Annotated in this window: 49 protein-coding genes and 1 riboswitch (1 of these 50 only partly in view); of the genes, 33 read left to right on the top strand and 16 right to left on the bottom strand. The window is 51.5% G+C overall.

The annotated features are described in order from the left end of the window. The coding region (locus FH755_RS09580) for an IS3 family transposase (RefSeq protein WP_292440889.1) at positions 1 to 242 on the top strand (242 nt) is incomplete at its 5' end. Between the two features lie 91 nt (positions 243 to 333). Here the strand turns inward: FH755_RS09580 and FH755_RS09575 are convergent. Further along, a complete protein-coding gene (locus FH755_RS09575) occupies positions 334 to 1197 on the bottom strand; it encodes an NAD(P)-dependent oxidoreductase (protein WP_292440888.1) in 864 nt (287 codons plus the stop codon). Between the two features lie 109 nt (positions 1198 to 1306). Here FH755_RS09575 and glyA point away from each other — a divergent pair, with 109 nt between their 5' ends. The 16 genes from glyA (at position 1307) to FH755_RS09495 (ending at position 14601) form a co-directional block, all read left to right on the top strand. Continuing rightward, positions 1307 to 2560: a serine hydroxymethyltransferase gene (glyA, locus tag FH755_RS09570; protein WP_292440887.1), complete on the top strand. Its 1254-nt coding sequence runs from the start codon at positions 1307 to 1309 to the stop codon at positions 2558 to 2560. 12 nt (positions 2561 to 2572) lie between these two features. After that, the gene (gene nrdR, locus FH755_RS09565; RefSeq protein WP_292440886.1) at positions 2573 to 3049 is read left to right on the top strand and encodes a transcriptional regulator NrdR; all 477 of its coding nucleotides are present in this window, start codon (positions 2573 to 2575) and stop codon (positions 3047 to 3049) included. Positions 3050 to 3133: 84 nt separating this feature from the next. Then, positions 3134 to 4240 carry a bifunctional diaminohydroxyphosphoribosylaminopyrimidine deaminase/5-amino-6-(5-phosphoribosylamino)uracil reductase RibD gene (gene ribD, locus FH755_RS09560; protein ID WP_292440885.1) on the top strand — a complete coding sequence of 369 codons (1107 nt, stop codon included), beginning with the start codon at positions 3134 to 3136 and terminating at the stop codon, positions 4238 to 4240. A gap of 14 nt (positions 4241 to 4254) precedes the next feature. Then, a complete protein-coding gene (locus FH755_RS09555) occupies positions 4255 to 4896 on the top strand; it encodes a riboflavin synthase (protein WP_292440884.1) in 642 nt (213 codons plus the stop codon). Continuing rightward, positions 4896 to 6014, top strand: coding sequence for a bifunctional 3,4-dihydroxy-2-butanone-4-phosphate synthase/GTP cyclohydrolase II (gene ribBA / locus FH755_RS09550; protein WP_292440883.1), 1119 nt, complete (start codon positions 4896 to 4898; stop codon positions 6012 to 6014). Before FH755_RS09555 ends, ribBA begins: the two co-directional genes overlap by 1 nt. Continuing rightward, entirely contained in the window at positions 6011 to 7162 is a 1152-nt protein-coding gene (gene lpxB / locus FH755_RS09545) for a lipid-A-disaccharide synthase (RefSeq protein ID WP_292440882.1), read from the top strand. Before ribBA ends, lpxB begins: the two co-directional genes overlap by 4 nt. Beyond that, positions 7155 to 7727: a ribonuclease HII gene (gene rnhB, locus FH755_RS09540; RefSeq protein WP_292440881.1), complete on the top strand. Its 573-nt coding sequence runs from the start codon at positions 7155 to 7157 to the stop codon at positions 7725 to 7727. The genes lpxB and rnhB overlap by 8 nt, the downstream gene beginning before the upstream one ends. 51 nt (positions 7728 to 7778) lie before the next feature. Next, complete coding sequence (gene pcnB, locus FH755_RS09535; RefSeq protein WP_292440880.1) at positions 7779 to 9149, top strand: polynucleotide adenylyltransferase PcnB; 1371 nt, start codon at positions 7779 to 7781, stop codon at positions 9147 to 9149. After that, entirely contained in the window at positions 9149 to 9637 is a 489-nt protein-coding gene (folK, locus tag FH755_RS09530) for a 2-amino-4-hydroxy-6-hydroxymethyldihydropteridine diphosphokinase (protein WP_292440879.1), read from the top strand. The genes pcnB and folK overlap by 1 nt, the downstream gene beginning before the upstream one ends. Beyond that, the gene (locus FH755_RS09525; RefSeq protein ID WP_292440878.1) at positions 9634 to 10293 is read left to right on the top strand and encodes a deoxynucleoside kinase; all 660 of its coding nucleotides are present in this window, start codon (positions 9634 to 9636) and stop codon (positions 10291 to 10293) included. Before folK ends, FH755_RS09525 begins: the two co-directional genes overlap by 4 nt. A 2-nt stretch (positions 10294 to 10295) precedes the next feature. Beyond that, positions 10296 to 11090, top strand: a complete 795-nt coding sequence (gene panB / locus FH755_RS09520) for a 3-methyl-2-oxobutanoate hydroxymethyltransferase (RefSeq protein WP_292440877.1) — start codon at positions 10296 to 10298, stop codon at positions 11088 to 11090. Further along, entirely contained in the window at positions 11090 to 11944 is an 855-nt protein-coding gene (panC, locus tag FH755_RS09515; RefSeq protein ID WP_292440876.1) for a pantoate--beta-alanine ligase, read from the top strand. Before panB ends, panC begins: the two co-directional genes overlap by 1 nt. Positions 11945 to 11994: 50 nt before the next feature. After that, positions 11995 to 12375, top strand: coding sequence for an aspartate 1-decarboxylase (gene panD, locus FH755_RS09510; RefSeq protein WP_292440875.1), 381 nt, complete (start codon positions 11995 to 11997; stop codon positions 12373 to 12375). A gap of 128 nt (positions 12376 to 12503) precedes the next feature. Next, positions 12504 to 12605, top strand: coding sequence for a YqhA family protein (locus tag FH755_RS09505; RefSeq protein ID WP_292440874.1), 102 nt, complete (start codon positions 12504 to 12506; stop codon positions 12603 to 12605). A 25-nt stretch (positions 12606 to 12630) separates the two neighbouring features. Further along, positions 12631 to 12831, top strand: a complete 201-nt coding sequence (locus FH755_RS09500) for a hypothetical protein (RefSeq protein ID WP_292440873.1) — start codon at positions 12631 to 12633, stop codon at positions 12829 to 12831. Positions 12832 to 12879: 48 nt separating this feature from the next. Next, entirely contained in the window at positions 12880 to 14601 is a 1722-nt protein-coding gene (locus FH755_RS09495; protein ID WP_292440872.1) for a lysophospholipid acyltransferase family protein, read from the top strand. Here FH755_RS09495 and FH755_RS09490 read toward each other — a convergent pair whose 3' ends face one another. Beyond that, positions 14602 to 15066: a YchJ family protein gene (locus tag FH755_RS09490; protein WP_292440871.1), complete on the bottom strand. Its 465-nt coding sequence runs from the start codon at positions 15064 to 15066 to the stop codon at positions 14602 to 14604. It lies immediately after the preceding gene. Beyond that, the gene (locus FH755_RS09485) at positions 15059 to 15814 is read right to left on the bottom strand and encodes an NAD(P)H-binding protein (RefSeq protein WP_292440895.1); all 756 of its coding nucleotides are present in this window, start codon (positions 15812 to 15814) and stop codon (positions 15059 to 15061) included. The genes FH755_RS09490 and FH755_RS09485 overlap by 8 nt, the downstream gene beginning before the upstream one ends. Before the next feature lie 216 nt (positions 15815 to 16030). On the opposite strand from FH755_RS09485, the gene FH755_RS09480 reads away from it, so the two are divergent. Beyond that, positions 16031 to 16486: a retropepsin-like aspartic protease gene (locus tag FH755_RS09480; protein ID WP_292440870.1), complete on the top strand. Its 456-nt coding sequence runs from the start codon at positions 16031 to 16033 to the stop codon at positions 16484 to 16486. On the opposite strand, the gene FH755_RS09475 is transcribed toward FH755_RS09480, so the two are convergent. The 7 genes from FH755_RS09475 to FH755_RS09445 form a co-directional block, all read right to left on the bottom strand. Continuing rightward, positions 16478 to 16756, bottom strand: a complete 279-nt coding sequence (locus tag FH755_RS09475) for a hypothetical protein (RefSeq protein ID WP_292440869.1) — start codon at positions 16754 to 16756, stop codon at positions 16478 to 16480. The two genes, FH755_RS09480 and FH755_RS09475, sit on opposite strands and share 9 nt — an antisense overlap. After that, a complete protein-coding gene (locus FH755_RS09470) occupies positions 16746 to 17417 on the bottom strand; it encodes a lytic transglycosylase domain-containing protein (protein WP_292440868.1) in 672 nt (223 codons plus the stop codon). Before FH755_RS09470 ends, FH755_RS09475 begins: the two co-directional genes overlap by 11 nt. Next, on the bottom strand, positions 17414 to 17884 hold the full coding sequence (locus FH755_RS09465; protein ID WP_292440867.1) for a CopD family protein: 471 nt from the start codon (positions 17882 to 17884) through the stop codon (positions 17414 to 17416). The genes FH755_RS09470 and FH755_RS09465 overlap by 4 nt, the downstream gene beginning before the upstream one ends. 21 nt (positions 17885 to 17905) lie before the next feature. Next, the gene (locus FH755_RS09460) at positions 17906 to 19426 is read right to left on the bottom strand and encodes a fumarate hydratase (RefSeq protein ID WP_292440866.1); all 1521 of its coding nucleotides are present in this window, start codon (positions 19424 to 19426) and stop codon (positions 17906 to 17908) included. A gap of 8 nt (positions 19427 to 19434) precedes the next feature. Further along, a complete protein-coding gene (locus tag FH755_RS09455; protein WP_292440865.1) occupies positions 19435 to 21144 on the bottom strand; it encodes a proline--tRNA ligase in 1710 nt (569 codons plus the stop codon). 82 nt (positions 21145 to 21226) lie between these two features. Continuing rightward, entirely contained in the window at positions 21227 to 21562 is a 336-nt protein-coding gene (locus tag FH755_RS09450) for a phenylpyruvate tautomerase MIF-related protein (protein WP_292440864.1), read from the bottom strand. A gap of 11 nt (positions 21563 to 21573) precedes the next feature. Further along, positions 21574 to 22029, bottom strand: a complete 456-nt coding sequence (locus FH755_RS09445; RefSeq protein WP_292440863.1) for a DUF4124 domain-containing protein — start codon at positions 22027 to 22029, stop codon at positions 21574 to 21576. 185 nt (positions 22030 to 22214) lie between these two features. On the opposite strand from FH755_RS09445, the gene FH755_RS09440 reads away from it, so the two are divergent. Beyond that, a complete protein-coding gene (locus FH755_RS09440) occupies positions 22215 to 22415 on the top strand; it encodes a hypothetical protein (RefSeq protein WP_292440862.1) in 201 nt (66 codons plus the stop codon). A 10-nt stretch (positions 22416 to 22425) separates the two neighbouring features. On the opposite strand, the gene FH755_RS09435 is transcribed toward FH755_RS09440, so the two are convergent. Together FH755_RS09435 and FH755_RS09430 are read right to left on the bottom strand one after the other, a co-directional pair. Further along, complete coding sequence (locus tag FH755_RS09435; protein WP_292440861.1) at positions 22426 to 23745, bottom strand: MATE family efflux transporter; 1320 nt, start codon at positions 23743 to 23745, stop codon at positions 22426 to 22428. 61 nt (positions 23746 to 23806) lie between these two features. Continuing rightward, the gene (locus tag FH755_RS09430; protein ID WP_292440860.1) at positions 23807 to 25819 is read right to left on the bottom strand and encodes a sodium-translocating pyrophosphatase; all 2013 of its coding nucleotides are present in this window, start codon (positions 25817 to 25819) and stop codon (positions 23807 to 23809) included. Positions 25820 to 25959: 140 nt separating this feature from the next. On the opposite strand from FH755_RS09430, the gene FH755_RS09425 reads away from it, so the two are divergent. From FH755_RS09425 to clpA, 7 genes are all read left to right on the top strand, one after another. Further along, a complete protein-coding gene (locus FH755_RS09425) occupies positions 25960 to 26754 on the top strand; it encodes a sulfite exporter TauE/SafE family protein (RefSeq protein WP_292440859.1) in 795 nt (264 codons plus the stop codon). 20 nt (positions 26755 to 26774) lie between these two features. Beyond that, positions 26775 to 26945 carry a rubredoxin gene (gene rd / locus FH755_RS09420; RefSeq protein ID WP_292440858.1) on the top strand — a complete coding sequence of 57 codons (171 nt, stop codon included), beginning with the start codon at positions 26775 to 26777 and terminating at the stop codon, positions 26943 to 26945. Between the two features lie 93 nt (positions 26946 to 27038). Then, positions 27039 to 27578 (top strand): inorganic diphosphatase, encoded by a 540-nt coding sequence (gene ppa / locus FH755_RS09415; protein WP_292440857.1) that lies wholly within the window; start codon positions 27039 to 27041, stop codon positions 27576 to 27578. Between the two features lie 74 nt (positions 27579 to 27652). Next, positions 27653 to 28495 (top strand): phosphoserine phosphatase SerB, encoded by an 843-nt coding sequence (gene serB, locus FH755_RS09410; protein WP_292440856.1) that lies wholly within the window; start codon positions 27653 to 27655, stop codon positions 28493 to 28495. A gap of 69 nt (positions 28496 to 28564) precedes the next feature. After that, on the top strand, positions 28565 to 28882 hold the full coding sequence (grxD, locus tag FH755_RS09405) for a Grx4 family monothiol glutaredoxin (RefSeq protein ID WP_292440855.1): 318 nt from the start codon (positions 28565 to 28567) through the stop codon (positions 28880 to 28882). 8 nt (positions 28883 to 28890) lie between these two features. Continuing rightward, positions 28891 to 29217 carry an ATP-dependent Clp protease adapter ClpS gene (clpS, locus tag FH755_RS09400; protein ID WP_292440854.1) on the top strand — a complete coding sequence of 109 codons (327 nt, stop codon included), beginning with the start codon at positions 28891 to 28893 and terminating at the stop codon, positions 29215 to 29217. Positions 29218 to 29288: 71 nt separating this feature from the next. Beyond that, positions 29289 to 31550, top strand: a complete 2262-nt coding sequence (clpA, locus tag FH755_RS09395; RefSeq protein WP_292440853.1) for an ATP-dependent Clp protease ATP-binding subunit ClpA — start codon at positions 29289 to 29291, stop codon at positions 31548 to 31550. A gap of 361 nt (positions 31551 to 31911) precedes the next feature. On the opposite strand, the gene cobO is transcribed toward clpA, so the two are convergent. Beyond that, positions 31912 to 32520: a cob(I)yrinic acid a,c-diamide adenosyltransferase gene (gene cobO / locus FH755_RS09390; RefSeq protein WP_292440852.1), complete on the bottom strand. Its 609-nt coding sequence runs from the start codon at positions 32518 to 32520 to the stop codon at positions 31912 to 31914. A 56-nt stretch (positions 32521 to 32576) separates the two neighbouring features. Continuing rightward, complete coding sequence (locus FH755_RS09385; RefSeq protein WP_292440851.1) at positions 32577 to 34409, bottom strand: TonB-dependent receptor; 1833 nt, start codon at positions 34407 to 34409, stop codon at positions 32577 to 32579. Positions 34410 to 34537: 128 nt separating this feature from the next. Continuing rightward, positions 34538 to 34735: riboswitch (cobalamin riboswitch) on the bottom strand. Between the two features lie 109 nt (positions 34736 to 34844). Here FH755_RS09385 and FH755_RS09380 point away from each other — a divergent pair. The 6 genes from FH755_RS09380 (at position 34845) to greB (ending at position 44549) form a co-directional block, all read left to right on the top strand. Then, complete coding sequence (locus tag FH755_RS09380) at positions 34845 to 36032, top strand: O-succinylhomoserine sulfhydrylase (RefSeq protein WP_292440850.1); 1188 nt, start codon at positions 34845 to 34847, stop codon at positions 36030 to 36032. Positions 36033 to 36141: 109 nt separating this feature from the next. After that, positions 36142 to 37953, top strand: coding sequence for a vWA domain-containing protein (locus FH755_RS09375; RefSeq protein WP_292440849.1), 1812 nt, complete (start codon positions 36142 to 36144; stop codon positions 37951 to 37953). After that, a complete protein-coding gene (locus FH755_RS09370) occupies positions 37953 to 41684 on the top strand; it encodes a hypothetical protein (protein WP_292440848.1) in 3732 nt (1243 codons plus the stop codon). The genes FH755_RS09375 and FH755_RS09370 overlap by 1 nt, the downstream gene beginning before the upstream one ends. An 80-nt stretch (positions 41685 to 41764) precedes the next feature. Then, positions 41765 to 43096, top strand: coding sequence for an FAD-dependent oxidoreductase (locus FH755_RS09365; protein ID WP_292440847.1), 1332 nt, complete (start codon positions 41765 to 41767; stop codon positions 43094 to 43096). Between the two features lie 77 nt (positions 43097 to 43173). Continuing rightward, positions 43174 to 44040, top strand: a complete 867-nt coding sequence (locus tag FH755_RS09360) for a chemotaxis protein CheW (protein WP_292440846.1) — start codon at positions 43174 to 43176, stop codon at positions 44038 to 44040. A gap of 35 nt (positions 44041 to 44075) precedes the next feature. Beyond that, positions 44076 to 44549 (top strand): transcription elongation factor GreB, encoded by a 474-nt coding sequence (gene greB, locus FH755_RS09355; protein WP_292440845.1) that lies wholly within the window; start codon positions 44076 to 44078, stop codon positions 44547 to 44549. 33 nt (positions 44550 to 44582) lie between these two features. Here the strand turns inward: greB and FH755_RS09350 are convergent, their stop codons facing one another. Then, complete coding sequence (locus FH755_RS09350; RefSeq protein ID WP_292440844.1) at positions 44583 to 45011, bottom strand: DUF3617 family protein; 429 nt, start codon at positions 45009 to 45011, stop codon at positions 44583 to 44585. Between the two features lie 219 nt (positions 45012 to 45230). Between FH755_RS09350 and FH755_RS09345 the strand changes: the two genes are divergently transcribed. Beyond that, the gene (locus FH755_RS09345; protein ID WP_292440843.1) at positions 45231 to 45812 is read left to right on the top strand and encodes an NnrU family protein; all 582 of its coding nucleotides are present in this window, start codon (positions 45231 to 45233) and stop codon (positions 45810 to 45812) included. Here the strand turns inward: FH755_RS09345 and FH755_RS09340 are convergent. Then, a protein-coding gene (locus tag FH755_RS09340; RefSeq protein ID WP_292440842.1) for a PQQ-dependent sugar dehydrogenase crosses the window boundary here: on the bottom strand, positions 45799 to 46857 show its 3' portion. Its footprint extends 57 nt past the window's final position; the window shows 1059 of its 1116 coding nt (coding positions 58–1116); its start codon lies off the right edge, out of view — the gene reads right to left on this strand; its stop codon occupies positions 45799 to 45801. The genes FH755_RS09345 and FH755_RS09340 overlap by 14 nt on opposite strands.

Below are 46857 nucleotides of genomic sequence, written 5' to 3'. Positions count from 1 at the left end.
GAGAAAAGTGCTTGCCTCAGAGCATGTCAAGAAAGGGGAACTGCTTAGATAACGCGGTTGCTGAAAACTTCTTCGGGATATTAAAAACAGAAATGTATCATAACGAAGTCTTTCGAAACGCCGATGAACTCATTGAAAGCATCAAAGAGTACATCAATTACTACAACAACAAACGGATTAAGCTCAAACTAAAAGGCCTGAGTCCGATTCAATATCGAAAACAGGCCTTGGTTGTCGATTAAAAATGAGTCCAACTTTATGGGGTCACTTCAAAAAGAGGGCTTTTTTATGTCTGCACGCTCAATACTGATAGCAGCTTAATCGCTGCCTGCTCTATTTGTGTCTGGGTGACACGGCAGCCATTAGCGCTGAGTAGTCTGTGTTATCAAGCCCCATTTCCAGTGTTTTCTGTAATAAAATTTCGATACCCTGTAGTGCGCTGGTATCCAGCCCCAGCTCTTCAGCGACCGAGAGAAACAACCGGGTGTCCTTGGCCAGATGTTTGGTAGGGAAGTTGGGATTATCAAAATCCCGTTCCAGCATGCGGCTGAGTTTCTTATCAAAAGTCGGTGCATAGAGTGCACTGTCGCGGACAATCTTCATAAACTGCTCGGTTTCGATACCCTCTTTTTCTACCAGGGCCAGGCTCAGGGCAAAACTTGCGGTCAGTCCGGCAATTAACTGGTTCATGGCCAGTTTCACAGTCGCGCCCTGGCCGACACTGCCGATATGCTGCGGATGCTTGCCAATGAGTTCCAGCAGGGGCAGCGCAGTTTGGAAGTCTTTGTCACTGCCGCCGGCCATCAGGATCAGTTTGCCGCTTCTCGCTTCAGGCAGGCTGCCGAGTACCGGACATTCCAGGTAGCGACCTTTCTGAGTACTAATCTGTTCAGCAAAGTGCCTGGATTCTTCCGGTGCAATGGTACCCATCTGAATGATTAGCGTGTCCCTGAATGCGGTTGCATCGATCGAGTCCAGTACCATCTGAATTGCTTCTGCATCACTCAGAAATAACAGGCAGATATCACACTGTTCAACAACCTCTTGTGCGCTGCTCGCCACTTCGGCACCGCGTTCCTGTAATTCTTCACTCTTTTCCGGGCTGCGGTTATACACCATTAATGGCTGATTCTCAGCCAGCAAATGTGTTGCCAGCGCTTGTCCCATCAGGCCTGTACCGATTAATCCGATTTTCATAATCTGCTAGCAAATCCCCGTTCGAATAAAACTGTCACTATGCCATAGATGATGGCTGCTTTGTGAGATAGAATAAGGTCCCATTTTATATCAGACACAGGGGATTACGGTGTACAAGAAAAACATGAGCATCGCTGGTTTTGACGATGAAGTGTTCAACGCGATTGCAGCCGAAGACAAGCGTCAGGAAGATCATATCGAACTGATCGCTTCCGAAAACTACACCAGCCCGCGTGTAATGGAAGCGCAGGGCTCGTCTTTGACTAATAAGTACGCAGAAGGCTATCCCGGCAAGCGTTATTACGGCGGCTGTGAACATGTTGACACCGTTGAAGATATTGCCATTGCCCGTGCCAAGGAACTGTTCGGCGCCGATTATGCCAACGTGCAGCCCCATTCCGGCTCTCAGGCTAACGCCGCGGTTTACCTTGCTCTGCTGCAACCGGGGGACACGATTCTGGGTATGAGCCTGGCCCATGGTGGTCACCTGACTCACGGTGCCAAGGTCAGTGCTTCCGGTAAAATCTATAACTCCGTGTCCTATGGCATTAACACTGAAACTGGTGAAATTGATTATGACGAAGTGGCCGGCCTGGCTAAAGAACATCAGCCTAAGCTGATCGTCGCCGGTTTCTCTGCTTATTCGCGCGTGATTGACTGGCAGAAATTCCGTGACATCGCTGATTCAGTCGGTGCCTACCTGCTGGTTGATATGGCGCATATTGCCGGTCTGGTTGCTGCAGGTCTGTATCCGAATCCAGTTCAGATTGCTGACGTTACTACCACGACCACGCACAAAACACTGCGCGGTCCACGAGGCGGTCTGATCTTAGCTAAAGCCAACCCGGAAATCGAGAAAAAGCTGAACTCAGCCGTATTCCCGGGTTTCCAGGGCGGTCCCCTGATGCATGTGATCGCGGCGAAAGCGGTCGCCTTCAAAGAAGCGATGCTGCCGGAATTCAAAACCTATCAGGAGCAGGTCATCAAAAACGCCCGCGTGATGGCGGATGTCTTTATGAGCCGCGGTTACGATGTCGTATCTGACGGCACCGATGATCACCTTTTCCTGGTCAGCTTTATCGAAGCCGGTCTGACCGGTAAAGAAGTCGATGCCTGGCTGGGTAATGCCCATATCACCGTTAATAAAAATGCAGTGCCTAACGATCCGCAGTCACCCTTTGTGACTTCCGGTATCCGTGTCGGTACGCCAGCTGTGACCACGCGCGGCTTCAAGGAAGCAGAGTGTCGTGATCTGGCGAACTGGATGTGTGATGTGATTGAGGCCAAAGGCAGCGATGACGTCATTAATGAGGTTAAGGCCAAGGTTGTCGCAGTCTGCGACCGCCTGCCGGTTTACGCGTAAGACGGGATATTCATGCGCTGTCCATTTTGTGGTGCCGATGATTCCAAAGTCGTTGACTCACGGCTGTCGGCGGAGGGCGATGCCATCCGCCGGCGGCGTATGTGTGTCGAATGCAATGAACGTTTCACCACTTATGAAACCGCAGAACTCAGCCTGCCCAGGCTGATTAAACGTGATCGCTCGCGTGAGTTGTTTGATGAAAACAAGCTGCGGGCAGGCATTATGCGGGCACTGGAAAAACGGCCAGTCAGTATCGATGATGTTGATACCGCCGTGAAGGGCATTACCCGCCGATTGTGGGCGACCGGTGAACGTGAAGTGGATAGCCGTCTGGTCGGTGACTGGGTGATGGATGCGCTGCGTGAACTTGATGAAGTGGCCTATGTCCGCTTCGCTTCGGTCTATCGCAGTTTCCAGGATGTAAATGCTTTCCGTGAAGAGATTGAACGGATGGAAAGCCAGACCGAACCGGATTCAGACCAAAACTAAAGAACTCAGCCTGATAGCGATATGGGCGTGATTATCAGGCATAATAAAATTTCGCCGAGGCAACCGGTTCAGCAAGAGATTGTCATGTCGACACCTGAACACTACATGGCGAGAGCCATCCAACTGGCCGAGCGCGGCCTCTATACTACTGACCCCAATCCCCGGGTCGGCTGTGTGCTGGTTAAAAACGGCCGGATCATTGCCGAGGGCTGGCATATGCGGGCTGGCGAAGGCCATGCTGAAGTCAATGCACTATACCAGGCCGGCAGTGAGGCGGGTGGGGCTGACTGTTATGTCACGCTTGAACCCTGCAGTCATTTCGGCCGTACTCCGCCCTGTGTTGATGCCTTGATCAAGGCTAATGTCAAACGCGTCTTTATCGCCATGACAGACCCCAATCCGATCGTCTCGGGGGCGGGTATCCGTCGACTGGAAGAAGCCGGTATTGAAGTTCATGCCGGCATTCTGGCTTCTCAATCTGAAAAACTGAACCCGGGCTTTTGCCAGCGTATGCGAATTGGCCGACCTTTCATTCGCAGCAAACTGGCAATGAGTCTGGATGGCCGTACCGCAATGGCCTCCGGAGAAAGTAAGTGGATTACTGGTCCGCAGGCAAGAAATGATGTGCAGAAACTCCGTGCCCGCAGCAGCGGCATCCTGACCGGCATCGGCACCATTCTGACTGATGACCCCTTACTCAACGTGCGTCCGCAACAGGGCGATGTTGAGTGGTACCCCGAGGGTCAGAAAGTCAGGCAACCACTACGTATCGTCGTTGACGGCCAGATGCGTATACCGGCCGATGCCCGTCTTTTGAGTCAGGAAAAGGTGCTCCTGGCGACCGCGGTAGATAAACCGTCACCCAAAAACACCGATACGGTGCTGCTGCCGGGAGATGGCGATATTATTGATTTGAATGCCCTGATGGCCGTGCTGGCCCAGCGTGAAATCAATGAATTGATGGTGGAAGCGGGTGCCGTGCTTAACGGGGCTTTATTGAAGGCCGGACTCATCGATGAACTGGTGATTTATATGGCACCTAAAATCATGGGTGATATGGCGCGTGGCGTATTTCATCTGCCCGGCATGGAAACCATGGCCCAGAATATCTCCCTGCATATCACCGATATGCGGGCCATCGGGCAGGACTGGCGTATTACCGCCACACCCCAATATAACGAAAAGTTTTAATTAAGGAAGCGAGCATGTTTACCGGAATTATTGCAGCCCTGGGTAAAGTGGAATCAGTCCAGCCCAGCGGTGGTGATCTCAGGCTGAAAATTGATGCCGACAAGCTGGATTTGAATGATGTCAAGCTGGGCGATAGTATCGCAGTCAACGGTGTTTGCCTGACCGTCGTTGATATCCAGGGCGCTCAGCTCAGCTTTGATGTCTCTCGTGAAAGTCTGGATCGCACCAGTCTGGGACAGGCGAAACCGGGTTCCAGTGTCAACCTTGAGAAAGCTATGGCGGTGGGGGATCGACTCGGTGGTCATATCGTCAGCGGTCATGTTGACGGGTTAGGCAAAGTCGCTGTGATGGAAGCTTCAGCCCGTTCGGTCAAGTTCCGTTTTGAAGTCCCGGCCAATCTGGAGCGCTACATTGCTGAAAAGGGCTCAATCTGCATTGATGGCACCAGCCTTACTGTGAACCAGGTCGGGCCGGGCTGGTTTGAAGTCAATATCATTCCGCATACAATGCAGGAGACCATTATCAGTGATTATAAAACCGGTACCGTAGTGAATCTGGAAGTGGATTTGATTGCCCGCTACCTGGAGCGCCTGTTGCTCGGAAATAAACAGGAAGGTATCAGCCGTGACACTCTGCAAAAACATGGATTTATCTGATGGAGTTGAACTCGACTGCTGAGATTATCGAAGAGCTGAAACAGGGCAAAATGGTCATCATCATGGATGATGAAGATCGTGAAAATGAAGGTGACCTGATCATGGCCGCGGAAAAGGTCACGCCCGAGGCCATCAATTTTATGGCCCGTTTCGGCCGTGGACTTATCTGTCTAACCCTGACAGAGGATCGCTGCCGCGAATTACGCTTGCCGCTGATGGTGTCCGATAACCAGACACCCTATTCAACCAACTTTACTGTCTCGATTGAGGCAGCCAGGGGCGTGACCACCGGTATTTCTGCTGCTGACCGCGCACTGACCGTTCAGGTGGCTGTTAACCCGGCATCCAAACCGGATGATTTAGTTCAACCGGGTCATATCTTCCCATTGAAAGCACAACCCGGTGGCGTGTTGACCCGCGCCGGTCATACTGAGGCCGGCTGTGATCTGGCGCAACTGGCGGGCTGTTCCCCGGCGGCTGTCATCGTCGAAATTCTCAATGATGACGGCAGTATGGCGCGCAGACCGGATCTGGAAAAATTTGCCCAGACCCATAACCTCAAAATCGGGACTATTGCCGATCTCATCAGTTACCGGCTGGAAAATGAAATGACAGTGAAGCAATTGTCACACTGTGATTTTCCCACCGACTATGGCAACTTTAGATTGCACAGCTATCAGGATTCGGTGAATGGGCAGGTGCACCTGGCGCTGGTGTACGGAGATATTGAAGCCGATCAGGAAACACTGGTGCGGGTGCATATGGCCGATCCGCTCGGCGATTTACTGGGTTCCGTACGCGACCCCAGTCACTGGCCTATTCCGGCGGTGATGCAGAAAATCCAACAGGCTGGTAAAGGGGTGCTAGTGGTCTTGCGGCAGCCGGAACAGAACAAACAGCTTGCTGCCAAGATCTTACGCTACCAGCAGGAAGATGAGGCCGAAACGCCGCCTCCGGCTGCCGGTGGCTGGGACTTGCGTACCTTTGGTGTTGGTGCCCAGATCCTGGCGGATCTGGGCGTCAGGAAAATGCGTGTAATTGGTACCCCGACCAAACTTACCGGGGTGTCCGGTTTTGGCCTGGAACTGACCGGTTATCTTGAGGCTGACGAGTTTTGACCAAACCCAAGCGCATAGTCATTGTGGCTGGTGAAGCCTCAGGCGATGCCCATGCCGGCCGGATGATTGCTGCCCTTAAAGCCAGGCGTCCCGATATTACGGTTTCCGGGATTGGAGGCGATGCGCTACGCCAGGCTGGTGCCGCAATATTCACCGATTTCAGGGAACTGGCGGTGATGGGGCTGGTGGAAGTCCTTAAGCGATATCGTGAGATTAAAGCCGTATTTAATGAATTGGTCGAACGGCTGCAAAAAGAGAAACCGGATTTACTGATTCTGGTCGATTACCCGGGCTTCAATCTGAAACTGGCTAAAAAGGCACACAAGCTGGGCATTCCGGTGTTGTATTACATCAGCCCCAAGGTCTGGGCCTGGCGGCCAGGGCGGATAAAGACAATACGGCGCTATGTCGACCATATGGCCGTGTTGTTTCCCTTTGAGGAAACACTGTATCAGGATGCCGGTATAGCGGTCACCTGTGTCGGCCACCCATTGGTCGACGCTGTTCATTCAGATTTAACTGTCTCTCAGGCTAAACAACATTTTGAGCTGGATCCTGAACATCGCGTGCTTGGCCTGTTTCCCGGAAGCCGTCGCAGTGAAGTTGAAGCTTTACTGCCAATCATGTTGCAAACTGCTGAGAAAATTAAACAGCGGCATTTTGATCTGGAAGTACTGCTGCCTCTGGCACCGGGTCTCGATATGGACTTTCTGCAACCGATGCTCAGGCGATCGGATCTGGATATTAAGGTCGTTTCCGGTGACTTCTATGATGTGATTCGCAGCTGCGATGCGATTGTTGCAGCATCCGGTACAGTGACACTGGAAATAGCCCTGATGGGCGTGCCTCATCTCATCGTCTACCGTGTGGCTCCGATGAGCTACCGAATTCTGAAGCACCTGGTCAAAATTCCCTACGTCGGGCTGTGCAACATTGTCACGAACGACAATATTGTCACCGAACTGCTGCAGGATGAAGTGACAGTCGAGAATCTGGATCATCATCTGACACCGTTACTGACTGATCCGCAGGCGAAGCAACGCGCCGAATATATTCGGCAGCAGGTACTGACTGCACTGGGGCCGGCAGGCGGAGCGGATAATGCCGCACAGCTCATTCTGGATAGGCTGGATGCAGCGCATGACTGAGATTCTGCTGGTAGCCGGGGTGGATGAAGTTGGCAGGGGACCTCTGGCCGGCCCCGTGGTGACCGCTGCCGTGATTCTGGATCCTGACAATCCGATTGAAGGTCTGGCTGACTCCAAGAAACTGACAGAGAAGCGTCGTGAACTGCTTGAACCTTTAATTAAAGAAAAAGCATTGGCCTGGGCACTGGGCCGGGCCGAACCCGCCGAAATTGATGAACTCAATATTCTGCAGGCCTCATTATTGGCGATGAAACGCGCTGTTGAGAGCTTGAAGATAACACCGGGACACGTACTGGTGGATGGGATTCACGCGCCCAGTCTCAACTGTCCGGTTACGACGATCATCAAGGGCGATCAATCTGAGCAGGCCATTGCTGCCGCTTCCATTCTGGCCAAAGTCGCACGCGACAGGGAGATGGTTGCACTGGAGGCGATCTACCCGGGCTATGGCTTTGCCAAACACAAAGGTTATCCGACTAAACAACACCAGCAGGCGCTGATTGAATTGGGCGCGAGCGACATTCATCGTCGCTCGTTCAGCCCGGTACAGATGAGCCTGTTGTGAACAACGATTAAAGACGAGTGATGTTAATTCCCGTGGTATTATTCTCGGCTTATGCTGTCTATCAATAAACTGATTAATAAACTGGTTAAGGGCAAAAACGGTGATAATGATCGTCGTGGTCATGAACCTGTGATCGTGCCGCGCAGCGAGCACTCTATCTCGCGCAAGCAAATCAGCCAGAACGCGCTGAATGTGCTTTATACCCTCAAGGATGCCGGCTATGAGGCTTACCTTGTTGGTGGCTGTGTGCGTGACTTGCTGTTGGGGCATGAACCCAAGGACTTTGATGTCGCCACTAATGCCTTACCGGAACAGGTCCACAGTCTGTTCCGACGAAGCCGGCTGATTGGCCGCCGCTTCAAACTGGTACATGTGCGCTTTGGCCGTGATGTGATCGAGGTTGCCACCTTCCGCGCGCCGCCTGAGACCAGCAGCCATGTGGATGAACAGGGCCGCATCATGCAGGACAACGTCTACGGCACACTGGAGCAGGATGCCTGGCGACGCGATTTCACCATCAATGCGCTTTACTACAATATCCGCGATTTCTCGATAGTTGATTACACCGGCGGGATTGAAGATCTCAATGCCGGGCTGATCAGACTTATCGATAATGTAGAAACCCGTTTCCGGGAAGATCCGGTCAGAATGCTGCGTGCATTGCGCTTCGTCGGCAAGCTGGGCTTGAAACTGGACAAGGAAACCGAAGCCGGTATCTTCAAATGGGCTGGCCTGCTCAGCGATATTCCGCCTGCCCGGTTGTTTGACGAAACGCTCAAGCTTTATCTCACCGGTAATGCTGCGGTGACCCATGAACTGTTGTGTCACTATGGCCTGTTTGATGAAATGTATCCGCAAACGGCGAAACTGCTGCATGAAGAAAAGGACGGTTACCCACGAACGCTGCTGATGAAAGCGCTGGAAAATACCGATCGCCGTATTGATGACGACAGACCCGTAACGCCGGCATTTCTGTTTGCCGCATTGTTGTGGGAGCCGGCCAGGCAGCGGGCTCAGCTGTTGATGGAGCATGGTATGCCGGAAATTCCGGCCATGCAGCGGGCCTCATCCGAAGTCATCACCGATCAGGTGCAGCGAGTCGCAGTACCTAAGCGCTTCAGCATGGTGACGCGGGATATCTGGAATATGCAGCCCAGACTGATGAAGCGACAGGGCAAACGGGCTTTCAGATCTTTATTGCACCCGAAATTCCGTGCTGCCTATGATTTTCTGGCATTGAGAAACGAAGCGGGTGAGCCGCTTGAGGACATTGTTGACTGGTGGACACGCTTTCAGGAAGTCTCAGCCAATGAACAGGAAAGCATGGTGGCAGGCCTGTCCGGGGGGGACAAAGCGGCTAAACCACGCCGTCGCCGGCGTCGCAGAAAGCCGGCCGCCAATAAAGCGCCAAAGGATGATTAATGCTGGCTTATATCGGACTCGGCAGTAACCTGGAACAGCCACAGCAGCAGGTGCGTACCGCGATCGAAGACATCCGTGCTGTCACAAAAACCACCCTGGTGGCCCAGTCCTCACTCTACCGCAGCCCGCCGATGGGGCCACAGGATCAACCCGACTACATCAATGCAGTTGTTGGTGTAGAGACCGATTTGACGCCACATGAGTTGCTGGATGCCCTGCAGCAGATCGAGCAAAAACATGGCCGAATCCGTAAGCGTCACTGGGGTGAGCGCACATTGGATCTCGACATCCTGCTCTATGCTGATAAAGTCATTGAAGATGAACGACTCACCGTGCCGCATCCCGGCATTGCCGAGCGTGCTTTTGTGGTTTATCCACTGGCAGAAATTGCGCCGGATTTGCAGATTCCCGGACTCGATAGTCTGGCCGCTATCAAGGCACATTGTCCGCCGGAGGGATTAGTGCCGTTGGAAAATAATCAGTCATGAATCAGTCTTTGCCTCATCACTATATTGTTGTCGAAGGCCCTATCGGCGTCGGCAAAACCCATCTGGTCAAGCGCCTGGCCGATAGCTTCGGTGCTACCACCCTGATGGAACAACCGGAACAGAATCCTTTTCTGGAAAAGTTTTATGTGTACCCCAAGCAATCTGCGCTGCCTACCCAGCTGAGCTTTCTGATGCAACGGGTCAAGCTCAGCAAAACACTGAACCAGGATGATCTTTTTAATGATCTGCATATTGCTGATTTCATGGTGGAAAAGGACAAGCTGTTTGCCCAGATTTCCCTGGATGATGATGAGCTGGCGCTCTACCATATGGTGTATGACAACCTGACTTTGCATCACCGCACACCGGACCTGGTTATCTATCTGCAGGCTTCACTGCCGGTACTGAAATCACGCATTGCGCAGCGTGGCATCAGCTATGAGCAGCATATCGAAGAGGGCTACCTGAAACGTTTGGCCGATACGTATGCCGACTTTTTCCACTACTACGATGCCTCGCCCCTGTTGATCGTCAATGCCGAGCAGATTGATCTGGTGAACAGCGAACAGGATTATCAGCAGTTACTGGAACAGATTTGCACTATTCAGAGCGGCCGCCACTATTACAATCCGCTCCCGATTAAAGAGAAGAAATAATCATGAGTCGTTTGAGCCTGACTGCGTTACGCAAAATGAAAGCGGCACAGGAAAAAATCGCGGTACTGACAGCTTATGATGCCAGCTTCAGCCACGCGCTGGAGGAAGCCGGCGTTGAGGTGATTCTGGTCGGCGACTCGCTGGGCATGGTGATTCAGGGCCAGGAGAGTACGCTGCCGGTGACCGTTGATAACATGATTTATCACACCGCCAATGTCGCCCGTGGCAGTGACAAAGCGTTTATCGTCGCTGATTTGCCGTTTATGAGCTATGCCAATGCCGATCAGGCGATTGCTAATGCAGCGAGACTGATGGCAGAGGGCGGGGCACAGATGGTCAAGCTCGAAGGCGGTGCGATTATCGCCGACACTATCGCCCAGCTTACGGCGCGGGGGATTCCGGTCTGCGCCCATCTGGGCTTATTACCGCAGTCGGTCCACCGACTGGGCGGGTATCTCGTTCAGGGACGCGAAAAAGAAGCAGCCGATGAATTGCTTGCTGATGCCCTGAAACTGGAACAGGCCGGTGCCGATATGCTGGTACTGGAATGTGTACCGGCCACACTGGCGGCCAGAGTCACTGCAGCGCTGACGATCCCTGTTATCGGTATTGGTGCCGGTAAAGACTGCGATGGACAGGTACTGGTGCTATACGACATGTTGGGGCTGACGCCCGGCAGACGGCCCCGCTTCAGTCATGATTTTCTGGCTGACACCGGTTCGATTCAGGCCGCGATCAGTAAATACGTGCAGCAAGTTAAAAGCGGCGAGTTCCCGACTTCGGAGCAGCAATTCTGATGCAGGTGGTGGATAACACAGTTGCACTGCGTACCCGTATCAAAACCTGGCGAGCGAATAATGAGTTAATTGCCTTTGTCCCTACCATGGGTAATCTGCATGAGGGGCATCTATCGCTGGTGCAGAAAGCAAAAGCGCTGGCCGATCGCATTGTGGTCAGCATCTATGTCAACCCGCTGCAGTTCAATGATAAAAATGACCTGGAAAAATACCCGCGTACGCTGACAGAAGATATTAATCTGCTCAGTGAACAGGAATGCGATCTGGTGTTTACGCCCGATGACAGCGTGGTATATCCACAGGGCATGAGCGAGCAGACCAGCGTACATGTGCCCGGTATGGATGACAAACTCTGTGGTTTGGGTCGGCCCGGCCATTTTGATGGCGTCGCCACGGTAGTTACCAAGTTATTCAATATGGTGCAGGCCGATATTGCCGTTTTCGGTGAAAAGGATTATCAGCAACTGCTGTTAATTAAAAAGCTGGTTGCCGATCTGAATATCCCGATCGATGTTGTTGGCGCGCCCACACGGCGTGAAGACAGTGGCCTTGCCATGAGTTCACGAAATAATCTGCTTAGCGATACACAGCGCTTGACGGCGCCATTGCTGTATCAGCAGTTGATGACCATTCGCACGGCACTGGAAAACGGTGAAACCGATCTTGACGCATTGACGCAGGCTGCTCAGACTCAACTCAGAGAGTCTGGTTTTGAACCGGAATATCTTGATATCCGCCGTGCCGATGATCTGCGGCCGGCGCAACCCGGTGACAGGACAGCACTGCGTATTCTGGTCGCTGCCAGACTCGGCTCAGTCAGGTTGATAGATAATATTCTGTGTGACCTTGCCTGAGTTTCTCTAACAAGCGATAATATTGGGCTAACCCACAAGATTTGTCCGCTATGCAACTGACACTCTTAAAAGCCAAACTGCACCGTGCGTGCGTGACCCATTCCGAACTGGAATATGAGGGGTCATGTGCAATCGATGGCCAATTTCTGGAAGCCGCCGGTATTCGCGAATACGAGCAAATCCAGATCTATAACGTCGCCAATGGTGAGCGTTTTACTACCTATGCCATCCGCGCTGAAGACGGTTCCAAGATCATTTCCGTTAATGGTGCGGCGGCGCATAAAGCCTCGCCGGGTGATCGCATCATCATCTGTGCCTATGTCAGCATGGACGAAAAAGAAGCTGAGCAACATAAGCCAACCCTGGTTTATCTCGACGAGAACAACGATATCACGCACATGCGCCATTCCATTCCGGTGCAAGCGGCTTAATAGATTTAAACCGGAGCCCGGTGGAAAATGGTTTGAAAAAGCGCTGTGGAACAGCCGCTTTATAGTGCTGACTGCGGTCATTGCCAGCATGCTGACTGCACTGGCCATGTTTTATATGGCTTCGGGCGATGTCTATTTTCTCACTGGGTTTATATGAACTCTTTATCAGCAAGATAGACGAGGCGGAGTCCAGCGATCATTCCAAGGTGCTGGCGATCAGCAGATCTTGATTATCTCAAAGCCCGCCTGGGTCGTATGGTGTTGATTATCCTCATCGTCAACTTCTTTGAACATGCGATCAGTATGGATTTCCATGGTCCGATCGACCTGCTGGCTGGCCGGGGTCTCGGTATTATTGCACTGGCGCTATACTTCACCCATTCCGACGCATCATTGATGCGGGCCCGCTGTGCCGGGCTGTCATCTAAGCGTCATCAAACTGCCATCAAGTGGTAACAGCATCGCTTTAAGCTTGCCTTCGATAGACAGGCACAGAGATCAACGATGCTCAATATTGAACAGGCAGTTCAACAGAAATTCCCCCGGTTTCAACACACCAGTCCCTGGATAAAAAAGCCGACACTGGGCTTTTTACGCAAAATTACCCACGAACATGAAGTCAATCGCTTCCTGGAACTGCACCAGGATCTGCGGGGCTTCGATTTTATCGATCAGGTGCTGGACTATTTTAATTTCAGCTACAGTATCAGCCATCGTGACCGCATTAATATACCCGCGACAGGTCGTGTAGTTATCGTCGCCAATCATCCGCTGGGCGCTCTGGATGGTCTTTCTCTGCTCAAACTGGTGGGTGAGGTCAGACGCGATGTCAAAATCGTTGCTAACGATATGCTGATGAATTTTGCTGCCCTGGAGTCCCTGTTCCTGCCAGTGGATAACCTCTCCAAATCGACCCGAAAAAGTAGTGTGGCGCGTATCGTTGAGAGTCTTAATAACGATGAAGCGGTGATTGTGTTTCCGGCTGGAGAAGTCTCCAGAATCCGCCCCAGCGGCGTCCGCGACGGCAAGTGGAACAGCGGTTTCCTGAACTTTGCCAAGAAAACCAATGCGCCGATCCTACCGATATTTATCGGTGCCCGTAACTCCTCGTTGTTTTACAGCGCCTCCATGGTCTATAAACCCCTGTCTGGCATGATGCTGGCCCATGAGATGTTCAATAAAAACTCCAAGAACATCACCATGCGGGTCGGTGAAACCATTCCCTATCTGCAAATTGAACAACTGCCTCTGGTCAAAGCGGAAAAAGCCAAACTACTGCGTCGCCATCTTTACCGTTTGGCCAAAGGCAAAAAACCGCTGTTCAAGACCGAACAGACCATTGCGCACCCGATAGAAAGACGCTTTATCAAGCGTGAGTTGCAGAATGCGGAACTGCTGGGCGAGACCGCCGATAACAAAAAAATCTACCTGTTTGATTACCGGCCGGACTCGGCAGTGATGCATGAAATTGGCCGCTTACGTGAACTGACCTTCCGCCAGGTCGGCGAAGGGACCGGTAAACGTCGGGATCTGGATCGCTATGATCGGGATTATCGCCATCTTATTCTATGGGATGAGCAGGAACTAGAAATTGCCGGTGCCTATCGGCTGGGAGAGGTCAAACGCATTCAGTCACAGGATAAAAGTCGTGGCATATACAGTGAGGAGCTGTTTGCCTATGACAGTGAGAAAATGCAGCCGTTTTTCGAACAGGGCATCGAACTGGGCCGTAGTTTTGTCAGCCCGAAATACTGGGGCCGCAGAAGCCTGGATTATCTCTGGTATGGAATCGGCGCCTACTTGCAGCGTTACCCGGAGATTCGTTATTTATTTGGTCCGGTCAGTCTCAGCAACAGTTACCCTGAATTCGCTAAAGCGCTGATTGTCAGCTATTACCGGCTTTATTTTGCTGATACTGACAAACTGGCCAATGCCCGCGTGCCCTACAGTGTTGATGGTGAACTGAAACAACAGGTCTGGCAGACATTGACCGGCGAGGATGCCGACGAGGATTTCGTTGCTTTACGAGAACAGCTGGCACATATGAATGTCACCGTGCCCACCCTTTACAAGCAGTATGCTGATGTCTGTGAGCAGGGCGGGGTACGTTTTATCGATTTCAATATTGATGCTGACTTCGGCCACTGTATTGACGGTCTGGTGATGGTCGACCTGCAACAGTTAAAAGCCAGCAAGCGTAAACGCTATCTGGGAGCCGCCGCCTGATCAGCTGCCGTGGCACTGCTTGAATTTTTTACCACTCCCACAGAAGCACACTTCATTTCTGCCCAGTTTCAGTGGCGGCAGGAATAAGCCGTCATGATAAAACCAGCGGCCGGCTTCACGGGTAAAGCGGGAACGCTCACGGAGTTGACCGAGAGGGTCATCATCATAGAAAGCGACAAATTCAACTTCGGCCAGATTGTTGGCCTCTTTGTGATCGATGATTTTCAGACCCAGCCATTCAGTCTGAGAAATACTCTTCTGTAAGGCTTCGCGCTCACCCGGATGGCGCTTCGACGGATGGAGGGTTTCCAGCAGGTAGTCAACCAGGCCCAGTTGAAATGCACTGTAGCGTGAGCGCATCAGTTTTTCGGCGTCTTCTGCTACCCGTGTGTGCTGGTGCAGCGGCTGGCAGCACTCTTTGTACAATAATCCACTGTTGCATGGACAAAGCGATGAATCACTCATAATGCTCCTGATTCAGTTGCATCAAGTCCCGATGTTGAAGTTGATACCGTAATCGTTGTTTTATTTTCTGATTGGAAACAATCTTAAATTTTAGTGTGTCATCCTCAGCAAAATCTGCCAATGGAACACCAGCCAGCTGTGCCATATCAGCGTAAAATTCCCGTTTTTTGGGGTGAGTATCGCTGCAGCCATTCAATTTCTCACCCCACACACCCTGACGGACGATCGCGTCAATTATGCCGATGCAGTCATCAAAGTGAATCAGATTAATAGGGGCATCAGGCTGTTTGATTGTTTTGCCACCGCGAAAAAAGCGACCGGGGTGGCGGCCACGACCGACCAGCCCACTAAAACGCAGTATGGTCGTGCTGAAGGAGGATGATTGCTGAAACAATTGCTCTATCTGAAACAGCGGGCTGTCCGGATTTTCGGCGCCTTCGTCTTCAGTCACTTCACGGTTGAGGTTCTGATAGACCGAACTGGAACTGACAAACAGCAGTTTGCTGATTTTACTCCGTTCAATAGCGGTAACCAGACGCTTGAAACCCGCGCTATTTTTACTGGTGATATTGATGATCAGGATTTCTGCGCTGAGAAAATCAGCATTGATCTCTTCATCCTTATCGATATCCACCAGATAAGCGTCAAAGCCGGCCTGCTTTAATTCGGCCTGCTTGGCCTCGCTGCGTGTTGACAGTTTGATCGGGTGACCCAGTGCTGTCAAATGGGCTGCAAGCGGCCTGCCCAGCCAGCCACTGCCTAAAATACTGATAGTATCGATAAGTCACCTCTCATTGAACGGCGCCATTTTAACGTAATTGAACCGTAATTATAGCCCCGGATTCATTTTGACTTGCAGGTGTCTTAATGTCTGATTACAGTTAAAATCAAGACTATGAGTGCACCTGAACCGCCTAAAATATTTTCCGGCAGATTACTGACAATTCTCTTCTGGCTGTTTTTTATGGCCTCGTTAACGCTGTTTTTCAACGGACTGATTGTGCAACGCGATAACCCCAATCACGCTTTGCTCAGTTCGGAGTCAGTCAGTGGTGAGGTGGTGCTGGAACGCAATCGTGCCGGCCATTATCTGGCACCGGGTCTGATTAATGGACATCCGGTCAACTTCCTGCTTGATACCGGCGCTACGCATGTGAGTGTGCCCGAGGATATTGCCCAAGCCGCCGGGCTTAAGCGGGGGGCGAGGGGGATGGTCTCGACCGCGAATGGTGTTATCACGGTTTATCAGACCCGGCTGGATACCGTGAAACTGGGTGGAATCACACTACAGAATATTCAGGCCAGTATTAACCCGCATATGCCCGATGATGTCGTTTTACTGGGGATGAGCTTTATGAAGCATCTTGATATTACCCAACGGGAAGGACGGCTGACGCTTAAGGTGCCGGGTTCAGGATAGGTTGATTTTCACCACCCGCATAAACGGGAAGTCCATTCCGGCAACGGTTTCTGTGTCCGGGTAAAAAATCATATCAACACGTGCGCCTTTTAATGATTTGTACAGTTTTCGGCGTTTGTATTTGAAAGGGATATCCTGACCTTCGACAAGCACTGTATTCATTATCCAGTCACCATCTCGGCGCTGAACATGAGAACTCACTTTCTGCATAGTGGCATGCGTCAGCGCATCATGCTCGTTCAATAACTTTTTAGTGCTTTTAACCTTCATTGCGATAACGCTGATGCAGAATGCCGACGCGTTCTACATAGACTTTGGTCTCGGCATAGGGTGGAATGCCGTTGTATTTTTTCACGGCATTAGGGCCGGCATTATAAGCGGCGGTGGCAAGTTCGATATCGCCTTCAAACTGTTTTAGCAGATCGGCAAGATATTTCACGCCGCCCTCAATATTCTGATTGGCATCAAAGGCATTACGCACACCGAGGTCTCTGGCTGTGCCCGGCATTAATTGCATCAGCCCCTGAGCGCCCTTATTAGAGCGGGCTTTGGCATTGAATGCCGATTCGGCATGTATAACAGCACGTACCAGCGCCGGATCGATGTCATATTTAATGGCAATGCGATTGACCTCAGTGGCATAGGAAGCAGTGTTCAGACTGATAGTGTGCCAGTTGATTCTGGAGTCGGGATTACAGGCAAAACAACTGTATTTCAGTATTTCAAAATGGCCATGTTCCGGCTTTTGGTCCGAAAAGACAAAACCCTGACCGGTCTGGGATTTGTAAATGACGGTTTGCTGGCCTGCAGCAGAACCGACATTACTGAACTCAACACTGCCGTCGGCATTCTGAATGCGTTTGATGGTCTCGGCCTGTAAAAGCACAGGCAATGAGAGCAGAATCAGGGGGCAGAGCTTTATCAGTTTCATAGCACAGGCCAGTAGCGTCCTGAAGCGCCAATGACGATGGTAAGCAGTCCCAGAATCAGGTTCAGCAAAACCAGCTTGCGGATTTTGGTCAGCGCATTGCGGCCAGTGATCCAGTCATGCTCGGCGACTGCCCATTTGAGCTTTTTAAATGGATTAAAAAACACATGCATGAAAATCAACATCATAAAGATGCCGGTGAGCAGCATGACATGGACATGTACTCCGACACCGTCAACGCCACCCATGCCACCCAGCAGGTGAATCATCCAGAAGCCGGTTGCCAGCAATATAATGATCGCGATCCAGACCCAGGCGAAAAACAGTTTGAATACTTCGCTCCATAGCGGGAGACGTTGTTCAGGCGGCAGCAGCCCGGCAGCGGCAGGTCGCAGAACCATATAGGCAAAAAACATCCCCCCAACCCAGATGACGGCGGCGAGAAGATGCAAGGGGATGGCAAGAGTCATGGCTGTCTCCATACAACAGGGCTATGCCTCGATTGTAAGCCCTTCAAGCTTGATCCGCCATTGTTTAGGACCGTTTTCATGTACCGAGTCACCACGAGAGTCGACGGCGACAGTCACTGGCATGTTCTCTACATAGAATTCGCGAATCGCTTCCATGCCCAGTTCTTCAAAGGCGATCATGCGCGATGACTTAATCGCTTTCGACACCAGGTAAGCCGCACCGCCGATTGCAATGAGGTAGACAGAACGATGATTTTTAATGCTCTCGATAGTGGCATCACCACGCTCGGCTTTACCGATCATGCCCAACAGGCCGGTTTCGCCCAGCATCATTTCAGTGAACTTGTCCATCCGGGTCGCCGTGGTCGGGCCGGCAGGACCGACGACTTCGCCTTCAACCGGGTCGACAGGACCGACGTAATAAATAAAGCGGTTATGGAAGTCGAGCCCATCCGGTAAAGGCTGACCCTGTGCAAGCATATCGGCGATTTTCTTGTGTGCGGCATCACGCCCGGTTAACAGATGACCTGAGAGCAGTAATGTCTCGCCCGGCTGCCACTGTTCAATATCCGCCTGCGTGACGCTGTCCAGATTAACATGTCGGGTGTTTTCAGCAGCTTCCCAGGTGATATCCGGCCAGTCATCCAGGCTCGGCGGCTCGAATTCAGCCGGACCACTGCCGTCCAGAGTAAAGTGGATATGGCGGGTGGCAGCACAGTTGGGAATCATCGCGACCGGTAACGAGGCAGCATGGGTCGGGAAGTCACTGATTTTGACGTCCAGTACCGTAGTCAAACCGCCCAGACCCTGAGCTCCGATACCGAGCTTGTTGACTTTATCGTAGAGCTCGACCCGCAACTTCTCAGCGGCGGTTTCGGGCCCCCGGTCAATCAACTCCTGAATATCGATAGGATGCATTAAAGATTCTTTGGCCATCAGCATGGCTTTTTCGGCGGTGCCGCCTACACCAATACCAAGCATGCCGGGAGGGCACCAGCCGGCGCCCATTTTCGGGACGGTCTCAAGAACCCAGTCCACCAGGCTGTCACTAGGGTTAAGAATGGTGAACTTAGCCTTATTCTCACTGCCACCGCCTTTGGCAGCAATCTGAATCTCGACGCTATCACCGGGCACAAGCTCGGTATGAATCACGGCCGGCGTGTTGTCTTTGGTATTCTGGCGGCTACCCAGCGGATCAGAGACGACGGAGGCCCGCAGCACATTATCCGGGTGCAGATAAGCCCGCCTGACACCCTCATTAATCATGTCATCCAGGCCCATCTCGGCATCCCACTGTACTTGCATGCCGACTTTAACGAAGACATTGACGATGCCGGTGTCCTGACAGATGGGACGGTTATTTTCGGCACACATCCGTGAGTTGACCAGAATCTGTGCGATCGCATCACGCGCCGCCGGAGACTGCTCGCGTTCATAAGCCCGGCTCATCGCCTGAATAAAATCTTTCGGGTGATAGCAGGCAATGAACTGCAACGCGTCGGCAACGCTGTCGATAAGATCAGATTGTTTGATGCAACTCATGGGCTGATTCAACTCAGTTTCTGTTTAATCGCAGTGACAACTTCCTCCAGCAGGAAGTCTTCACCTTCACCGCTACGGCGGTTTTTGTATTCGATTTGGCCGTTGTCGAGGCCACGTTCACCCAGGATCAGGCGGTGCGGAATACCTATCAATTCCATATCTGCGAAGGCCACACCGGGACGCAGACCGCGATCATCAAGCAGTACATCAATTCCGGCGGCGGTCAGTTGCTGATAGATAGCTTCCGCTTTTTCTTTGACCCTGACTGACTTATGGGCGTTCACCGGGACCAGCGCAACCTGAAAAGGCGCGATGGCTTCCGGCCAGATAATGCCTCGCTCATCGTGGTTCTGTTCAATCGCAGCAGCCACGACACGTGATACACCGATACCGTAGCAGCCCATGGTCATGATCTGGGATTTGCCGGACTCAGTCAGCACCACCGCGTTCATTTTGCTGCTGTAGTTATCGCCCAGCTGGAAGATATGGCCAACTTCGATACCACGGGCAATTTCCAGCGTACCCTGACCATCCGGGCTGGGATCGCCGGCGACGACATTACGCAGATCAGCGGTTTGTGGTTCCGGCAAATCACGGCCCCAGTTGACGCCGGTCAGATGTTTTTCATTGTCATTAGCGCCACAGACGAAGTCACTGACAAAGGCGGCTGAATGATCGACCAGAACCGGAATATCAAGTCCTACCGGGCCGATGGAACCGATATTGGCGCCGCAGGTTTCCAGTACCTGTTCCGGTGTGGCAAAAGTCAGGGGAGAGCCGACCAGCGGATGTTTCTCTGCTTTAATTTCATTGAGATCATGATCGCCGCGCAGCACCAGTGCCACCACGCTGCCTTCTTCGGCTCCTTCGACCAACAGGGTTTTCAGGCATTGAGAAGCCGGTTTGTTTAAAAACTCGCTGACTTCTTCGATGGTATGTTTCTGTGGCGTTTCAACGCTGGCCAGGGTTTCCGCAGCAGCAGGTCGTTGACCGGCCGGCGCCATGGCTTCAGCCAGTTCGACGTTGGCGGCGTAATCACTGCTGTCACTGAAGGCAATCGCATCCTCACCGGAGCTGGCCAGCACATGAAACTCATGGGAGGCATTACCGCCGATACTGCCGGTATCGGCCTGAACAGCACGGAAATCGAGACCGATGCGGCTGAAGATACGTGAATAGGCAGCAAACATTTCATCATAGGTTTGTTGCAGAGAGGCCTGATCCAGGTGGAAGGAATAAGCATCTTTCATCAGGAATTCACGGGCGCGCATCAGACCGAAGCGGGGACGGATTTCATCACGGAACTTGGTCTGAATCTGATAAAAATTCACCGGCAGCTGCTTATAGCTGCGGATTTCCTGGCGAACCAGATCGGTGATGACTTCTTCATGAGTCGGGCCGTAACAAAAGTCACGCTGGTGACGATCGACCAGTCGCAGCAATTCCGGACCATATTTTTGCCAGCGCTCTGTTTCCTGCCAGAGTTCAGCCGGCTGCACGGAAGGCATCAGCACTTCCTGGGCACCACTGTTGTTCATTTCCTCGCGGATGATGGCTTCGGTTTTTCTGAGAATTCTGAGTCCCATCGGCAGCCAGGTATAAAGCCCGGAAGCCAGCCGGCGAATCAGGCCGGCACGCAGCATCAGCTGGTGGCTGACAATCTCGGCATCGGCCGGTGTTTCTTTGAGGGTGGAAATGAGCAGGTTGGAGGCACGCATCGCTTGTTGTTATTCCTGTGTCGCAAAAACGGCACCGCCGGAAGCCGGCGGTGCCAGTCTCAAAAAGTAATGAATTAAATGGTCAGAAAGTACTGTGGTTCCAGCCCCAGTTCTGACGCTCTGAATCAGTCATGCTGATATAAATCCGGCTGCCATCAATGCCAAGTTGTTCATTGATCATCGAACATAAGGTATCGGAAAAGCCCTGTCTGTCGCCGGGCAGTCCCAGCGATCGATAATCGAGTATGGCAGTGGGAGCATCGCTGCCACCGAACAGCATCGGTTTTTGCTGGTCAATGGTTATCATCACATAGGTCTCGGGTTTGCCGGAAGCCCGGGATACGGTCTGACTGGCAACTTTCATTAATGTCGCTTCGTCTTTGACTTCCTGGTTGGTACGGATATTAAGATAAGGCATCTTGTTCTCCTTTATTGACAGTAAAGGTCGACTTGTTCCTGAAATTCCTGGATTTTCTGCTGGCGATCTTCTTCGGTCAGGCGGGTCACGTTACCTTCCTGATCCATGATGCGACGGCCGGGATTATTCTGGTATGAACGCAGATTTTCCCGGGCGATCCGACAGTTTTCTTCGCGAACGGCCTCCTGTTCTGCTGCTTGCCGGGCTTGTTGCTCAGCCTCCAGTTCAGCCTGTTCCGCAGCTTGTTGCTGCTCAATCAGTTCCTGCACTTCGTCGCGTGCTTCATCAGGATTAATCGGTGGCGGAGGCGGAACGTCGATCATCTCAGCCTGGCCCGATTCGGGCGGTTGTTGTGAATAATGTGTCTGACCGTTTTCATCGACCCATTTATAGATCTGGGCATGGACACTGAAACTCAGCAATAACGCTGCTGATACGAGGCAAAGCCATTTGACGTTGAGTATCACTGCAGTCTCCATTCCAGAAATAGAAAATCATTTTACGCCAAAGCGTCCGATCATCAAATGTCTTACAGTGCAGCGGTGTCTGAAAAAATAGGCTGGCTCCCGGAGTGCTGAACAGCCCGGCATCGGATTGACAAGTTAATCTGTCGGGGAGTAGTTTCAGAATAAACCCGATGGGGGAGATCATTATGACACGCGACTACGAATCATTGATTACTAACGAATCAGATCATGCATGGAATGGTGATGAAAGACGCCAGCAACATCGCCGTTCGGGCGGTGACCGGCGGGATATGATTCGTTTCGAACCGGATAAAGAAGATCGTCGCCATGGTGCGGACAGGCGTAAAGCACGTCAGTCAGGCTGGGATTCAGGAACCACTATCTAGACGATCAGTTTCAACCCACTCTTTTGATGATTCGGGGCAGATAAGCACTCTGGCTCAAGCCACGGGCGGCCAGCAAGACCATCAGGGCAGCCCATAGTCCGTGATTGCCCCATCCCTGTAGCAGATACCAGGCCGGCAGGTAACAGCAAAAAGTAGCAAACAGCATGGTATTGCGCATTTCGCGACCCAGTGTCGCGCCGACAAAAAGCCCGTCAAATAAATAAGACCAGACACCCAGTAAAGGCGCAAGTACGACCCACATCCGGTAATCACCGGCCATTTCTGCGACAGAAGCAATGCCGGTCAGTAATGCAATGATTTGGGTACCGAACAGCCAGTACACGAGGCTGAAAAGACCGGCAGTGAGCAAAGACCAGAAACCATTCAGCAGCAAGCTGCGTTTGAGCATGGCCGCATTATTGTGGCCGATAGCGCGGCCGCTCATGACCTCTGTTGCGTTGGCAAAACCATCCAGCACATAGGCCATGAAGGTGATGAAGTTCAGCAGAACCATATTGGCGGCGAGTGTCGTATCACCCGCCTGTGCGCCCTGATTGGTAAAAAAAGCGAAACTGAAAATCAAACACAAAGTTCTCAGCATAAAGTTGCCGTGCAGGTTGAGATGATGCCGATTGGCCAGCATTAACCGAAATTCCTGCCGAAGCTGAATCTGGTGTAATGTCAGCCGGCGTTTTTGCAGCAGAGCCAAGGCAAAGATCAGTCCGCTATATTCAGCAATAACAGAGGCCAGAGCCACGCCATCAGCTTTCATACCCAGACCATTGACCAGTAACAGGTCAAACACGATATTGGTGAGATTAATCACCAGTACCACAGCCAGGGCAGAGCGCGAGGCAGACAGCCCAATCAACCAGCCCAATATAGCGTAGTTGAGCAAGGTCGCTGGTGCGCTCCAGATCCGAATGGCATAGTAGCGTTCGGCTTCAGCAATCACGGCAGCACTGCCGTCAATGATATTAAAGGCAAGCCAGCCGATGGGGGCCTGTAGCATCAGCAATACCATCGCAATAATCAGTGCCAGCAGGCCTGACTGAATTAAGACATCACGCGGTTTGCCAATATCGCCATTCACATTCGCCTGTGAGGTCAGACCGGTGGTGACCATACGCAGGAAACCAAACCCCCAGAACAGGAAGGTAAAAAGCATGCTGCCCAGCGCGACAGCACCGAGATAGACAGGGGAGTTCAGGTGTCCGACTACCGCTGTATCCACCATGCCCAAAAGCGGCGTGGATAAGTTAGCCAGAATCATCGGACCGGCAATGGCCCAGATGGCACGGTGGTTGATACTGGAGTCCTTGTTCTGCAATGCTTTCTTCCAAATAACAAGGCCACCCGCAGGTGGCCTTGGACTGAGTGAGACTGAGGCTTCAGATCAACAGCGGTGCGATAACCAGACTGACTATCGCCATGACATTGATCAGAATATTCATCGAAGGACCGGAAGTATCCTTGAGCGGATCACCGACGGTATCACCGACCACGACCGCTTTATGAACGTCCGAACCTTTACCGCCATGATGGCCTTTTTCGACATGCTTTTTGGCATTATCCCATGCGCCCCCGGCATTCGCCATCATCAGTGCCATCATCACACAGCAGATGAGTGCACCGCCGAGCATGCCGCCCAGAGCCTCCGGACCGAGGCCAAAACCGACCACAATCGGGGCCGCCACAGCCAAAGTGCCGGGCAGTATCATTTTATTAAGTGCGGCTTTGGTGGCGATATCGACACAACGCGCGGTGTCCGGTTTGGCCGTGCCTTCCAGCAGCCCCGGTATTTCCTTAAACTGGCGACGGATTTCGTGAATCATATCAAAAGCGGCATCGCCCACGGCTGTCATGGTCATGGCACTGACCAGGAACGGGAATATGCCACCGAGGAACATTCCCATCAGCACCAGCGGATTATTAATCAGCAAGGCAAAGCTGGGGTCGCCCTGCGTGATGGTTTCGATATAAGCACTGATGATGGCCAGCGCAGCCAGCGCGGCTGCACCGATCGCAAAACCTTTACCAATTGCGGCGGTAGTATTGCCGAGTTCATCCAGCGAGTCGGTAATATCACGCGTGTCTTTACCCATCTCAGACATTTCGGCAATGCCGCCGGCGTTGTCGGCGACCGGGCCGTAAGCATCAATCGCCATAGTGATACCAACAGTGGCCAGCATACCGACGGCAGCAATACCGACACCATAAAGATCAGCAAAGTAACTGGCAGTGAAGATAATCGCGGCAATGGTAATAACCGGTACCGCCACCGACTGCATACCCAGCGCCAGACCGCCGATCATGACAGTGGCCGGGCCGGTCTCACCACTGGCGGCCAGTTTTCTCACCGGCGAACCGCCAGTGTAGTACTCAGTGCTGAGGCCAATCACAATACCGCCTATCGCACCGGACAAAACAGCAATCCAGAGGTTAGTCAGGCCGCCGAGGCTGGTGATCAAAAACCAGGAAACTACAATAAAGAGTAATGAAGCTCCCATGGTGCCGATGCGCAGGGCGACTTCAGGGCTTTTGGTGGAAAACAGTTTAACCGTAAGAATGCCGGCCACCGAGCACAGCAGTCCGGCAGAAGCCAGCGCCAGCGGCATAAACATGAGTGTTTCCTGAGAGTCAGCTAACTGGCTGATGGTGACAGCACTCATTGTTGAGGCAATTGCGATACTGGCAATCATGGCACCACAGTAGGATTCGAAAATATCCGAGCCCATCCCGGCGACATCGCCGACATTATCACCCACATTATCTGCAATAACGCCGGGGTTGCGGGGATCATCTTCGGGAATACCGGCTTCAACTTTACCCACCAAATCGGCACCGACATCGGCAGACTTGGTGAAGATCCCGCCGCCGACACGTGAGAATAAAGCGACGGATGAAGCGCCCATGCCAAAGCCATGAATGGTGTGAGCAGTGTGGGGATCACTGCCGTAAAGCAGGTAGAGAATGCCCAGGCCCAGCAGTCCCATGGCGGCAACGGTCAGGCCCATGATTGAGCCGCCGAAGAAGGCCACGGTCAGCGCTTCGGAGGCACCATTGTCACGAGCGGCAACAGCCGTTCTGACATTGGCCTTGGTGGCACTGTACATGCCGATAAAGCCGGCGGTCGCAGAACTGATAGCGCCCACAAAAAAGGCCAGCGCTGTGTGCCAGCCCAAATCAGACAGCCCGAGACCGATAATGCAGATGAGACAGAAAATAGCGAGGCGCGAGTATTCTGCTCGCATAAACACCATGGCGCCCAAGTGTATCTGATCACCGATATCCACCACACTACCGCTACCCGGTGAGTATGATTTCACCTTTTTGTAGACCAGAAAGGCACAGAGTAGTCCAAAAATTCCCAAAATGGCCGGGACGGTGCTGAGTGACGTCATAAGTCTTACCTCGTTATTATCGTTAGAAAAATCTTACTGGGTGGTGCTCCTTGGAACGTTTAATGGTGCTCGGTTTTTTATACCTGTATCGTAACGGCAAGTAAAGCCGCTGGATAAGGCGTTATGGAGAAGTGGAATTGATGCTTGAATGGCTGAGTTTCGCCCTGGCGGGTGTAGTCGCTGGTTTAGCCGCCGGTTTGTTCGGGATAGGCGGAGGCCTGATTATTGTGCCGATCCTGGTGACGGTCTTCAGTTGGCAGGGCATGTCAGCCGAGATTGCCATTCATGTGGCGATAGGGACATCACTGATGACTATTACGGTGACTTCCCTGTCATCCATGCGGGCGCATCATCGCTATGGTATGACACAGTGGCAACTGGTGGGCCGTCTCACACCCGGCCTGATTATCGGCAGTCTCGGCGGCGCCGTGATCGCAGCCAGTCTATCCAGTGCATTACTGCAGACCATTTTTGCATTGTTTGCGATACTGATGTCGGGCAGGATGTGGCTGCCGCCGCCCCAGGCTTTATCGCCCAGATTGCTGACAAAACTGTTAATGGGAGTTTACGGCGCAGTGACGGGTGTGGTTTCCGCCATGGTGGGTATCGGTGGCGGTACGCTGGTGGTGCCCTATTTAGTCATGGCGGGGCAGAGTATGCAGAAAGCCGTCGGCACAGCTGCCGCCTGTGGTTTTCCTATCGCAGCGAGTGGCGTGGTAGGCTTTATCTGGATGGGCACACAGGTGCATCAGATTCATGCCGACTGGCAAACCGGTTTTATTCATTGGCAGGCTTTTATCGGTATCATTGCGACCAGCATTTTTATGGCACCACTGGGTGCTCGGCTGGCACGAGGTCTGTCACACAGAAAACTGAGCCAGCTTTTTTCCCTGCTGCTGCTGGCGGTGGGGTTGATTCTGCTCAGCCGAAGTTGAATTCAAATGGAGGTGTCATCATGAGAAAGTGGATCTGTACGATATGCGGCTTTGTCTATGATGAAGCCGAGGGCATGCCGGAAGAGGGCATCATGCCCGGCACAGCATGGGAGGATGTTCCTGATGACTGGGTTTGTCCGGACTGTGGTGCGCCAAAGGAAGATTTTGAGATGATTCCACTTGAGGAGTGAGTAGTGTTTCCGGTGAGAGCGAGTTTAATCCGGCTGCTTTTTCTTCTATAATTAGCGGATTTATACAAACTCAAGAACTGGAGCAAAACAGCTATGAACCTCGACCGTGTTGGATCGGGCAAGAATCTGCCACAAGACGTTAATGTCATCATCGAAATTCCTTCGCATTCCGATCCGGTGAAGTACGAAGTCGACAAAGAAACCGGTGCTTTATTTGTTGACCGCTTCATGAATACGGCGATGTTCTATCCCACTAACTATGGCTACATTCCCCACACACTGTCTGACGATGGCGATCCGGTTGATGTGTTAGTAATCAGTCCCTACGCACTGATCAGCGGCTCTGTCGTTGCCTGCCGGCCGGTCGGTATGCTCAAAATGACCGATGAATCCGGTGTCGATGCCAAAGTGATCGCGGTACCTCACGACAAGATGTATGACCATATCAATGATATCGGTGATGTATCTCAGTTGCTGCTGGATCAGTTGGCTCATTTCTTTGAACACTATAAAGATCTGGAAAAAAACAAATGGGTCAAAGTGGAAGGCTGGGTTGGTAAAACTGAAGCCGAGGAGGAAATTGTCGCCAGTGTTGAGCGTTTTAAAGCTGCGCCGGTCAAACCGCAATTCTAGAATTACCCATTAACTTTTAGTTACCCGGCGAGCTGAACGTTCAGTCTCGCCGTTTTTTTATAAAGCGAATTAAGATGACACAACTCATCCTGCAGGGAACGGCCCTGAACCGGCAACAGGCTGAAACCATTGCCCATGATTTCAGCGGTGAACTAAATTGGCGGCAAAAGTTTGCCGTCATCGAGTCGGTCAATATCAGCCAGGAAAACCTGCATAGCCTGCGCCAGCAATTTGATTTTGATATCAATGTGCTGCCGGAGAATTTTGCTGATTGCCAGCCCGGTCTGCTGGTCACCGATATGGATTCAACTCTGATCAGTATCGAATGTATTGATGAAATCGCTGACTTTATGAATATCAAGCCACAGGTGGCAGAGATCACTGAAGCGGCAATGCAGGGCGAAATCGACTTCGAAACTTCACTCAGAAAACGCGTGTCTTTGTTAAAAGGTCTTGATGTATCGGTGCTGGAGCGTGTTTATGACGAGCGTTTACAATTGAACCCCGGTGCTGAAATCATGGTTGAAACCCTGAAACAACAGGGTATCAAGCTGGCATTGGTATCAGGGGGATTCACCTTTTTTACCGACAGGCTCAAGCAACGACTGGGGCTTGATTTTACCCAGGCTAATGTGCTGGCAGAAAAAGACGGCAAACTGACCGGTGAGGTCGAGGGTGCGATTTGTGGTGCCCAGGCAAAAGCCGATTTTCTGCAGCAGTGCTGTAACCGTCTCGGTTTGAACCCGGAGCAGGCTATTGCCATTGGTGACGGTGCCAATGATTTATTAATGATGCAACCGGCTGGTTTAAGTGTCGCCTACCATGCCAAGCCCAAAGTACAGGCACAGGCGGATACAGCGATCAACCACAACGGGCTGGAAGCTATTCTGGGGCTGTTGCAGCTGGATTATAACTAGCCTAAGCTTGAAATTAAGACAAGCGGCCCCATTCTTACTACAACAATTTTCCAAAACGAGGACCAACTAATGGATGTTATGGAGCGGATTAAACAGGCGATTGAAGGTAATGATGTCATCCTGTTTATGAAAGGTACGCCCGAATTCCCACAATGCGGCTTTTCCAGCCGCGCGTCACAAGCGGTGGCTGCATGTGGTGCAGAGTTTGCATATGTGAATGTACTGGCGGAGCCGGAAGTGCGTGAAAATCTGTACCGTTATGCAGATTGGCCGACCTTCCCGCAATTGTATATCAACGGCGAACTGGTGGGCGGATGCGACATCATCATGGAGCTGTACGAAAACGGCGAATTGAAAAAAATGGTTGAAGAAGCCACTGCGAGCTAAGTAGACGCATGACTGACGAACACGATCACGATTGGCACGGCGATAATGATTACGCCGTCGCACCGGCCAAACCCGGATTGAAGCGGCCACCCAAATACCGGGTGATCATGCTTAATGATGACTATACGCCTATGGATTTTGTGGTTGAGGTTCTGGAAAACCTATTTGGCATGGGGCGTGAACGTGCCACACGCACCATGCTGCAAGTTCACACCGAAGGCAGTGCCTTGTGTGGTATTTTCACTTATGAGATAGCTGAAGCGAAAGTCGAACAGGTCAACAGCTATTCTCAACGCCACGGCCATCCATTGCAGTGTACGATGGAAGAGGAGTGACCCGTTCGATAGCTGTAACTGAACACAGTTTTGAAATGTTCAGATACGCAAGCAATTAGGTGGAACGCAAGATGTTAAGTAAAGAACTCGAACAGACTCTCAGTCAGGCATTCAACTATGCGCGTCAGCGCTCGCATGAGTTTCTCACCGTAGAACATCTGCTGTTGGCCCTGCTGGAAAATGGTCAGGCTCTGGCTGTGCTCAAAGCCTGTAATGTCGATATTCCGGCATTACGCCAGGAACTGAGTGATTTTCTGGCAGACAATCTGCCGACCCTGCCCGAAGACAGTGAGCGCGAAACCCAGCCGACGCTGGCATTCCAGCGTATTCTGCAGCGTGCTGTCATGCATGTTCAATCCTCCGGCGGCACCGAAGTTACCGGTGCCAATGTGCTGGTCTCTATCTTCTCAGAACAACAGTCACAGGCGGTATATCTGCTGCAGAAGCAGGACGTGACACGGCTTGATGTGGTCAATGCCATCAGCCACGGCGGTATTGATGAAGTGGTTGAAGAAACCGACGAAGAAGCAAAAATTGACGCTGAAGAAGCCGGTGAAGACGGGAAAAATCCGTTGTCACTGTATGCTGAAAATCTCAATGCCTCAGCCAAAAAAGGTCGCATTGACCCCTTGATCGGTCGCGCGATGGAGCTTGAACGCACCCTGCAGGTGCTTTGCCGTCGTCGTAAAAACAATCCCTTGTTTGTGGGTGAAGCCGGTGTTGGTAAAACCGCACTGGCAGAAGGCCTTGCCCGCCGCATCGTTCATGGCGACGTCCCTGAAGTGCTGCAGGACACGGTGATTTACTCATTGGATATGGGCGCCCTGGTGGCCGGTACCAAGTATCGCGGTGATTTTGAAAAACGCCTCAAAGCGTTGCTGCGGGAACTGAAAAAGCAGCCTGGCGCCATCCTCTTTATCGATGAAATTCACACCATGATCGGTGCCGGCAGTGCCGGTAACAGCACAATGGATGCTGCCAATCTACTGAAACCGCTGCTGGCCAGTGGAGAACTGAAATGTATCGGTTCGACCACTTACCAGGAATACCGCGGTATTTTTGAACATGACCGTGCTCTGGCGCGTCGATTCCAGAAAATCGATGTCCCTGAGCCAACTGTGGCAGAAACTATTGAGATTCTGAAAGGGCTGAAACCCGGCCTCGAAGAACATCATAATGTGCGCTATTCCCACGCCGCTATCGAGCAGGCGGCGGAACTGGCTCACCGTCATATCAATGACCGTTTTCTGCCCGATAAGGCCATTGATGTACTCGATGAGGTCGGTGCGGCACAACGTATTGCGCCTAAATCAAAACGCAAAAAACTGATTGGTGTGAATGATGTGCAGGCGATTGTCGCCAAGATTGCGCGTATTCCGGCTAAAACTGTCAGTAATGCCGATAAGGATAATCTGCGTAAGCTGGAAGATAACCTTAAACATGTTATTTTCGGTCAGGATGAAGCAATCTCTGCTCTCAGTTCAGCAATCAAAATGGGACGTTCAGGCCTGGGGCATCCGGAAAAACCGATTGGTGCCTTCCTGTTTGCCGGCCCCACCGGTGTCGGTAAAACCGAAGTGACCCGACAGCTGGCTCACAACCTGGGTGTCGATCTGATTCGTTTCGATATGTCGGAATATATGGAAAGCCATACTGTATCGAGACTGATTGGTGCGCCGCCTGGCTACGTTGGCTTTGATCAGGGTGGTTTGCTGACCGATGCCATCATCAAGCAACCGCATGCGGTACTGCTGCTGGATGAAATTGAAAAAGCACATCCGGACGTATTTAACCTGCTGTTGCAGGTCATGGACCACGGTACTTTGACCGATAATAACGGTCGTAAAGCTGACTTCCGCCATGTGGTACTGGTGATGACCAGTAATGCGGGTGCTGCTGAAATGAGCAAAACCTCCATCGGCTTCACCAAGCAGGAACACCAGACCGATGGCACTGAAGCGGTGAAACGTACCTTTACGCCTGAATTCCGTAACCGTCTGGATGGCATTATTCACTTCAAACCATTGCAGAAAGACGCGATTCTGCGTGTGGCGGATAAAGCGGTGCTGGAACTGGAAATGCTGCTTCAGGACAAAAACGTCACCATTGAAATTGACGACAAAGCACGTCAATGGTTGGCTGAACACGGTTACGATGTGCTGATGGGGGCCAGACCAATGGCTCGCCTGGTGCAGGAGAAAATCAAGCGGCCACTGGCAGACGAACTGCTATTCGGTAAGTTGAGTCAGCGCGGTGGACATGTCCGTGTCACATTGCAGGATGATGAAATTTATCTGGAGCTGGAAGATGCTGCCGAATCGGTTGGTTCCTGATCGATTATCAACCCTTGTTTCCTTAGCAATAAATGAGCCCGATAGTAATTACTATGGGCTCAACTGTTTCTGAGGCTGGATATTAGCACTGGCTAATGATTCAAAACTTATTCACCTCGGGAACTTTTTCCTCACCAATAATTTAAGTAGCGTCTGCAAGTGTTTGATTTTGTACATTGAGACTGTAAGTCATTGATAAATAATAAAATAAATTCCTGGTTATTTTTTAACCATTCTGAGGGGATGCTTGTTGGATGAGGCACTTAGAGACTAACTCCAAAGTTAGTCACAGAGTTATCCACAGAAAATGTGAGTAACTTTACAGTCATATGACAGAGCAAAAAATGCGCCACTGTCTGAACTAAAGCTCCACACCTTTCTGTGCTCTGATACCGGCACGAAAAGCATGCTTCACATCCTCGATTCGACTGACAGTATCAGCAGCATCTATCACGGTTTCCGGCGCACCCCGACCCGTAATAATGACGTGCTGCATAGGCGGGCGGTTGGCAATATCTGCCAGTACTTTTTCTGTATCCAGGTATTTCATTTTCAGGACGATATTGAGTTCGTCCAGCAGGACCAAATCAATCTCAGGGTTCTGCAGCATGCTTTTACAGATTTCCCAGCCTTTCTCTGCTGAGGCGATATCCTGCTCCAGGTTCTGCGTGTCCCAGGTAAAGCCATCGCCGACTACATGGTAGTCAACCTCTTCAGGAAAACGCCGGAAAAAAGCTTCTTCGCCGGTGCTGAACGCACCCTTGATAAATTGCACCACACCGACTTTCATATCGTGGCCCAGTGCACGTGCAACCATCCCGAATCCTGATGAACTCTTGCCTTTACCGTTACCGGTGATGACAAGTAACAGTCCTTTGTCTTTATCAGCTTGCTGGATCTGTTGATCGACGATGGACTTTTGTTTTTGCATGCGTTTGTTGTGGCGTTCGGTTTTAGTTTTGTCAGTCATTTTTTATCCATAATCGGGAAGTGGGCCAGAATTCTGGCCCACTTATACGCGTTATTTTAAGGAGAATAATGCAATGACAGCATGACATTGGTGCTATCGCTGTTAAAACCAGCCACAGTTTCATACTGCTCGTCGAATAAATTTGCAACTTTCAGCTTCAGGCTGGTTGAAGGGGCAATCTGATAACCACCGACAATATCCAGCGTTGTGAAACTACTTAAGCGACGCTCGTTAGCGGCATCATCAAAACGTCTGCCAGACACATAAAGTTTAGTTCCAAGGCTGTATTGACCGAACTGTTTAAATGCATTGATTGTAAGCGTTTGTTCAGCACGTCGTGGCAGTACATTTCCCCGATTCTCATTGTCTGCCTTGTTTTCTGGATCGAGCAGAGAGAACTGACCATTCAGATTAACGCCAAACAACACTGTACTGGCAGTGAATTCGACCCCTTTTATCATAGCTTCAGAAATATTTTGGGGTACAAAGAAATCATCAAGAATAATCAGGTTATCCACCCTGGTACGAAAGGCTGCAACAGTCCAGTCGACATTTGTCACGTTGCCAGCGATACCAACCTCTATACTCTCAGATTCTTCCGGTTCAAGATCTGGATTTGCGCCAAAAGGGCTAAACACGTCAACGAAACTCGGTGCCGAAAATGCTTCACCATAATTGATGTAGGCACGTGTATTGGCTGTGAACTGATATCCCCAGGCTGCATTTACAGATGTATCACTACCGTATTGTTCGTTGTCATCTTCCCGGATAGAGAACCTGTAGTCATGATCGCCAAACCGACCTTGAAGTTGTGCGAAGTAGGCATTGTTTTCTCTTTCCGCCTCATCATAACCGCTTAAGGCTTCGACTTTATCGTCTTCGTAGTCATAGCCCAATGTGAAGATATGATTATCTTTAATGGAAACATCACTTTGAATAGAAAATGTATTTTTCTTATTTTCAAAACGATTTGTGTCGGCGCCAAAATTACGGCTGTCGAAAATGCTCTTGCTGACTGAAGAGGTCAGTTTCCAAATATCGGTAAGGTCGGCTTTGGCGGTGAGTCCGGTCGTGTACTGCTCAAATAATGTTTCATTGTAGAAGCCATCATAATGTGTTCTGCCACTGCTGTAGAGTTTGAAAGCTTCCAGATTAAGTCGGGAGCCTAACTGTGTACCAGCCCTTAGTGAATAATTTTTGTTTCTGTAACCGTCGTTGTCAGGTTCATCTGCAAAGCAACCAATGCCAAGTGTGGCACTGCGACCATCACAACTGTCAAAACCGTCTGAATCAAGGTGGCCGGCGTCAAAATTAAACCAGGCTAGCTCATTACCAGCGCTGAAACCGATATTCGTTTCCTTGGTATTGTGTGAGCCCGCGGCAATGGACAAGCGGGGTTGAAATCCACTTTGTTTGTCTCGGGTAAAAATTTGTATCGTTCCGCCTATGGAGGATGAACCGTAAAGACTTGACTGTGGACCTCTGACCAACTCAATTCGCTCTATTGACTGAATTGGAATGTGTTCAATTTGTGGTGCACCAAACTCATTGGTAGCCAGCTTGGCACCATTTAACAGAATTTGAGTATGGTTGGATTCTGTACCTCTGATAAAAAGAGAAGTTTGTTTACCCAGTCCACCTGAATTACCAATGACCACGCCTGGAAGGCTATTGAGCGCTTCGGCAATAGTTCGGTAATCATAGCGTTCAATGTCTTCTCTTGTAACAACGGAAATCGAACTGAGCGTATCAGATACAGATGTATCTGTTCGGGTATCAGTGACAACGATCTGCTCTAGCTTTTCCGGCTCGGCATGAGCAGGCATGGATAGTAGCGTCAGCAAAGAGGTGCTGACAGCTTTTGAGAGAAAGGTTTTTTTGAATAACATGATGACGCCTGTAATTGACAGTATCCACCCGATACTGCTGATGAGTCCTATCCGCTGCAGGCGTGACGAAGTTCGGCAGAGCCGATTGAGATTCGCCACATCGCCCACCGCGACGCGAGAGTTGGGAATTAAATCCCGCTGACACAGGCCGGTCTCCGGACTTACAAGCTAAAAAAACAATCGCCTTCCCATGCGAGCACAGTGGCATATTGATTGTCTGAAACTTGAATACCGTTGCGGGGGCAGTATTGGAATTGCCAAAGGCTTACCAATTTCCCGATTATCCTGCAGTTTTATCTGCAGGCACCCGAATCAGAGTCGCAAACTCTAATCCCGGGCTTGGTGGATGTCAATTTTGCGTCAAGATACGGGAAGCTGGTCACAGGCGGCCATAGCCTTTAAAATTGAACAATTTACCCGGATATTTGCTTCCAGATGACAGAAGAATTTAAAGATAAAGGTTTCGCAACGCGTGCGGTGCGTGTTGGCCACCGCAGAACGCCTGAAGGCGAACAGTCGGAACCGATTTTCCCGACCTCAAGCTTCACTTTTGAGAGTGCAGAGCAGGCTGCGGCACGTTTTGCCGGTGACGAGCCGGGCAATATCTACTCGCGTTTTACCAATCCGACGGTGCGTACTTTTGAAGAACGGCTGGCCGCATTGGAAGGTGGTGAGTCATGTGTGGCAACGTCATCGGGTATGTCTGCCATTCTGTCGACGATGATGGCGCTGCTGGAGGCGGGCGATCATGTCGTCTCATCAATGAGTATTTTCGGCACTACCCGCGTGCTGTTTGACAAATATCTCAGCAAATTTGGCATCAGCACGAACTACGTGAAGCTGTCGAACCTGGACGACTGGAAACAGGCCATCAAACCGGAAACCAAAATTCTGTTCCTGGAGACACCATCCAACCCACTGAATGAAATTGCGGATTTAGCGGCGTTATCAGCTCTGGCCAAGGAAAACCATTGTTTGCTGGTGGTTGATAACTGTTTCTGCACACCTGCCCTGCAACAGCCACTGGCACTGGGCGCGGATATTGTTATCCACTCGGCGACAAAATATATCGATGGACAGGGCCGCTGTATCGGCGGTGCCGTTGTGGGTGATGCCGAGTTAGTCGGTGAGCAGATCTATGGCTTCCTGCGCACTGCCGGGCCGACCATGAGCCCGTTCAATGCCTGGACCTTTATCAAAGGGCTGGAAACACTGGACCTGCGGATGAAAGCGCATTCGGCGTCTGCGCTGGAACTGGCTCAGTGGCTGGAACAGCAGCCGGCTGTCAGCAAGGTCTTTTATGCCGGACTGCCCAGCCACCCGCAACATGAACTGGCAAAAAAACAGCAAACAGCCTTTGGCGGCATTATTGCGTTCGAAATCAAGGGCGGCAAAGCCGATGCATGGAAGTTGATTAATTCGTTGGAATGGTTGTCGATCACGGCCAACCTAGGCGATAGCAAAACCACGATCACGCATCCTGCCACCACGACACATGGTCGCTTGAGCGAGGAAGACAGGGCGCTTTCAGGCATTACAGACGGCATGCTGCGTATTTCTGTCGGTCTGGAAACAGTCGATGATATTAAAGCAGATCTAAGCCGGGGCTTAGCAGCAATTTAATCCTGCGGCATAAAACCTGCATACATCACGGAAAACTGGTTAAACGTCAGAAATTTGTCCCGCCTGCCAGGGCGGGGCTGACTGACTCAACAAGATGAGTGATTATGCGATGTCATTAGTCTACAAATTAGCTTTGCCTTTTTTCCTGCTGTTCACGCTGCCAGTCACTCAGGCTGCAGCAGCCAGCGAACCGATCAGTGATGTCCGCGTCGTGATCGATGTCTCCGGCAGTATGAAGCAGAACGACCCGAATAATCTGAGAGCGCCTGCCATGCGAATGCTGGTGGGACTGATGCCCGAGGATGAAACCCGCGCTGGTGTCTGGACCTTTGCCCAGATGGTCAACATGCTGGTGCCCTGGCGGGAAGTGAATGATGAATGGCGGCAGAACGCGATTGAAAAATCTACCCAGATTCACTCTCACGGTCTCTTTACTAATATAGAGCAGGCGTTACAAAAAGCCACTGCCAATCAGAAACAGGCGGATCCCGATTACCGTCGCAGTATGATTCTGCTCTCTGACGGTTTTGTTGATCTCAAGCCTGGAAAAGCGGCAACCCAGGCTTCACGCCAGCGTATTCTCGATAAACTGGTTGCCAGGTTAAAAGCCCTCCAAATCACAGTCCACACCATCGCTCTCTCGGATAATGCCGATCACGAACTGCTCAAGGCTTTATCGATGGCCACTGATGGCTGGTACCGGCAGGCAGATTCCGCCGAAGAACTGCAACGCATTTTTCTGCATCTGTTCGAGCAATCCACCAACCGTGACACGGTCCCGCTGGCGGATAATCAATTTTCTATCGATAAAAGTGTTGAGGAAATGACGGTACTGGCATTTCGTCAGCCTGGCTCTGCAGCCACTAAATTGCAGTTGCCGGATGGCACCACCCTTGAACAGTCACAGCAATCCGAACGCATACGCTGGCTGCATGAAGACAGTTTTGATCTGATTACAGTTGAGCAGCCCGTACCAGGCCAGTGGCAAATCAATGCCGAGCTGGATCCCGATAATCGCGTTATGGTGGTCACCGATATGCAATTGCGGACCAGTGACTTACCCAACAATGTGCTGGTGGGGGAGCAGTTCGATTTTGAAGCCCGCTTAACAGAGAAAGGCGAAGTGATTAGCCGGCCTGCTTTTCTGCATCTGGTGGATGGTCAATTGGTCAGAAAAAAAGCGACTGAACTTAATGAACTACCGCTCAACAGACGACCGGATGAAGCTGTATACCGGGCCTCGCTGGGTACCGGGTTCGAGGCCGGTCGTAATGATGTTATTGTGACGATGAAAAGCGCGACCTTTGAACGCCAGCGCCGTCAGAGTATTAATGTCATCGCTGCCCCGATCTCTATAGACACCACCCAGCTCGAACAACCTTCACGCAGTCACCGTATTGAAGTTGAAGCCGATGCCGGGCTCATCAATCCGGACTCGCTGTCGATAACAGCTTTATTAAGAGAGCAGGATGGTGATGAATGGCCCTATGAAATGCTCAAGATAGCGGACAATCGCTGGCGACTGACGCTGACTGATCTGGAGCCGGAGCAGGATTACACCCTGTCTCTGCAACTGCGGGGAGCGACACCCGAAGGCAGACAGGTTTTTCTACAGCCTGAAGCCATCACACTGACCGATAATAGGGCGGTTCAACCAGAGCCTGCAGAAGCTGCGACTCCGGTACAGGAGCCGGAAGCAAATACGACAGAAACTGAACAAAACATAGCGGAACAGCAGGAAACTGAGATTACGCAAACCGTAGCGCCGGCCCCTGAGCCCGAAGTTGCACCTGCTGAGCCGATGTCCGATACGATGAAATTATTGATTGGTAACGCCGTGATTTTGTTCTTGCTGCTGGTTGGTATTATCTGGTGGCGCAGACAAACGGCCTCAGCTGTTCCGGCAGGAGATTTGATTTGATGAACCTCACTGATCCCATTCTAGAATTGCTCGCCTACGAGGTCGCTCTGATCTTTGCGGTAATAGCCGGGGTGCTCATCGTTAAAAACCTAAAACAACACCGTCGGGTGAATGCACAGACAAAAAAAACGGTCAAAAAGATCAAGCAGAACCAGGAGCAGCGTGCATTACATTTGAAAACCCTGCTGGCCGAACAATATGGGCTGGAAGGTGAGCTACTGGAAACCCGTGCGGCGGAATTTCTTGACAGAGAAAAGCAGGTCTATAAGAACTTGCTACAAGCCTTTGTTGAACAGGATGGCAAAGCATTCGCCAGTCTGCCGGAGCGACTTGAACAGGCGGTTGATGCTGCGCTCGCTACACTACCGGAAACAACAGTAGAACAGCCTCAAGAAACAGAAAGCGCAGAAGAGTTTGAAACAGTTATTGAGCCGGCAACAGACCAAGCAGAAGAAAGTACTGAAAAAGTTGAACCCCGGGAAGCTGCCGAACCTGAACCAGAACCAGTTGACGACGGCGATCAACTATTTAGTGACAGCAGCTTTATCGAAACAAAAGCTGACAACCAAATCGAGCCCGAGTCGAGTGCTGAGCCGGTTCAGGAAGATGAGACTGACAGCACCGCCAAAGCCGAAATAACTAAGCCTGACACCGAGCTTGAAACGGCAGCAGAAGTAGAACCGGCATCTGAACCAGAAACAGCCTTTGACGAACAACGCCAGCAGACAGCCCAGGCTGAAGACACGGATCAGTCACTCCGCACCGATGATATAGAAGCCTTACTGGAAGGAGAATCCTTTGACCTGGAGGGTGATACTGGGGCTGAGACAGAAGCGCTTGCAGAACAACCACCGACCGAGTCGGCTAGCAAGCAGGATACTGCAAGCAGCGACGCACAGTTAGCTGATACACCGGCCGCCTCTGAAGATGAAGAGGATGTCGACATTACAGAGATTGATGGCAACCTGGCACTGGATGAGGAATACGCTAATTCAGGCCTCAGAGATGAAGATATCGATCGCTTCGCAGACAGTAGTGAAGCGATCGAAATACCCGGTGACCCGGAGAATCTTCACTCCGCGATGAGTGCTGACAGCCCGGAAGCCGAACCCGCGCCGGAGCCGCGGACTGAACCAGAGCAATCTGAGTCAGAAGTGACACAAGCCAGAGGTCTGAAACAATTCCTTAAAGCAAACAGCTTCAATTTGAAGCCGCAGAGCTCAGCTGAGCCAATGGCAGCGGACACGCCAGCACCATCAGAGGAAGCTGTTTCAGGGGAGCAGACAACACAAGATGCCGACATTGAAACTGCTGACTTATCAGCACTGAGGAATAAGCAGGATGTCATTGATGACCTGCAACAGGAAGTGACTCAAAACATCGAAACGGATGAGCCCCTCCCGGCTGCAACTGAGACGGAGGAGCTACCGGCTGAAGAAAGTATGGCTGGTGCAGAAACAGAGCATGAACCGGAACCCGGAGAAGCAAACGCGGCAGAGACTGAGCAGGCACTTTCAGCCAAGCAGGCTGCTGTCGTTGAGGAGTCACCGGAGCCTGAAGACGCGGTGGACGATGATATTGATGCTCTGGTTGAGCCAGTGGCGGAAACAGCGGTTTCAACTGAAGCTGTTGAGGAAGAAGCCGCTGAAAAATTGGAACCGGAAACTGCGCCGGATTCTGCTGATGTTCTGGAACAAGTGACAGAAACAGTGGAACCTGAACAGACGACAGCGTCCTCCAACCCGGAATCAGAACAGCAAACTTCAACTGAGACAACGGACACGCCGGAGATAAAGACTGATTCACAACCGGAGCTGGAAACGGCTGATACCTTTTCTGTTGAAGATATCGAGTCCATCCTGGCTCAACAGCAAGAAACAGAATCAGCGGCTTTACAGACTGCCTCCGAGCCACAAAATATTGCAGAGCCAGAGCCAGAGCCAGAGCCAGAGCCAGAGCCAGAGCCAGAGCCAGAGCCAGAGCCAGAGCCAGAGCCAGAGCCAGAGCCAGAGCCAGAGCCAGTTCGAGCAGAATCACAAGACGAGTCTGAAGCTGAACGTTTGCAACGCTTGATGGCTGAGAGCCAGGAACAAACGTCAGAGACTGAGATGTTTGCTGTTCCTGACACGGACGACACCGCCGGTCCGGACAAAGCGACCGAGCAGGAATCGATGCGCTCAGAGCTGGAAGATCTTCGCGCTAAGTTACGCGAACGTACTGCCCAATTAAAAGCCGAGGCCGAAGCTCGCCAGGCTCAGAAAGCAGAGCAGGAACTTGAGGCAGCGATCACTGAAACCAGCGTTGAAGACGCAACGGTCGAGGAACCAATCTCTCAAGCAGCTGAAACCTTGCAACTGCCAGAGGCGGAACAGAACCAGGACACAGAGCAGGAAGATGATGCAGTAGGAGTCCCGCCAGAAGCCGATGACTCATCAGAAATGGCAGCTGGGGCAGAGACGGAGCTGGAGGCTGAAAACCAGCAAGAGCAGGCTGATGCAGTTGAGGATGAAGCAGCCTTAGCTGCTGAATGGGAGCAACAACTTTCAGCACAGGATGAAGTAGCTTCAGAGGTAGAGAAAGAAGCGAATTCACAAGCACCCGAAACAGCAGCACAACAGATTGAAGAGGCTAACCTCGTTTCAGGCGAAGTGGGCGGAATGATGGATGAGGAAACGGTTGTTCCCGAGCAGGAGAAGACTGCTGAGGCGCTTGATGAGGAAGCAGCCATAGCAGCGGAGTGGGAACAGCAGTTGTCAGCGCAGACAGATGTCGCGTTAACGGAAGCGGAGGCTGATCTGGAAATGCCTCAATCATCCTCACCTGCTTTGGCTGATACAGATAATACCGGGTCGCCCGAAGATGAGACCGCGGTGCTGGCCGAGTGGGAAAGACAATTGGTCAACGAAGCGGAATCGCTCACTACCGACACAGAAGACAAGACAGACACTGATGCGGCTACAGGGATCACCGAGGAGTCAGCCGAGAGCCCAGTCAGCGAGGCGGTTAAGCCTGAGCCAGAAGCTGAAATCCCTGCGGAATGGGAACAGCAGCTTAAAGTGCAGGATGAGGCGGCAATCACTGAGCGCGAAGAATCAGAACCGGATTTGGCTGCGCCTGACACGAACGAGCCTGAAGCAGTTTCTGACACTGAGTCTGTAGACCATGAAAACGAAGCCGCGATGCTGGCTGAGTGGGAGCAGCAACTGGTCAATGAAGCTGAAATACAAACTGATGCCCCCGATGCTGCAGTTCAGCAGGGCAGCCCTCAGGGTGAAGGTTTTGTTGCCTTTTCAGAAACGCAGGCAACGCAGATAGCCGACAAGGAACGGGCAGAAGCAGATAGAGAAGCCGCGCTGGCTGCCGCCTGGCAAACAGCAAGTACTGAAACGGTTCAGCAGCCCACAATGAAAGCGCCTTCAGAGCAGGAACAGCCGGGTGAAGAGGCGTCCGGCGAGTCTGAAGATGAAGACATTGATACCGGTCCACCGGTCAAGTTGACTGATGCCAAAGCGGCACTGTCTGAAATGTGGGACGACCTGACTGAAGAACCGTTACCTTCTGAGGAGGATCTGGAATCAATGTTCAATGAAATTCGACAACTGGACCAGAACCAGCCCACCTCTAATCAGGAAAGCCGGAGCTCGAACAAAGCGACGGAGAAAGATGAATTGAAATCGATTCTGTCATCCATTCCATCGTTTTCACAGATGAACAAAAAATCTGACCACTAGACTGATTTCAACAGAGATTTCCCGCTGCGCCAGCGCGTCTATTCTGCTAGAATCTGGCGCAGTTTTTATCGGGAAAAAACATGACAGAACAAGTCCATGATGTTGCCATTATCGGTGGTGGTGTGTGTGGTACAGCCCTGCTGTATCTCTTAAGTGAATACACGGATATCCAGCATATTGCCCTGGTTGAGAAATACGATGACGTGGCCAAGGTGAATTCTCATGGTCGCAACAACAGCCAGACTTTGCACTGCGGTGATATCGAAACCAACTACACACTGGAAAAAGCCGCCAGGGTAAAAGCCGCTGCCGAAATGGTGGTGAATTTTGCCGAAACGCTGGACGATCACGACAAGGTCATTTTCAAATACCCGAAAATGGTTCTCGGTGTTGGCGAAAAAGAATGTCAGCAATTGCGGGAACGCTTTGAAAAGTTCAAAGCCGTCTTCACCACCATGCAGTTGCTGGAAAAAGAGCAGATCGCCGAGATTGAACCGAATGTCATCATGGTTGACGGCAAAATGCGTGATGAACCCTGTGTGGCGCTTGCTGTGCTCGATGAATATTCTGCCGTCGACTACCATCAGCTGGCGCAGCGATTTGTTCAGGAAGCCAGCAAAAATACAGATAAAGGCATTTCGCTGTGCCTCAACAGCCACGTGGAAAATATCATCGAGAAGGACGGCTTGTTCTCAATCGTTACTCAGAACCAGGTGATTAAAGCCAGAACGGTAGTTGTCTCTGCCGGCGGTCACAGTCTGTTACTGGCTCAGCAAATGGGTTACGGGCTGGAATACTCCTGCCTGCCGGTGGCTGGCAGCTTCTATTTCACACCGCCACTGCTGAAGGGCAAGGTGTATACGGTTCAGAATGACAAACTGCCGTTTGCCGCTGTTCATGGTGATCCGGATGTACTGGTGGAAGGTAAAACCCGTTTTGGACCGACGGCTTTATTGCTGCCGATGCTAGAACGCTATAACAGCAAGACTTTTGTCGAGTTTTTGCGAGTGCTGAAACTCGACCGTCGGGTGTTTAAAGTCTTCTGGGATCTGTTTAAAGTCAGCGATATCCGTAACTACATCTTTAAAAACTTCCTGTTTGAAGTACCCGGTCTGCGCCGCTGGCTGTTTATGCGGGATGCGCGCAAGATTGTGCCGTCGCTGAAGCTGGAAGATGTGAGTTTTGCCAAGGGCTTTGGCGGTGTACGTCCGCAGTTGATTGATAAAAAGTCATCCAAACTGATGCTGGGCGAGGCCAAAATCAATCCGGGCACGGGCATTGTCTTTAATATGACGCCATCCCCCGGTGCCACCAGTTGCCTGGAAAATGCCGAGCTGGATATGCGTTTTGTGGCGGGCAGACTGGGCGCAAAAATCGATGATGCGCGGCTAAACGCTGTACTGCATAAATAGTCCTGCTGGCTTAAGCTTTGCCGGCTTGTGACGATATAAGGCTGTAGGGAAGGGACCGCCTCTTTGAGGGAGATAAAATGCAGATACCGTCATCAAGACTGAGCAAAGGCGCTAAGCTGGCTGAACAAAAACAGCTGTTTACCTTTTTCGTGCAGGACATGCTGTTCGGACTGGGTGTCGAACATGTGCTGATGCTGGATCAGAATGTGGATAAAATTCAGCCTCTGCCGGTGGAAGAACAGGGATTCTGCGGTGTTATCAAGTTTCAGGGTGTGGTGGTGCCGGTGCTGGATTTTGCCCATCGGCTCAATGTGCCCTCGGGACTGGACAATAAAAAGACCCTGATCAATGACCTGAAAACGCGTTTGCAGTCACATCAGCGGTGGGTCGATACCCTGGCGGATTGTCTGCGCAACAGTGAGTCATTCAACTTGGATCTGGAATCTGCGGAATGTGCCAGCACGCTCTGGTTGCGGCAGTTTGAATCGCGTGATGAGACCCTGAGGGAACTGGTCAGAGCGATCAGTGTGCCACATCATGCCTTACACGAAGCCGGGGTGATGGCGACGCGCCAGGCGCAGGGGCAGGATCCGAATAATCTCGCCGGTCTGTTCCGGCAACAGGCGAGCCAGCAACTGCAGAAAATCAGAAACCTCACGCATCGTGCCTGTGAGCAGGTGCAGAGTGATATGCGTCAGGTCCTGTTGTTTGTCACCAACGATGGCAAAACACCACGCTATGCCTTGCTGATTGATGAAATCAATGATGTCATCAGTTATGATGCTTCGAATTTTCAGTCCAGTGCCCGTGGCGCGCTGGCACAGTTTCGAAAAATCGGTGACGTGCTCGCTGGTGTCTATACCCACGAAGAACAGGCCGATTGTTTATTTTTTGATGTGAATAAACTGGTAGATAACGAGGCGCTGCAGGCCGTTCAGCTATGACCAGACTGACCGGCCTGTCGTGCCGGTGAGACAGCATGAAATCATCCCCATATATTACCGCTGAAGGCATGTTTCGACTTAACCAGGAGTTGAGCGAACGCTGGCAGCGCCGCCGTGAAGTGGTGCAGGCTCTGGCTGCGGCCGCCGCGGAAGGCGACCGCAGTGAAAATGCCGAATATATTTATCGTAAAAAAGAACTGCGCGAACTGGATCGGCGGATTCGTTATTTACAGAAAAGACTGCCGGATCTGAAAGTAGTCCATGATGCGCCCGATGATCAGAGCAAGGTTTTCTTCGCTGCCCGGGTGACGCTGGAAACTGATGAAGGCAAGGAAGTAACCTATCGGATTGTGGGTCCTGACGAGATTGACTTTGAGAAAGGCAATATCAGTGTCGACTCACCGTTGGCCCGAGCTCTGCTGGGCAAGACGGTAGATGATGAAGTAGTGATTCACATTGCTGATGGTCGAAAACAATACTTTATTATCGGAATTCGTTATCACACATAAATCTGTCTGTTGCTGATAAAGTTTGTGTGTTAATCAGCAATTGCCCATGCGCTGTGCCTTGTAGTCCATTTTCATCAACATTTTGCCCAGTGGCGTATCCATTTCGCTGTGCATCTTGCCCTGCATCTGTTCACCATGGAAAGTGGCGTAACCGCTGAAGCGACTCTGCATACCCTGCATATCACACTGGGCAGCATAATCAGCGCGATCGCGCTCAATATCCACACGAGTTAGCTTGCAGTTCTCAGGGATTTCCAGCACATCGATACCTTTATCGAGATCAGCCTGGGTAACACATTGCTGATTTTTGGTAGTTTGCGGTTCGACCGATACCGGACCTTCGATACGGGTTGTGTGGGTATAAGCCCATAATCCAGGGACGAGGTTGGGCGTCTCTGCGCTGGCTGTCGAACTGAGCAGGGCAGTGCTCAGGCTGACGGCGATAAAAAAATTCCGACGCATAAAGTTGATTTCCTTTTATCGGTTAACCACTGCCGATATTATACGCTGTCCGAACAGCTTTTAAATTTCAGTCGGTCAACATTGGCGCAGACTGTTCTCAGTGCAAACCAGCGCAGACGATGATTTAAGTCCGGCACAAAGTTGACGCCGGCGCTTTTTTGTCATGGTCTGCTGTATGCTGTAAAACAATACAAAAGCGGTTTCAAAGCGAGGAAGTTTATGGAAATACTGATTACAGGCCTGCTGATCTTTCTCGGCAGTCACTCGGTTCGTATTGTGGCCGAGGACTGGCGAAATCAGCAACTGCAGCGTTGGGGTAAGATTAAATGGAAAGCTGCTTTTTCACTGGTCGCGCTGACAGGCTTGTTACTGATCATTAAGGGTTACAGTGAGGCAGCAACGAATCCGGTGATTTTATGGTCACTACCGGCCTGGATCAATCATCTGGTCTTATTACTGATGATGCCCGCTTTTATCCTGCTGGTGGCAACATACTGGCCGGGCTCAGGAATCAAAGCCAGAGTAGGCCATCCGATGTTGCTGGCGGTCAAAATCTGGGCCCTGGCCCATCTACTTGCCAATGGCAGTCTGGCAGACCTCATTTTATTTGGCAGCTTCCTGATATGGGCAGTCATCGATTTTGCTGTGTGCCGACGCCGCGACAGACGCGAGGGAGTGGCAAGACCGTCAGGTAGCCTGGCAAGGGACATACAGGTGACCGTGAGTGGTATTGTGATTTGGGCCCTATTTGCGTTCTATCTCCACAGCCTGTTGTTCGGGGTGAGTCCTATGGCTTTGTAGCCGGTGTAATCCGGTATATAACACCGGCATCGGTACCAACCAGAACAGCCCCGTCCGGTGCTTCAACGACACTACGGATGCGGCTGTTCAGGCTTCTGAGCAGACGTTTTTCATCGACAGCTTCATTGTTGTCATTGAGCGTCACGATATTGAGGTGCTGCAGTTTCATTGCACCGGACAGAAGCTTACCCTTCCATGTTTTGAACAGATCGCCCTGATACTGAATCAGACCGCTGGGGGCAATCGACGGATCATACATTTTAACCGGCTGCTCCATACCTTCCTTTTTCTCTTCACCCACCGGCATGGGCGCCCAGTATTCCTTGCCGTAGGAGATTTCCGGCCAGCCGTAATTATTGCCGGGTTGGACCAGGTTAATCTCATCGCCGCCACGGGGACCATGTTCCTGTGCCCAGAGGAGGCCGGTTTCAGTGTTATAGAACAGGCCCTGAACATTCCGGTGGCCATAGCTCCAGATTTCCGGCAGTGCTTTGTCCTGGCCAACAAAGGGATTATCTTCCGGCACGCTGCCATCAAGATTCAGACGCAGAATGCTGCCGGCATGATTGCGCAGATTCTGGGCATTATCGCGTTCGCCGCGGTCACCGAGTGAGAGAAAAACATGACCCTGGCCATCAAAAGCAATACGACCACCAAAATGCACGTTATTGCCTGTGCGGCTCTGGGTCACGATGAGATCCTGCCAGTCAACAAGCTGGTCAGCCTCAATACGGGCCCTGGCGAGGGTGGTGGCTCCCTGACCGTCGACATCTTTGTTATAACTAAGATAAATCCAGCCATTGTCCTGGTAATCCGGTGCCAGGCGGATATCAAACAAACCGCCCTGACCATCGACCCGGATATCATCCGGCAGACCACTGATTTGAGTGGTTTCGCCGTTTTTCATATCAACCCGGCTCAGGGTCTCATCACGCTGGGTGACCAGCAGTTGATTATCGGGCAGAACGGCCATGCCCCAGGGGATACTGAGTCCACTGGCGACTTTTTCAATATTCAGATCCTTGTCGCCGGTAATATCAGCATG

The sequence above is a fragment of the Methylophaga sp. genome, from assembly GCF_009711715.1.
In the GTDB taxonomy this organism is placed as follows: Bacteria; Pseudomonadota; Gammaproteobacteria; order Nitrosococcales; family Methylophagaceae; genus Methylophaga.
This window is presented reverse-complemented; position numbering and strand designations above follow the sequence as displayed.

Excerpts from the sequence above, each read along its gene's own strand:
- FH755_RS09575 (WP_292440888.1), bottom strand. The coding sequence starts at position 1,197 with ATGAAAATCGGATTAATCGGTACAGGCCTGATGGGACAAGCGCTGGCA.
- nrdR (WP_292440886.1), top strand. The coding sequence starts at position 2,573 with ATGCGCTGTCCATTTTGTGGTGCCGATGATTCCAAAGTCGTTGACTCA.
- ribD (WP_292440885.1), top strand. The coding sequence starts at position 3,134 with ATGTCGACACCTGAACACTACATGGCGAGAGCCATCCAACTGGCCGAG.
- FH755_RS09555 (WP_292440884.1), top strand. The coding sequence starts at position 4,255 with ATGTTTACCGGAATTATTGCAGCCCTGGGTAAAGTGGAATCAGTCCAG.
- ribBA (WP_292440883.1), top strand. The coding sequence starts at position 4,896 with ATGGAGTTGAACTCGACTGCTGAGATTATCGAAGAGCTGAAACAGGGC.
- rnhB (WP_292440881.1), top strand. The coding sequence starts at position 7,155 with ATGACTGAGATTCTGCTGGTAGCCGGGGTGGATGAAGTTGGCAGGGGA.
- pcnB (WP_292440880.1), top strand. The coding sequence starts at position 7,779 with ATGCTGTCTATCAATAAACTGATTAATAAACTGGTTAAGGGCAAAAAC.
- folK (WP_292440879.1), top strand. The coding sequence starts at position 9,149 with ATGCTGGCTTATATCGGACTCGGCAGTAACCTGGAACAGCCACAGCAG.
- FH755_RS09525 (WP_292440878.1), top strand. The coding sequence starts at position 9,634 with ATGAATCAGTCTTTGCCTCATCACTATATTGTTGTCGAAGGCCCTATC.
- panB (WP_292440877.1), top strand. The coding sequence starts at position 10,296 with ATGAGTCGTTTGAGCCTGACTGCGTTACGCAAAATGAAAGCGGCACAG.
- panC (WP_292440876.1), top strand. The coding sequence starts at position 11,090 with ATGCAGGTGGTGGATAACACAGTTGCACTGCGTACCCGTATCAAAACC.
- panD (WP_292440875.1), top strand. The coding sequence starts at position 11,995 with ATGCAACTGACACTCTTAAAAGCCAAACTGCACCGTGCGTGCGTGACC.
- FH755_RS09505 (WP_292440874.1), top strand. The coding sequence starts at position 12,504 with ATGTCTATTTTCTCACTGGGTTTATATGAACTCTTTATCAGCAAGATA.
- FH755_RS09500 (WP_292440873.1), top strand. The coding sequence starts at position 12,631 with ATGGTGTTGATTATCCTCATCGTCAACTTCTTTGAACATGCGATCAGT.
- FH755_RS09495 (WP_292440872.1), top strand. The coding sequence starts at position 12,880 with ATGCTCAATATTGAACAGGCAGTTCAACAGAAATTCCCCCGGTTTCAA.
- FH755_RS09490 (WP_292440871.1), bottom strand. The coding sequence starts at position 15,066 with ATGAGTGATTCATCGCTTTGTCCATGCAACAGTGGATTATTGTACAAA.
- FH755_RS09480 (WP_292440870.1), top strand. The coding sequence starts at position 16,031 with ATGGCCTCGTTAACGCTGTTTTTCAACGGACTGATTGTGCAACGCGAT.
- FH755_RS09475 (WP_292440869.1), bottom strand. The coding sequence starts at position 16,756 with ATGAAGGTTAAAAGCACTAAAAAGTTATTGAACGAGCATGATGCGCTG.
- FH755_RS09470 (WP_292440868.1), bottom strand. The coding sequence starts at position 17,417 with ATGAAACTGATAAAGCTCTGCCCCCTGATTCTGCTCTCATTGCCTGTG.
- FH755_RS09465 (WP_292440867.1), bottom strand. The coding sequence starts at position 17,884 with ATGACTCTTGCCATCCCCTTGCATCTTCTCGCCGCCGTCATCTGGGTT.
- FH755_RS09460 (WP_292440866.1), bottom strand. The coding sequence starts at position 19,426 with ATGAGTTGCATCAAACAATCTGATCTTATCGACAGCGTTGCCGACGCG.
- FH755_RS09455 (WP_292440865.1), bottom strand. The coding sequence starts at position 21,144 with ATGCGTGCCTCCAACCTGCTCATTTCCACCCTCAAAGAAACACCGGCC.
- FH755_RS09450 (WP_292440864.1), bottom strand. The coding sequence starts at position 21,562 with ATGCCTTATCTTAATATCCGTACCAACCAGGAAGTCAAAGACGAAGCG.
- FH755_RS09440 (WP_292440862.1), top strand. The coding sequence starts at position 22,215 with ATGACACGCGACTACGAATCATTGATTACTAACGAATCAGATCATGCA.
- FH755_RS09430 (WP_292440860.1), bottom strand. The coding sequence starts at position 25,819 with ATGACGTCACTCAGCACCGTCCCGGCCATTTTGGGAATTTTTGGACTA.
- FH755_RS09425 (WP_292440859.1), top strand. The coding sequence starts at position 25,960 with ATGCTTGAATGGCTGAGTTTCGCCCTGGCGGGTGTAGTCGCTGGTTTA.
- rd (WP_292440858.1), top strand. The coding sequence starts at position 26,775 with ATGAGAAAGTGGATCTGTACGATATGCGGCTTTGTCTATGATGAAGCC.
- ppa (WP_292440857.1), top strand. The coding sequence starts at position 27,039 with ATGAACCTCGACCGTGTTGGATCGGGCAAGAATCTGCCACAAGACGTT.
- serB (WP_292440856.1), top strand. The coding sequence starts at position 27,653 with ATGACACAACTCATCCTGCAGGGAACGGCCCTGAACCGGCAACAGGCT.
- grxD (WP_292440855.1), top strand. The coding sequence starts at position 28,565 with ATGGATGTTATGGAGCGGATTAAACAGGCGATTGAAGGTAATGATGTC.
- clpS (WP_292440854.1), top strand. The coding sequence starts at position 28,891 with ATGACTGACGAACACGATCACGATTGGCACGGCGATAATGATTACGCC.
- clpA (WP_292440853.1), top strand. The coding sequence starts at position 29,289 with ATGTTAAGTAAAGAACTCGAACAGACTCTCAGTCAGGCATTCAACTAT.
- cobO (WP_292440852.1), bottom strand. The coding sequence starts at position 32,520 with ATGACTGACAAAACTAAAACCGAACGCCACAACAAACGCATGCAAAAA.
- FH755_RS09385 (WP_292440851.1), bottom strand. The coding sequence starts at position 34,409 with ATGTTATTCAAAAAAACCTTTCTCTCAAAAGCTGTCAGCACCTCTTTG.
- FH755_RS09380 (WP_292440850.1), top strand. The coding sequence starts at position 34,845 with ATGACAGAAGAATTTAAAGATAAAGGTTTCGCAACGCGTGCGGTGCGT.
- FH755_RS09375 (WP_292440849.1), top strand. The coding sequence starts at position 36,142 with ATGTCATTAGTCTACAAATTAGCTTTGCCTTTTTTCCTGCTGTTCACG.
- FH755_RS09370 (WP_292440848.1), top strand. The coding sequence starts at position 37,953 with ATGAACCTCACTGATCCCATTCTAGAATTGCTCGCCTACGAGGTCGCT.
- FH755_RS09365 (WP_292440847.1), top strand. The coding sequence starts at position 41,765 with ATGACAGAACAAGTCCATGATGTTGCCATTATCGGTGGTGGTGTGTGT.
- FH755_RS09360 (WP_292440846.1), top strand. The coding sequence starts at position 43,174 with ATGCAGATACCGTCATCAAGACTGAGCAAAGGCGCTAAGCTGGCTGAA.
- greB (WP_292440845.1), top strand. The coding sequence starts at position 44,076 with ATGAAATCATCCCCATATATTACCGCTGAAGGCATGTTTCGACTTAAC.
- FH755_RS09350 (WP_292440844.1), bottom strand. The coding sequence starts at position 45,011 with ATGCGTCGGAATTTTTTTATCGCCGTCAGCCTGAGCACTGCCCTGCTC.
- FH755_RS09345 (WP_292440843.1), top strand. The coding sequence starts at position 45,231 with ATGGAAATACTGATTACAGGCCTGCTGATCTTTCTCGGCAGTCACTCG.